This window comes from Rhodoferax sp., from assembly GCF_025354435.1.
Taxonomy (GTDB): Bacteria; Pseudomonadota; Gammaproteobacteria; order Burkholderiales; family Burkholderiaceae_C; genus Rhodoferax_B.
Genome location: NZ_JANXMU010000073.1, coordinates 1 through 57671, shown reverse-complemented (window position 1 = coordinate 57671; position 57671 = coordinate 1). Strand labels below are relative to the sequence as shown.

At 62.5% G+C, this 57671-nt stretch carries 49 protein-coding genes and 1 pseudogene (1 of these 50 running past the window's edge); 10 read left to right on the top strand and 40 right to left on the bottom strand.

From position 1 onward, the window contains the following. The 17 genes from Q0T48_RS18190 to Q0T48_RS18110 form a co-directional block, all read right to left on the bottom strand. Window positions 1-263: the beginning of a hypothetical protein gene (locus Q0T48_RS18190; protein ID WP_295959214.1), read on the bottom strand. The gene continues 547 nt to the left of window position 1, outside the view; 263 of the gene's 810 nt are visible here — the first part of the coding sequence; its start codon is at window positions 261-263; its stop codon lies beyond the left edge, outside the window. A gap of 8 nt (window positions 264-271) precedes the next feature. Continuing rightward, window positions 272-1075: a YaiO family outer membrane beta-barrel protein gene (locus Q0T48_RS18185; protein ID WP_295959211.1), complete on the bottom strand. Its 804-nt coding sequence runs from the start codon at window positions 1073-1075 to the stop codon at window positions 272-274. Further along, window positions 1066-2256, bottom strand: a complete 1191-nt coding sequence (gene wecB, locus Q0T48_RS18180) for a UDP-N-acetylglucosamine 2-epimerase (non-hydrolyzing) (protein ID WP_295959208.1) — start codon at window positions 2254-2256, stop codon at window positions 1066-1068. Before wecB ends, Q0T48_RS18185 begins: the two co-directional genes overlap by 10 nt. After that, a complete protein-coding gene (locus tag Q0T48_RS18175) occupies window positions 2253-4169 on the bottom strand; it encodes a hypothetical protein (RefSeq protein ID WP_295959205.1) in 1917 nt (638 codons plus the stop codon). The genes wecB and Q0T48_RS18175 overlap by 4 nt, the downstream gene beginning before the upstream one ends. Continuing rightward, window positions 4166-5290 carry a hypothetical protein gene (locus Q0T48_RS18170; RefSeq protein WP_295959202.1) on the bottom strand — a complete coding sequence of 375 codons (1125 nt, stop codon included), beginning with the start codon at window positions 5288-5290 and terminating at the stop codon, window positions 4166-4168. The genes Q0T48_RS18175 and Q0T48_RS18170 overlap by 4 nt, the downstream gene beginning before the upstream one ends. After that, window positions 5287-6576, bottom strand: a complete 1290-nt coding sequence (locus tag Q0T48_RS18165; RefSeq protein WP_295959560.1) for a glycosyltransferase family 2 protein — start codon at window positions 6574-6576, stop codon at window positions 5287-5289. Before Q0T48_RS18165 ends, Q0T48_RS18170 begins: the two co-directional genes overlap by 4 nt. A gap of 710 nt (window positions 6577-7286) precedes the next feature. Further along, window positions 7287-8891, bottom strand: coding sequence for an L-aspartate oxidase (gene nadB / locus Q0T48_RS18160; protein ID WP_295959200.1), 1605 nt, complete (start codon window positions 8889-8891; stop codon window positions 7287-7289). A 1-nt stretch (window position 8892) separates the two neighbouring features. Beyond that, on the bottom strand, window positions 8893-10761 hold the full coding sequence (locus tag Q0T48_RS18155; RefSeq protein ID WP_295959198.1) for a potassium transporter Kup: 1869 nt from the start codon (window positions 10759-10761) through the stop codon (window positions 8893-8895). Window positions 10762-10915: 154 nt separating this feature from the next. Continuing rightward, a complete protein-coding gene (gshA, locus tag Q0T48_RS18150; protein WP_295959197.1) occupies window positions 10916-12205 on the bottom strand; it encodes a glutamate--cysteine ligase in 1290 nt (429 codons plus the stop codon). Between the two features lie 277 nt (window positions 12206-12482). Next, entirely contained in the window at window positions 12483-13775 is a 1293-nt protein-coding gene (locus Q0T48_RS18145; RefSeq protein WP_295959195.1) for a glutamate-5-semialdehyde dehydrogenase, read from the bottom strand. 38 nt (window positions 13776-13813) lie between these two features. Beyond that, window positions 13814-14875, bottom strand: a complete 1062-nt coding sequence (gene holA, locus Q0T48_RS18140) for a DNA polymerase III subunit delta (RefSeq protein WP_295959192.1) — start codon at window positions 14873-14875, stop codon at window positions 13814-13816. Next, window positions 14876-15382, bottom strand: coding sequence for an LPS assembly lipoprotein LptE (gene lptE, locus Q0T48_RS18135; RefSeq protein ID WP_295959190.1), 507 nt, complete (start codon window positions 15380-15382; stop codon window positions 14876-14878). Then, window positions 15382-18039, bottom strand: coding sequence for a leucine--tRNA ligase (gene leuS / locus Q0T48_RS18130; protein WP_295959557.1), 2658 nt, complete (start codon window positions 18037-18039; stop codon window positions 15382-15384). The genes lptE and leuS overlap by 1 nt, the downstream gene beginning before the upstream one ends. A 55-nt stretch (window positions 18040-18094) precedes the next feature. After that, on the bottom strand, window positions 18095-18532 hold the full coding sequence (locus Q0T48_RS18125; RefSeq protein ID WP_295959189.1) for a biopolymer transporter ExbD: 438 nt from the start codon (window positions 18530-18532) through the stop codon (window positions 18095-18097). A 1-nt stretch (window position 18533) separates the two neighbouring features. Then, window positions 18534-19172, bottom strand: coding sequence for a MotA/TolQ/ExbB proton channel family protein (locus Q0T48_RS18120; protein WP_295959188.1), 639 nt, complete (start codon window positions 19170-19172; stop codon window positions 18534-18536). A gap of 4 nt (window positions 19173-19176) precedes the next feature. Next, complete coding sequence (gene dapB, locus Q0T48_RS18115; protein ID WP_295959185.1) at window positions 19177-20019, bottom strand: 4-hydroxy-tetrahydrodipicolinate reductase; 843 nt, start codon at window positions 20017-20019, stop codon at window positions 19177-19179. A 9-nt stretch (window positions 20020-20028) separates the two neighbouring features. Beyond that, window positions 20029-20580 (bottom strand): outer membrane protein assembly factor BamE, encoded by a 552-nt coding sequence (locus tag Q0T48_RS18110; protein ID WP_295959183.1) that lies wholly within the window; start codon window positions 20578-20580, stop codon window positions 20029-20031. Window positions 20581-20661: 81 nt separating this feature from the next. On the opposite strand from Q0T48_RS18110, the gene fur reads away from it, so the two are divergent. Further along, window positions 20662-21078 (top strand): ferric iron uptake transcriptional regulator, encoded by a 417-nt coding sequence (gene fur / locus Q0T48_RS18105; RefSeq protein ID WP_295959180.1) that lies wholly within the window; start codon window positions 20662-20664, stop codon window positions 21076-21078. A gap of 185 nt (window positions 21079-21263) precedes the next feature. On the opposite strand, the gene hprK is transcribed toward fur, so the two are convergent. From hprK to raiA, 3 genes are all read right to left on the bottom strand, one after another. Continuing rightward, entirely contained in the window at window positions 21264-22214 is a 951-nt protein-coding gene (hprK, locus tag Q0T48_RS18100; RefSeq protein ID WP_295959177.1) for an HPr(Ser) kinase/phosphatase, read from the bottom strand. A 21-nt stretch (window positions 22215-22235) separates the two neighbouring features. Then, window positions 22236-22703 carry a PTS sugar transporter subunit IIA gene (locus Q0T48_RS18095; RefSeq protein WP_295959174.1) on the bottom strand — a complete coding sequence of 156 codons (468 nt, stop codon included), beginning with the start codon at window positions 22701-22703 and terminating at the stop codon, window positions 22236-22238. A gap of 104 nt (window positions 22704-22807) precedes the next feature. Next, window positions 22808-23137 carry a ribosome-associated translation inhibitor RaiA gene (gene raiA, locus Q0T48_RS18090; protein WP_295959171.1) on the bottom strand — a complete coding sequence of 110 codons (330 nt, stop codon included), beginning with the start codon at window positions 23135-23137 and terminating at the stop codon, window positions 22808-22810. Between the two features lie 305 nt (window positions 23138-23442). Here raiA and corA point away from each other — a divergent pair, with 305 nt between their 5' ends. Continuing rightward, the gene (gene corA, locus Q0T48_RS18085) at window positions 23443-24432 is read left to right on the top strand and encodes a magnesium/cobalt transporter CorA (protein WP_295959168.1); all 990 of its coding nucleotides are present in this window, start codon (window positions 23443-23445) and stop codon (window positions 24430-24432) included. On the opposite strand, the gene Q0T48_RS18080 is transcribed toward corA, so the two are convergent. The 6 genes from Q0T48_RS18080 to Q0T48_RS18055 are packed head-to-tail and all read right to left on the bottom strand — an operon-like array spanning window position 24429 to window position 30451. Then, window positions 24429-25175, bottom strand: a complete 747-nt coding sequence (locus tag Q0T48_RS18080) for a 5'-methylthioadenosine/adenosylhomocysteine nucleosidase (RefSeq protein WP_295959164.1) — start codon at window positions 25173-25175, stop codon at window positions 24429-24431. The two genes, corA and Q0T48_RS18080, sit on opposite strands and share 4 nt — an antisense overlap. After that, window positions 25172-26848: a long-chain-fatty-acid--CoA ligase gene (locus tag Q0T48_RS18075; RefSeq protein ID WP_295959162.1), complete on the bottom strand. Its 1677-nt coding sequence runs from the start codon at window positions 26846-26848 to the stop codon at window positions 25172-25174. The genes Q0T48_RS18080 and Q0T48_RS18075 overlap by 4 nt, the downstream gene beginning before the upstream one ends. Then, the gene (locus Q0T48_RS18070) at window positions 26845-28281 is read right to left on the bottom strand and encodes an NAD(P)(+) transhydrogenase (Re/Si-specific) subunit beta (RefSeq protein ID WP_295959159.1); all 1437 of its coding nucleotides are present in this window, start codon (window positions 28279-28281) and stop codon (window positions 26845-26847) included. The genes Q0T48_RS18075 and Q0T48_RS18070 overlap by 4 nt, the downstream gene beginning before the upstream one ends. Next, window positions 28278-28595, bottom strand: coding sequence for an NAD(P) transhydrogenase subunit alpha (locus Q0T48_RS18065; RefSeq protein WP_295959156.1), 318 nt, complete (start codon window positions 28593-28595; stop codon window positions 28278-28280). Before Q0T48_RS18065 ends, Q0T48_RS18070 begins: the two co-directional genes overlap by 4 nt. Window positions 28596-28634: 39 nt before the next feature. Continuing rightward, the gene (locus Q0T48_RS18060) at window positions 28635-29327 is read right to left on the bottom strand and encodes a hypothetical protein (RefSeq protein WP_295959154.1); all 693 of its coding nucleotides are present in this window, start codon (window positions 29325-29327) and stop codon (window positions 28635-28637) included. Continuing rightward, window positions 29324-30451, bottom strand: coding sequence for a Re/Si-specific NAD(P)(+) transhydrogenase subunit alpha (locus Q0T48_RS18055; RefSeq protein ID WP_295959153.1), 1128 nt, complete (start codon window positions 30449-30451; stop codon window positions 29324-29326). The genes Q0T48_RS18060 and Q0T48_RS18055 overlap by 4 nt, the downstream gene beginning before the upstream one ends. Window positions 30452-30611: 160 nt before the next feature. On the opposite strand from Q0T48_RS18055, the gene Q0T48_RS18050 reads away from it, so the two are divergent. Further along, window positions 30612-31079, top strand: a complete 468-nt coding sequence (locus tag Q0T48_RS18050; protein WP_295959150.1) for an NUDIX hydrolase — start codon at window positions 30612-30614, stop codon at window positions 31077-31079. Here Q0T48_RS18050 and Q0T48_RS18045 read toward each other — a convergent pair. Next, on the bottom strand, window positions 31076-32050 hold the full coding sequence (locus Q0T48_RS18045) for a 2-dehydropantoate 2-reductase (protein ID WP_295959148.1): 975 nt from the start codon (window positions 32048-32050) through the stop codon (window positions 31076-31078). The two genes, Q0T48_RS18050 and Q0T48_RS18045, sit on opposite strands and share 4 nt — an antisense overlap. A gap of 127 nt (window positions 32051-32177) precedes the next feature. Here Q0T48_RS18045 and mnmA point away from each other — a divergent pair, with 127 nt between their 5' ends. Further along, window positions 32178-33296: a tRNA 2-thiouridine(34) synthase MnmA gene (mnmA, locus tag Q0T48_RS18040; protein WP_295959146.1), complete on the top strand. Its 1119-nt coding sequence runs from the start codon at window positions 32178-32180 to the stop codon at window positions 33294-33296. 219 nt (window positions 33297-33515) lie between these two features. Here the strand turns inward: mnmA and Q0T48_RS18035 are convergent, their stop codons facing one another. The 4 genes from Q0T48_RS18035 to Q0T48_RS18020 form a co-directional block, all read right to left on the bottom strand. Then, window positions 33516-35066: a methyl-accepting chemotaxis protein gene (locus Q0T48_RS18035; protein WP_295959143.1), complete on the bottom strand. Its 1551-nt coding sequence runs from the start codon at window positions 35064-35066 to the stop codon at window positions 33516-33518. Between the two features lie 140 nt (window positions 35067-35206). Then, window positions 35207-37366 carry a response regulator gene (locus Q0T48_RS18030; RefSeq protein ID WP_295959141.1) on the bottom strand — a complete coding sequence of 720 codons (2160 nt, stop codon included), beginning with the start codon at window positions 37364-37366 and terminating at the stop codon, window positions 35207-35209. Then, on the bottom strand, window positions 37363-38952 hold the full coding sequence (locus tag Q0T48_RS18025) for a PAS domain-containing protein (RefSeq protein ID WP_295959140.1): 1590 nt from the start codon (window positions 38950-38952) through the stop codon (window positions 37363-37365). The genes Q0T48_RS18030 and Q0T48_RS18025 overlap by 4 nt, the downstream gene beginning before the upstream one ends. Before the next feature lie 180 nt (window positions 38953-39132). Continuing rightward, window positions 39133-40302: a putative zinc-binding metallopeptidase gene (locus Q0T48_RS18020; protein WP_295959138.1), complete on the bottom strand. Its 1170-nt coding sequence runs from the start codon at window positions 40300-40302 to the stop codon at window positions 39133-39135. Window positions 40303-40539: 237 nt separating this feature from the next. On the opposite strand from Q0T48_RS18020, the gene Q0T48_RS18015 reads away from it, so the two are divergent. From Q0T48_RS18015 to Q0T48_RS18000, 4 genes are all read left to right on the top strand, one after another. Continuing rightward, the gene (locus tag Q0T48_RS18015; RefSeq protein ID WP_295959136.1) at window positions 40540-41889 is read left to right on the top strand and encodes an NAD(P)-dependent oxidoreductase; all 1350 of its coding nucleotides are present in this window, start codon (window positions 40540-40542) and stop codon (window positions 41887-41889) included. Further along, a complete protein-coding gene (gene preA, locus Q0T48_RS18010; RefSeq protein ID WP_295959133.1) occupies window positions 41882-43183 on the top strand; it encodes an NAD-dependent dihydropyrimidine dehydrogenase subunit PreA in 1302 nt (433 codons plus the stop codon). Before Q0T48_RS18015 ends, preA begins: the two co-directional genes overlap by 8 nt. A gap of 67 nt (window positions 43184-43250) precedes the next feature. Then, window positions 43251-44693 (top strand): dihydropyrimidinase, encoded by a 1443-nt coding sequence (gene hydA, locus Q0T48_RS18005; RefSeq protein WP_295959130.1) that lies wholly within the window; start codon window positions 43251-43253, stop codon window positions 44691-44693. 14 nt (window positions 44694-44707) lie between these two features. Then, window positions 44708-45958, top strand: coding sequence for a Zn-dependent hydrolase (locus Q0T48_RS18000; RefSeq protein WP_295959128.1), 1251 nt, complete (start codon window positions 44708-44710; stop codon window positions 45956-45958). A gap of 830 nt (window positions 45959-46788) precedes the next feature. On the opposite strand, the gene Q0T48_RS17995 is transcribed toward Q0T48_RS18000, so the two are convergent. The 4 genes from Q0T48_RS17995 to Q0T48_RS17980 form a co-directional block, all read right to left on the bottom strand. Next, window positions 46789-50247: a hypothetical protein gene (locus Q0T48_RS17995; protein WP_295959125.1), complete on the bottom strand. Its 3459-nt coding sequence runs from the start codon at window positions 50245-50247 to the stop codon at window positions 46789-46791. 14 nt (window positions 50248-50261) lie between these two features. Then, entirely contained in the window at window positions 50262-50633 is a 372-nt protein-coding gene (locus tag Q0T48_RS17990) for a DUF6375 family protein (RefSeq protein WP_295959122.1), read from the bottom strand. A gap of 32 nt (window positions 50634-50665) precedes the next feature. Next, on the bottom strand, window positions 50666-51343 hold the full coding sequence (locus tag Q0T48_RS17985) for a radical SAM protein (protein ID WP_295959119.1): 678 nt from the start codon (window positions 51341-51343) through the stop codon (window positions 50666-50668). A gap of 502 nt (window positions 51344-51845) precedes the next feature. Beyond that, window positions 51846-51974: a hypothetical protein gene (locus Q0T48_RS17980; protein ID WP_295959116.1), complete on the bottom strand. Its 129-nt coding sequence runs from the start codon at window positions 51972-51974 to the stop codon at window positions 51846-51848. Here Q0T48_RS17980 and Q0T48_RS17975 point away from each other — a divergent pair. Further along, a complete protein-coding gene (locus Q0T48_RS17975) occupies window positions 51973-52626 on the top strand; it encodes an FMN-binding negative transcriptional regulator (RefSeq protein WP_295959111.1) in 654 nt (217 codons plus the stop codon). The two genes, Q0T48_RS17980 and Q0T48_RS17975, sit on opposite strands and share 2 nt — an antisense overlap. A 54-nt stretch (window positions 52627-52680) precedes the next feature. On the opposite strand, the gene Q0T48_RS17970 is transcribed toward Q0T48_RS17975, so the two are convergent. The 3 genes and pseudogenes from Q0T48_RS17970 to Q0T48_RS17960 all read right to left on the bottom strand — a co-directional run. Continuing rightward, entirely contained in the window at window positions 52681-53001 is a 321-nt protein-coding gene (locus Q0T48_RS17970) for a transcriptional regulator (protein WP_295959109.1), read from the bottom strand. A gap of 9 nt (window positions 53002-53010) precedes the next feature. Next, window positions 53011-53361 (bottom strand): type II toxin-antitoxin system RelE/ParE family toxin, encoded by a 351-nt coding sequence (locus tag Q0T48_RS17965; RefSeq protein ID WP_295959107.1) that lies wholly within the window; start codon window positions 53359-53361, stop codon window positions 53011-53013. Window positions 53362-53632: 271 nt separating this feature from the next. Next, a pseudogene (locus tag Q0T48_RS17960) lies at window positions 53633-53908 on the bottom strand (type II toxin-antitoxin system YhaV family toxin); the annotation flags it as partial. A 283-nt stretch (window positions 53909-54191) separates the two neighbouring features. Between Q0T48_RS17960 and katG the strand changes: the two are divergent. Next, window positions 54192-56339 carry a catalase/peroxidase HPI gene (gene katG, locus Q0T48_RS17955; protein WP_295959104.1) on the top strand — a complete coding sequence of 716 codons (2148 nt, stop codon included), beginning with the start codon at window positions 54192-54194 and terminating at the stop codon, window positions 56337-56339. 59 nt (window positions 56340-56398) lie between these two features. Here katG and Q0T48_RS17950 read toward each other — a convergent pair whose 3' ends face one another. Together Q0T48_RS17950 and Q0T48_RS17945 are read right to left on the bottom strand one after the other, a co-directional pair. Continuing rightward, a complete protein-coding gene (locus Q0T48_RS17950; RefSeq protein ID WP_295959101.1) occupies window positions 56399-57382 on the bottom strand; it encodes an MYG1 family protein in 984 nt (327 codons plus the stop codon). Window positions 57383-57523: 141 nt separating this feature from the next. After that, window positions 57524-57671 (bottom strand): TetR family transcriptional regulator C-terminal domain-containing protein (locus Q0T48_RS17945; protein WP_295959553.1); only part of this gene is annotated, 148 nt, incomplete at its 5' end.

Sequence of the window (57671 nt, the reverse complement as noted above, 5' to 3'; positions counted from 1 at the left end):
CCGTGCACATCAAAATGGCCGGGCAATTCCAGCGCCCGCATCCACCACACGATCTCTACCGCCCAGGCCTGTGCCACCCAAGGGCGCAGCAGTACCAGCAACACCGTCAACACCACGGCCAGGGCCAGCCCCGCCCAGAGCCTGTGCCACGGCAGGTGCAGGCGGGATATCGCCCGGTGCGGCGGAATCGGGCTCCCTAAATGGCCAAACAGGCGCAGGCGCAGGGTCGACTCCAGAGGGGTAGTGGGCTTAGGCCTTGGCATCGCCGGTCCTACCACTGGGCGAAGAGCCCGACACCCAGTGTTTGACGCTGGTACGCGGGGTTGCGGTAGTGCTCGGCCTGCGCTGTAAAGCCCCACTGGGGGCCTATCCAGCGCCGCCAAGTAACCGACACACTACGGCTATGGAAGTTGACCAACTGCGTGGCTGCGCCCAAAGCCTGGTAGGCCTCGGTGCCATTGCTGAGGCGCAGGCTCAGGTACTGCTGGCCTTCCTGGCCAACGGTGACGCTGGCATAGGGCATGTCGGAATTGACGCTGCCGGGCTGGCTGAGGTTGAACGTGACACCCATCTCCAGCACCGCTGGCAGCGGCAGGTACCAGACCGCCGACAGGCGCAACCCGGAGTCGCTGCGGCCACCGTCATACACCGCGTGGTACAGCGCGCCAGAGGTCACCAGTTGGCGCTGGTCCAGCCATTTGGTAGACACCTGCAAATCAGCCCGGCCATTGGCCCAGTTGGGGCCGCCTTGCCCCACCACCAGCGTGCCCGTTGCGAACCAATCGGGTGCAAAGAAATCGGTATAGGCCAGTGCCCAGATACCACCCCGCTCGCCAAACTTGCGCTCCTGCATCAGTTCCGACTGCAGGCTGCTGCCTCTGGGCAAAGCCACGGTGGCACGCACCGCAAGGGCCTCGCCGTCCGGCAGCCCGGCGCTGAGTTTGCTGTGGGTGGCCTGGATGTCCCAGGTGACCGGGGACAGGGGCTGCACCGGTGCAGATTGGGCGGATACAGCCTGTGCCCCCAGCGCCATGGCCATGCCGGTACAGGCTTGGAAAATCGGGTTCAAACGCATGCGGAACTTTCGAGATCGCGGGCTAGTACATCGGCGATACGTGGGGCGGTACGGCCATCGCCAAACGGGTTGATGGCCTGGCGCATGCGTCCCAACACTGCGGGGTCGGTCAGCAGCTGCTTCACCGTACGGACGATGCGGGCGGTGTCGGTGCCGACGATCATTCCGGCACCGGCATCGATCAACTCGGGACGTTCGGTGGTGTCGCGCAGAACCAGCACCGGGCAGGACAATGCCGCCCCTTCTTCCTGAATGCCGCCCGAATCGGTCAGTGCCAGCGCACTGTGGTGCAGGCACCAGAGCAAGGCCGGGTAGTCCAGCGGTGGGCACAGCGTAAGCCGTCCACCCAGCTGCTCGGCAAGACCACCAAGTTCGGCGTAGACGGCATCACGCACGGCCGGATTACCATGCACCGGCCAGACCACCGCCAGATCAACATGTTGGGTGAGCAGCTGGGCCACGGCGCGGGCAATATGGTGGATGCCTTCACCCCAGTTTTCACGCCGGTGCGCGGTAACGGTCATCAGCTTGCAGTGCGTCAAATGTGGCTGCGGGGCTTGCAGCGCGACGGGCAGGGCCAAGCTGCCGTTTGCCAGCAGTTTCTCCATGCGGACGGTTCCCGCCAACGCGGCATCTACCGCCGTATTGCCCACGATGTATACGGCATGGCTGGGCACGCCTTCTTTGCCCAGGTTGCTAGCGGCCCCTGCGGTAGGGGCGAAATGCCAGCGCGCCAACCGGGCCGTGAGCTCGCGGTTTTTTTCTTCCGGGAAGGGTTCGCGGGGGTTACCGGTGCGCAGGCCCGCTTCCACATGGCCAATGGGCACATCCAGGTAAAAGGCGGCTTGCGCCGAGGCCAGCGTACTGGTGGTGTCACCATGCACCAGCACCGCGCGAGGTTGCACCCGCTCGTAAACCTCGGACAGGCCTTCCAGTAGCAGCGCATTTAAATGGGCCAGGCTGCCATTGCGCCGCTCCAGCACCACTTCGTGCTGGGGGTGGATACCAAAAAACGCATACAAACTGTCGGCCATTTCGCGGTGCTGGCCCGTGTGCACCCAGGCCACGGGCATGCCGCGGCGGTGCAGTTCGGCGTACACGGGGGCCATTTTGATGATTTCGGGACGCGTACCGACCGAGATAAGGATAGGGCGCTGGAGAGAGGAGTCGGGCGTATTCATGGTTTTTTTAACGTAACGGAAGCAGGGGAAATAGGGGCTGTTTGGAACGGCAGTCGCAGAGTTAGCGCCGCCTGGGCACCCGCCACCACGCGCCAGTAGCTGCCGTCGTGGTCGATCTGGGCCGTGCCCTGCAACACCACCGGCTGGGCATATCGCTGCATCGGTAGCAGCCAGGTGAAATGTTCCAGCGAGCGCGGATGGCTGGCGGTCAGCTGCTGCACTCCTGCAGACTGCCCGTCCTGCGCTATCTGCCACTGCACGCCAAGCCGTTGGTTGGCAAAGTCAGCGTACTGCGCCATGGTTATCCAGTGCAGCTCCTTCTTCTTCAGCAAGCGGGCGGTGTGCTGCATCCAGCCCTTGAAGGCGGCGGGAAACATCGCAATACCCGGCGGGTGAAAGTACACCAAGCGCACTGTGCGGTATTGGGCGCAGTAGTCGGCCACATCGCGCAGCCAGGCGGCGATATCGCGCTCGGACTGGTGTGCCACCTGGGAATCTTCAAACGTGCCGTAGGTGCCATAGCTCAGCACGGGGAAGGCCCACATGTCAGCAGGCCCGCGCCGCTCGCCCTGGTAGCTGCGGGTGGGGGCCATACCGATGTCACCGGTAAAGTAATAGGCCTGGATGCCCTTGTCGTGTAGCCACTGCGTAACCCAGGCTGGGTGGTTGCCGACCGGGGCCGAGTATTCGCGTACAGGCTTGCCGCTGGCGGCTTGCACGCTGGCCACATTCTTTTCAATGAACGGAATCGACACGGCAGGTGGTTGTTTATCCACCTTTAGACCAAGGGCGTTGTGGATCCATCCGCCGTGGCTGCCGACTTCGTCGCCGCGCGCGACAAAGCGACGCACCCACGCCTGCATGTTGGGGTTGTGGTCCAGGTCCATGCCCGCGCCGTCCCCTTCCGTATCGACATCGGGCCCGGCCGTAAGGTGCACCGAGTACGGCCCTTGCTCAAAGATGCCCAGGGCTTGCAAGGTCTCCATCGCAGGTTCGGCTTTAGCCGAGTCGATGTGACAGTTCATGATGAGCGCGCCCTGCGCCTCTGGCATGGCGGACAGCTGCGGCAACTGCGCCACGTCTTGCGCAAAGAAACGCAAAAAACTGTGCAAAAAGAAGCCGTCGGTACGCAACTTCAAATACCCCAACGGCAAATTGACGAACAGCACCTGACCCTTGCCTAGGGTATGCACGCCGGCTAGGAGGCCATCGCCGCCAAAATGCATCAGGCGCTGGCCATCAAAGATGCCGCTGGTGGCAAAAACCGGGTAGCGCAAACGGCCGTAGTTGTAGCTGACTACGGCCAGTTTTTCGTCGGCCCGGGGCGCAGGCTGGGTGCTGATCAACGGGCTTTCGCCGCCCTCTCGCATCAGCTTGCCCGGAGGCAGTCGCAGCAGCGATACCGCCGATCCATCGACCCAGGCGATCTCCTCGCTCAGCATGTGAGGTCCCAATGTCTCATACAGCGCGTAGCGGACCCCAGCCAACGCGGACAGGCGCGACTGCACCGGGTGGTAGTTTCCGTCCATATCGGAGACACCTGCGTCGTGCACCAGCATCAGCTGAGCACCAGCGCGCACCCGCGCTTCCAGATGGGCCACCACAGCACTGTTCATGCGGCGGTGGACGGTGTCTGGCACCACCAAAGCGGCATCCAGCGGATAGCCGCCCGGCCGCAACAGGGCCGAGACACGTACCACCGCCATGGGGAAACCGGTTTCCGTCGCGGCATCCTGCCAGACCTGCACGATGGGATCGTCGCTCGCCACGTCATCAGGGACCAGCAGTGCCAAATGCGTCAGCGGCATGGCGCGCTGCCCACCCCAATGTGGCCAGGCCCACAACGCGAACCAGCCCAGCAAGCCCGCAAGCACCACACCGCGCCCCAGATGCCACACCGTCACGCCCTTCATGCCAGCACCCCGTGTGCAGGCAAGATGCGCGAGGACTGGCCCGCCGCCGACGCGGGGATAAAGGTCGCGGCCTCTGCGGTCCAGCCTTTTTTCTCGGCCCAGAGCGTGCCGTAGACCGTAACCCCTGGTGCGATCTCGATGTGTGGCGCGGTGATGGTCGCAGGCGCGCCAGGCGCGCCAACCGTGCAGCCAGGACCAACCACAATCGCCACCTCGGACAACACCGCCCCCAGCACCACGCAGTTCGCAGCCAAATGAACAGCGCCGTCAGCCACCACACTCCCACTGATGTGGCAGCCAGCGCCCACATGCAGGTCACCGCGCGCTTTCAGGCTACCGTCTGCCTGGCAATGTGCACCTAAATCCAGATCGGCCAAACACACCACGTCCCCATGCCATGCACGGCGGTCTTCGATCCGCAACGCAGACCGCGCAAAGGCGCGGCGTGCTGGAGGGCTCCACACCGCACCAGCGGGCCAGTCGGTCATGGCAACACAGGACAAAACCGGCTCCGGCCCACGGGCGCGAAGGCTGCCGCGCTGCGCCACAAAGTCGATGCGGGAAGCATGCAACAGCATAAAAAATACCCCAGGCTCAACCGCCAGTGTGTCCTGGGCTGTCACGCGCCCCGCTAAATGGCAACCGGTGCCGACATGCAACTCGCGACCATGCGCCCAGCGCAGCACCGTACAAAAAGGTGCCAACGTGGCCTGCCCCCCGGCCCACAGCGCGCGGTAGACGTTGTGCGCCGCAGTATGCAGGCCAGCAGAGGCCGACACCTCGGCATAAAAGCCCATGTTTTCAGGCAGTTGGACATCGCCCTGGATATGCCACAAGCGGTCGGTACGACCGGCGGCCACTTCGGTCGCCAGCAGCGGCACGCCATTCGCACCGCGCGCCATATGGGCGATGCCGGAACCGCCCATATGCGTGGCCCCCACCTTGACGGCCTCAGCCAACAACGCGGCAAAACTATGGGCCAGGTAGAGTGGATCGAGGGCATCGGTTTCGTCAATTTTGAGCGGTACTACATCGCGGGGCCGCCTCCACTCGCGCAATGCCGGCATCAGCGGCAACACCATCACCAGCAACGCCAGTCCGACCAACAAGGACAACATCATGGCTGTATCTCTGTGGACACCGACAACAGCGGGATGGGCGTGGCAGGGGATGCCACGGGGCGGCGGTAGCGCACCGTTTTGTCCCAATGGAAACCACGACCGGGCAATCGATCCAGCAGCAACTGCTCAAGCACCGACTGGGCAATGGCAACGGCGCTCACGATGAAGCCCATGAACGTAAACGCCAACAAATGGATGCGCTGGCGCGAGCGGTCCAGGTGCACCGCCGTAGCGATCTCAAAAAACGCGGCAAAGTTACCCAGCGCGCTGTGCGCCATGAAGGCAATCAGCAGCAGCGCGGGTGCCAGTACCTGCATCGACACCGTGAAATACATCAGCAGACTGAGCACCCAGCCAAACAGCAAGATAGGCGACATCATGTAGACACCCAGCAGCAAAAACCCGTCTAGCCGCTCGATCAGACCCAGCGCCGGATTGCGCAGCAAAGCACCACCGTGGCGCACCAGCGCCTGGTTATGCCCTTTGGACCAGCGTTTGATCTGGCGCATGCGCACCGCCCAGTTCTGCGGCACTTCTTCGTAGCATTCGGCCCGGTTGTGGTAAACGGTTAACCAGCCGCCCAGCAGCAGGCGGTAGGTCAAATCGGTGTCTTCAGCCAGCACGTCGTCATGCCAGCCACCCACCGACTGCAACGCACTGATGCGGATGCCGCCCACCGTACCGCCGTATTGCGGCACCAGGCCGAGGTTCATGCGCGCTTGCTGGTCCACCTGGTAACCGCCAGAGCGCTCCAGATCCAGTAACCGGGTCAACAAATTGGCTCCCACGTTGTGCGGCACCACCCGACCCATCACTGCGCCCACCTCGGGATCAAAGAAGGGCGCCATCAACCGACGAATCAGGCCACGCGAGGGCATGTAATCGGCATCAAAAACAATGATGAAGTCAGTGTCGATCAGCGCCGTGGCATCCTTCAAGGCCGCCGCCTTGCCAGGCTTACCGCTGACCCGGTGGAACGGTGTGATGCGGCCCGGAAAGCGTGCCACCACGGCATCGATGATCTCGCGGGTGCGGTCACTGGAGCGGTCGTTGACAGGCATGATGACCATACGGTCCGCCGGATAGTCCACCCGCATGAGGTTTTCCAGGCAATCCTGGATCACGTCTTCTTCGTTATGGGCTGCCACAAAAATGGTCACCCTTGGCCAATTGGCGGTGACGATGCTGGCGTACGGATGGCGCTGGTGACCAAACAGCCGGTTGATGGAAAACACGTAGTGTCGCAAGGTGTAGACCGTCAGCAGCAGCATGACGATGCCCATCATGCTCACCAGAGACCAGGCCCACACGGCACCAAACGGGCTGGTCAGGACATAGCCCAAGGAGGCACCCGTATCGGCCTGCGCGCCTGATGCAAAACTTACAAGCGCTAGCACCGGCAAATTGCACAGGGCATAGGCGGTAGCTTTGGAGGACACAACAGCAGAGACGGAGTAAAGGGGCATCTTGAAAAGAATGGATTGTTAAAGCACCCCTTGCCATTTTGTATATTTACACTCTATAAATATAAATAATTTACGTGCATACAAACATATAAATGACAACACATGCAAGTGCGTCACCTTTGTCAACTACAAGAGGAGGAAATGCGCAAGCCGCTCGGTCCGAAATTTGGTGGGCTAACCGTTAAGGATTAGTGCCCACCCGTCCAAGCGGAAATGGAATGTAAACATTTTCCCGGAAAAAATTGTATGCACCGTAACAATTGTCTGGATAAAAAACTACCCCACACGCGGGTTGTCGCAGGCGAATACAGCAGAAATTCTTTCGCTCGGGATCGCCATCCATTGAATTTTGCCGTTTTTTAAAAAGCAGAAAATCCAGGTTCTGCATGCACAAAATGGTATGTGCGCACCGTATTACAGTGGCATGGCGATACGCCACCTAGTGTGAACGAACGGCTCCACGGCAGATACAAATCGTCTGGCGAAATGAGCCTTTTAAAAAATAAAAACCTCACACTTTCGCGACAACGTTACGACTGACTTACGTTTTCGGGAACCAGAACCGTAGCCTCCGCTGTTGCCGCCAGCCCAGGGTAGTCGCGGCTGAAATGCAGGCCCCGGCTTTCCTGCCGGGTGCGGGCGCTACGCACGATCAGGTCGGCCACCTGGACCAGGTTACGCAGCTCCAGCAGGTCGCGGGTGACGTGGTGGCGGGCGTAGAACTCGTCGATTTCGCTTTGCAGCAGGGCGATGCGGTGGGCGGCGCGGTCCAGGCGCTTGTTAGTGCGCACTATGCCCACATAGTCCCACATGAAGCGGCGCAGTTCGTCCCAATTGTGCGAGATCACCACCAGTTCGTCACTGTCGATCACCTGGCTGTCGTCCCAGGCAGGGAGTTGGGGTGCGGGGGCTCGGTCTACAGCCGCCATGGCCTGCGCGGCAGCACGGGCAAACACCATGCATTCCAGCAGCGAATTGCTGGCCAGCCGGTTGGCACCGTGCAGGCCAGTGCAGGCGGCCTCGCCCAAGGCGTACAGGCCAGACACGTCGGTGCGGCCTTCCAGGTCGGTCAGCACGCCGCCGCAGGTGTAGTGGGCGGCGGGCACGACGGGGATGGGCTGGAGGGCGATGTCGATACCCAGCTCCAAGCAGCGGGCGTAAATGTTCGGAAAATGCTCCAGCAAAAAGGCTTTCGGCTGGTGCGAGATGTCGAGGTAGACGCAGTCGAAGCCGCCCTTCTTCATCTCGAAGTCGATGGCGCGGGCTACCACGTCGCGCGGGGCCAGTTCGGCGCGCGCGTCGTGTTCGGGCATGAAGCGGCTGCCATCGGGGCGCAACAGCCGGCCACCTTCGCCGCGCACGGCCTCAGAAATCAAAAACGATTTGGCGTGCGGGTGGTACAGGCAGGTGGGGTGGAACTGAATGAATTCCATGTTCGCCACCCGGCAACCTGCGCGCCAGGCGGCGGCAATGCCGTCGCCTGTAGCGGTATCAGGGTTGGTGGTGTACAGGTAAACCTTGCCTGCGCCTCCAGTGGCCAGGATAGTGTTGGGGGCGCTGAAGGTGAGCACTTGGTCGGTGTCTGCATCCAGCGCGTACAGGCCCACGCAGCCCTGTTGGGGCAGGCCAAGCTTGCTGCCGATAATGAGGTCCACCAGGGTGTGGTTTTCAAACAGGGTGATCTGCGGGTGGCTGCGCACCTGGGCCATCATGGTGGCCTGCACGGCAGCCCCGGTGGCATCGGTGGCGTGGACGATGCGGCGGTGGCTGTGGCCACCCTCTCGGGTCAGGTGCAGCGCACCGTCTTCGGTAGAAAACGGTACACCCATGGACTGCAGCCAGGCAATGCATTCGGGCGCATGCTCAACCACAAAGCGGGTGGCATCCACATCGCACAGGCCGCCCCCCGCGACCAGAGTGTCGTCCACATGCGAGGCAAAACTGTCGCCCTGGCCCAGCACGGCGGCAATGCCGCCCTGGGCCCAGGCGCTGGCACCGTCTGCCATGCCGCGCTTGGTGAGCACGGCCACCCGGTGGGTGGGGGCCAGCAGCAGCGCGGCACTGAGGCCTGCCAGGCCGCTGCCCACGATCAAAACATCAAAATTCAGGCTGGTCGAAGCGGCGGTAGCGGACAATTTAGATCTCGATTTTGGAACCCAGCTCTACTACCGCGTTATTGGGTAGTCGCAAAAAGTCGGCTGCGGCGCTGGCATTGTGGTGCATTTGCGCAAATAGTTTTTCGCGCCAGGGGGCCATGCCACCACCAAGAGTGGGGATGACCGTATCGCGCGACAGAAAATAGCTGGTGGTCATGACCTCCAGCTCGCAGCCCCGGCCCCGGATGTGTTCCAGCGCCTTGGGAATGTCGGGGGTGTTTTTGAAGCCATAGTGGATGATGACCTGCCAGCATTTGTGGCCCAGCGCCTCGACTTCGATGCGCTTGCCCATGCCGATCCAGGGGATAGGATGGTTGTGGACGGTAACAAACAGGTTGTGCTCGTGCAACACCTTGTTGTGTTTGAGGTTATGCAGCAAGGCATTGGGCACGGTAGAGGCTTCGGCGGTCAAAAATACCGCGGTACCTTCTACGCGCACAGGCGGGCTGATGAAGACCGAGTCCAGAAAGCCCTTCAGGTCCATAGCGCTTTCACGCTGCTTTTCGGCCAGCAGGCGGCGGCCATCTTTCCAGGTGGACATCACCACATACAAAATCAGTGCCATCGCCAGGGGGAACCAACCGCCTTGCATTATCTTGAGCGAGTTGGAGGCAAAAAACACCATATCCACCAGCAGGAAGAAACCGGTAGCTGCAATGCACAGGGGCAGTGAATAGCCCCAGCCATAGCGCACCACGTAGAAGGTCAGCACCGTAGTGATCACCATCAGCAGGCTGACCGAAATGCCGTAGGCGGCGGCCAGTGCGTCCGACGAGCCGAACATCAGCACGGCGGCAATCACCCCGGCCAACAGCAACCAGTTGACCGCGGGCACGTAAATTTGCCCGGTGTCGCGCACAGAGGTGTGCAGGATGGTCAGGCGCGGCAGGTAACCCATCTGGATGGTTTGCTTGGTGGCGGAGAAAGCGCCTGAAATCAACGCCTGCGAAGCGATCACGGTGGCGGCAGTGGCCAGCACCACGGTAGGAATCAGCGCCCAGTCGGGGAACATCAGAAAGAACGGGTTTTCGGCAGCGCTCGGGTCCAGCAGCACCAGGGCACCCTGGCCAAAATAGTTCAGCACCAGGGCGGGCATGACCACCGCAAACCAGGCCAGACGGATCGGGTTCTTGCCAAAGTGGCCCATGTCGGCATATAGGGCCTCAGCCCCGGTCAGGCACAGAAACACCGCACCCAGCGTGATGAAGGCGATGTGCAGGTGGGCAAAGCCAAACTGCAGGGCATACACCGGCGACAGCGCCCACAGCACCACCGGGTTGCGCACGATCTGGTGTATGCCCGCGATGGCCAGCACCGCAAACCACAGCAGGGTGATGGGGCCGAAGAACTTGCCGATATCGCCCGTACCACGGCGCTGCACCATAAACAACAGCACCAGCACCACCAGCGCAATGGGTTTCACATACGGAGCAGCGCCGGGGGTAATGATTTCCATACCCTCAACCGCCGACAGCACCGAGATGGCGGGGGTGATGACCCCGTCACCAAAAAACAGCGCCAGGCCAAACACGCCCAGCATCAGCAAGGCGCGCCGCAAGCGGGGGCTGTCCTTGACCGATTCGGCCGCCAGCGCCAGCAGCGCCATCAAGCCGCCCTCGCCCTCGTTGTCGGCGCGCATGATGAGCACCACGTATTTGAGCGACACCACCACCATCAGCGCCCAGAAAAAGAGTGACAACACACCCAGCACATTGGCCTCTATGACCTGCACATGGCCATGGGCGAAGACTTCTTTAAACGCGTAAAGGGCAGAGGTGCCGATATCGCCGTAAACCACACCTAGCGCGCCAAGGGTAAGCGCCGACAGCGAAGATTTTGAACTTTGCACTAATGAGGTCCCGTCTAAATGACCCCAGAAGGGTCGGCGGGGTTCCATAAACTTTGGGAAGCGTATTTTGCGCCCCAGAATCCCACGTGCAAGCGGGGTAGAGCCCCTAGAACCGATTTATGTTGCGGTGCAGCAACTTATAAAAATGTGCTAGTCAATCGTAGGTCTCTGCATCCGGATCGGTCGCTTCCAGCTCGTAGCTGGCCGCCGCCATGGCCAGGCGACCCACCACACCGTACATATAAAAGCGGTTCGGCGCACTGGCACCTGGGCGCATACCGACCTGCGGCAGGTGGGCGTTGTCGGCAAAAGCCAGTGGCACGTAGCTGGAGCCGGGGGCGTTGAGGTTCTCGTCCACCCCGCGCTCGGCGTGGATACGGTAGAAGCCGCCCACCACGTAGCGGTCCATCATGTAGACCACAGGCTCGGCAACCGCGTCGTTGATACGCTCGTTGGTCAGCACGCCTTCCTGGATGATGGCATCCACTACCTGCGGCGCGCCCTTGCCCGCCGTGGTTTTGGCCCGGTGGTGCAGCACTGCCAAGTCTTTCACGTCGCGCACCGTCATGATGCCCATGCCGGGGGCGCCGCTGTCGGACTTGACGATCACAAACGGCTTCTCGTTGATGCCGTACTCTTTGTACTTGCGGCGGATCTTGCCCAGCAGCGCATCCACATTGGTGGTCAGGCAGTCCAGGCCCTGGCCCTGCGCCATGTCCACCGCACCACACTGGTTGAACATCGGATTGATCAGCCAGGGATCAATGCCCAGCAGCTTGCCCAGGCGCTTGGCCAGCTCTTCGTAGCTGCGGAAATGCTTGCTTTTGCGGCGCACCGAGCCTCCAGCGTGCAGCGGCGGCAGCAGGTACTGCTCGTGCAGCTCTTCCAGGATGCCGGGCGGGCCGGCCATCAGGTCATTGTTGAGCAGGATGGTGCAGGGGTCGAAGTCTTTCAGCCCCAGACGGCGCTTGGTACGGATCACCGGCTCCAGCGTCACCTGTTCGCCGTTGGGCAGGTTGATGACCGTGGTTTCCTTGATGTCAGGGCTGATCGAACCCACCCGTACATTCAACCCGGCCATGTGGAAGATGCGCTGTAACTGCGCCACGTTCGATAGGTAGAAGGTGCTGCGGGTGTCGTTCTCGGGGATCAGCAGCAGGTTTTTAGCCTCGGGGCAGATCTTCTCAATAGCGGCCATGGCAGATTGCACGGCCAACGGCAGCATTTGCGGGGTCAGGTTGTTCCAGCCGCGGGGGAACAGGTTGGTGTCCACCGGGGCCAGCTTGAAGCCCGCGTTGCGGATGTCCACCGAGCTGTAGAACGGCGGTGTGTGCTCCATCCACTCCAGCCGGAACCAGCGTTCGATGGCTGGCATGGAGTCGAGGATGCGCTGCTCAAGTTCGTTGATCGGGCCGGTAAGCGCAGTAATAAGATGGGGAACCATGGAGGCCCTTGTTGCTGTGTAAAACGACGATGGAATTTTAGAGTCCATTAAGGCCCGTAATTTGGGGCAGAACGGCGGGTTACAAGCCGCCAACCCCGCTTAAAAACGCGCCGGCCTCTTCCAGAAACACCGCAGAACTGGCTTTGCCAGGCTGCTGGTGTTGCCCCTGCATGTCACATTGGTTTTTCAAACCTATGCGAGGGGGGGGTGGGCGCGGTTACCTGCGTCCTCCGCTTTGCAAGCCGATTTCGGGGCAGTGAACAAGCCTGGGGGCGTGCTACAGCCTGACTTCTCCCTGGCCCAGCACCACGTATTTCAACGAGGTCAGCCCGGCCAGACCGACCGGGCCACGGGCGTGGAACTTGTCGGTGCTGATGCCAATTTCCGCCCCCAGCCCGTACTCGAAGCCATCGGCAAACCGGGTGCTGGTGTTGACCATCACGCTGGCCGAGTCCACCTCGCGCAGAAACTGCTGGGCGTGCATATGGTCGCGGGTCAGGATGGCATCGGTGTGGTGTGATGAATACTGGTTGATGTGGGCGATGGCTTCGTCCACGCCCTCGACCACCTTGATGCTGATGATGGGGGCCAGGTACTCCTCGTACCAGTCCTGCTCGGTAGCTGCTATGATTTTTGCATTTATTTTGATAGCATCATGCGCAAGCAATATCTGCGCTGCAGCCGGATCGCAGCGCATTTCTACACCCTTTTTTGCATAAATTGCACCGATCAGCGGCAAGAACTCTGCCGCCACGCCACGCGCTACCAGCAGGCCTTCGGTGGCGTTACAAGGACTGTACTTGCTGGTCTTGGCGTTGTCGGCCACAGTGACCGCCATGGCGATGTCGCTGGGGTCGTCCACGTACACATGGCAGTTGCCGTCCAGGTGCTTGATCACCGGCACCTTGGCATCGCGGCTGATGCGCTCGATCAGGCCCTTGCCGCCGCGCGGAATTACCACGTCCACATACTGGGGCATGGTGATCAGCTGGCCCACCACTTCGCGGTCGGTGGTTTGCACCAGTTGCACCGCATCGGCTGGCAACCCAGCTTCCAGCAGCGCCTGTTGCACCAGCAGCGCCAGCGCTTTGTTGGAGTCGATAGCCTCGGAGCCGCCGCGCAGGATGCAGGCGTTGCCGCTTTTGATCGACAGGCTGGCGGCCTCGATAGTCACATTCGGGCGGCTCTCAAAAATCATACCGAACACGCCAATCGGCACGCGCATCTGGCCTACGCGGATGCCGCTGGGCTGCTGCTGCAGGCCGATGATCTCGCCAATGCTGTCGGCCATGGCCGCCAGCTGCTCGCAACCCTGGGCGCAGGTTTCCAGCGTTTGCGGGCTGAGCTTGAGGCGGTCCACCAGGGGCGCGGCCAGCCCGGCGGCGCGGGCGCGGTCCAGATCTTTGGCATTCTCGGTTTGCAGCGCAGCGGTGCTCTCGCGCAGCAAGCGGGCCAGAGCGCGCAAAGCTACATTTTTAATAGCTGCAGGCGCACGCGCCATCTGCGCAGAGGCTACTTTTGCTTGTAAACCGAGCGATTGGGTGTATTCGGCGATGTTGAGGGCGTTCATGGCCGTATTTTGTCACGGCCCACGTAACCAGAGGGCTTTTAACGCCCCGCCGGAAGAGCGCACGCCGCGCACAGCATGCCCGCCAGCCGGTGCAAGGCCTGCCAGGGGTCGGCGGGCCAGTCGGGCTGCTTCAAACCCTTGACGATACCGTCCACCTGGTGGGCCGACTGCAGAAGCTGGGCGATCAATGGGCTCGGCATGCGGGGCAGCACGCGCTCAAACAGGCGCTCTTTGGCGCCCCAGACGCGGTTTTCACGCAGCGCCATGGGCAAAGGTTTACCGGCATCCATGGCGGTTTTGACGCGTTGCAGGGTGCGGATGTCTTCGGCCAGCGCCCAGTGCACCAGCACCTCGGCCTCGCCCTCGGCCTGCAGGCCGTCGAGCATGCGCTGCACCCGCAGGCGCTGCCCGCCCAGCACGGCCTCGGACAGCTTGAACACGTCGTAGCGGGCCACATTCAGCACGGCGGACTCCACCTGCGCCCACTGCAGCTCGCCCGCCGGGTACAGCAAGGCCAGCTTTTGGATCTCTTGGTGCGCGGCCAGCAGGTTGCCTTCAACCCGGTCGGCAAAAAACTGCAGGGTTTGTTGGCCCTCCACCCCGGCCTGCACCCGCTGCCCCTGGGCTTGTAGGCGCTGGGCGATCCACTGTGGCAGCGCACCGCGCTCTACCGGTTCGACCTGGATGGTGATGCCAAATTTCTCCAGCGCCACAAACCAGGCGGCAGACTTGGCCACCTTGTCGAGCCGGGGCAGTACCACCAGGGTGAGGGTGTCGGTATTGCCTTCGGCCTGGTGGGCCAGGTGCTGCAGGGCGGTGCTGCCGTCTTTGCCCGGCTTGCCGGAGGGGATGCGCACTTCCAAAATTTGCTTGTCGGCAAACAGGCTGAGCGAGCCCCCCGCCGCCAGCACCTCGCTCCAGTCGAAATGCGCCCCCGCCACCACGTGCACCGTGCGCTCGGTAAAGCCCTGCGCACGGGCAGTGGCGCGGATGGCATCCAGCGCCTCCTGCACCAGCAGCGGCTCGTCGCCGTGCAGGGTGTAGAGCGAGCGCAGGCCTTTGGAAAGCTGCGCGGCGAGCTGGCCGGGGGCGAGTTGCATCTACAGCGCTTGAACCGACGCGATGCGTCGCATGATCTGCTGCACGATGTCGGTTTGCATGTTGCGGTACAGCAGCTGCTCTTCGGCTTCTTTGGACAGGGCCTGGGTTTCGGTGTAGCTGATGTCGCGCTGCTGCAAGATTTCGGTGTCGGTGATGAGTTCTTTGCCCTGCGGCGTGCGCAGGCGGAACTTCACGCGCGAACGCAGCTGGAATTCACGCACCTGGCCCGCCGAGGTGAGCGAGGCCACGCTTTTTTCACGCTGGTCGGTGATGACTTCCAGCACCACTTCGACGCTGTCCAGGCGTTTGGGGTCTGTCACCACCTCCAGTTTGCCGCCTGCCGCCAGGTTGCGCTTGAGCTCATTGCCCAGCGACGAGCCCTCGGCTACGCGCACAAAGATGGTGGCAAACGGGTAATTGGGGGCTTGGCGCAAGGCAAAACCGCAGGCGGTCAAGCCCAGGGCCGACACGGCGGGCGCGGCGAGGAGGAAGGTGCGGCGCAGCATCACAGCACCAGGTTCACCAGGCGCCCAGGCACCACGATGATTTTCTTGGGCGCAGCCCCGGCCGCCGCCTTGGTAAAAGCTTCGCAGGCCAACGCGGCAGCTTCGATCTCGGCCTTGCTGGCGGTAGCGGGCACCCGAATGGAGCCGCGCAATTTGCCGTTGACTTGCAACATCAGCTCGATCTCGTCCTGCACCAGGGCCAGCGAGTCGACCACCGGCCAGGGCGCGTCCAGCAGGTCGCCAAAGCGGTCGGCGTAGCCCAGCTCGGTCCACAGCGCGTGGGTGATGTGCGGCGTGGCCGGGTACAGGCAGCGCAGCAGGATGCCGAAGCTCTCAATCAGCGCCACCTGGGCACCCGGTGTGTCCAGCGCCTTGAAATCTTCCAGGGCGTTGAGCAGCTTCATGCCACCCGACACCACGGTGTTGTACTGCATGCGCTGGTAGTCGTAATCCACCTGTTTGAGCACGGTGTGGACTTCGTGGCGCAAGGCCTTGGCCTCTTTGCCAAATTTAACATCTTTCAGGCTGCTAGCACTTATAGCGCTTGCATGGGCAGCTGCGAAATCTGTAGCAGCCAGCTTGACACCAAAATTCCACACCCGGCGCAGAAAGCGGTAGCTGCCCTCGACCGACGCGTCGTTCCACTCCAGCGTGGCCTCGGGCGGCGCGGTGAACATGGTGTACAGGCGGGCGGTGTCGGCACCGTATTTTTCGATCAAATCTTGCGGATCCACACCGTTGCTCTTGCTCTTGCTCATGGTGGTGAGCTCGTAGTGCAGCACCGAGCCATCAGCCTTGAGCGTGCCGCCGACGATCTGGTCGCGCTCGTTGCGGGCCACATCGACTTCGCTTTCCCAGTGGTACTGCACGCCGCCGCCCGCAGGCTTGTGCGAGAACGCGCCGTTGAGCACCATCCCTTGGGTTAGCAGCTTGCTAAACGGTTCGTCGCACTTCACCAGGTCCAGGTCGCGCATCACCTTGGTCCAGAAGCGGGCGTACAGCAGGTGCAGGATGGCGTGTTCGATGCCGCCGATGTACTGGTCCATCGGCATCCAGTAGTCCGCGCCCTCGCCCACCATGCCGTCCGTCTTGTGCGGGTCGCAATAGCGCATAAAGTACCAGCTGGAATCGACAAAGGTGTCCATGGTGTCGGTTTCGCGCCGGGCGGGCTTGCCGCAGACCGGGCAGACCACACCGGCGTGGAAGCCTTCGTGCTTGTGCAGCGGGTTGCCCGAGCCGTCGGGGATACAGTCTTGCGGCAGCACCACAGGCAAATCCTTCTCGGGCACCGGCACCGCGCCGTGTTCGTCGCAGTGGATGATGGGGATAGGCGTGCCCCAGTAGCGCTGGCGGCTCACGCCCCAGTCGCGCAGGCGCCAGGTGGTCTTTTTCTCGCCCAGGCCCTTGACCTGCAGCGCATGGGCCACGGCGTTCACCGCTTCCTGGAAGCACAGGCCGCTAAAGCTGTCGGAGTTGATGGTGACACCACGCTGTTTGTCACCGTACCAATCGTTCCAGTGGTGGTAGTCGTATTGCAGATGGTCTACATGCACCACCTGGACGATGGGCAGGTCGTATTTCAGGGCGAAGGTGAAGTCGCGCTCGTCGTGGGCCGGTACGCCCATCACCGCGCCATCGCCATAGCCCATCAGCACGTAGTTGCCGACCCACACGTCGATTTTGTGGCCGTTGAGCGGATGGATGACCTGCAGGCCGGTGGGCATACCTTCTTTTTCGCGCACCGCCAGCTCGGCCTCGGTGGTACCACCCTGCTTGCAGGCTTCAATAAAGGCGGCCAGCTTCGGGTTGGTCTGGGCAGCGTGCGTGGCCAGCGGGTGCTCGGGGGCCACGGCGCAAAAGGTCACGCCCATGATGGTATCGGCACGGGTGGTAAAGACATACATCTTGCCGCCGTCGATCAACTGGCCCTTGGCGTTCTTGATGGTGTGCGGGAACGCAAAGCGCACGCCCTCGCTCTTGCCAATCCAGTTCTCTTGCATCAGCTTGACGCGCTCGGGCCAGCCGGGCAAGTCATCCTTGACCTGGCCCAGCAGCTCGTCGGCGTAGTCGGTGATCTTCAGGTAGTAGCCGGGGATTTCGCGCTTTTCTACCACTGCGCCGGTGCGCCAGCCCTTGCCGTCGATCACCTGCTCGTTGGCCAGCACGGTCATGTCTACCGGGTCCCAGTTGACGACCTGGGTCTTGCGGTAGGCAATGCCTTTGTCCAGCATCTTCAAAAACAGCCACTGGTTCCACTTGTAGTACTCGGGCGTGCAGGTGGCGATCTCGCGGCTCCAGTCGATAGCCAGGCCCATGGCCTGCATCTGGGTCTTCATGTAGGCGATGTTGTCGAAGGTCCACTGCGCGGGCGGCACGCCATTTTTTAAAGCGGCGTTTTCTGCGGGCAGGCCAAACGCGTCCCAGCCCATGGGCATGAGCACGTTGTAGCCCTGCATGCGCAACTGGCGCGCCAGCATGTCGTTGATGGTGTAGTTGCGCACGTGGCCCATGTGCAGCTTGCCGCTGGGGTAGGGCAGCATGGAGCAGGCGTAGAACTTTTTCTTCGACCGGTCTTCAGTGACGCGGTAGGCATCGGCAGCCGTCCAATGGGTTTGGGCGGCGGCTTCGATTTCGAGATGGTTGTATTTTTCGAGCATGGCAGACTTGGGAAGCAAGGACACAGGGCGGCGCAAGGACCGCAACAGACTGATTTTAGGGTGTGGATGCCACTGCGGCAGTCGGCGGCTGGGCCACAAAGCCGATCTTGTTCAGCCCAGCCTTCTGCGCCACGCCCATCACCTCGACCACGCGGCCATAGGGCACGGTGGTGTCGGCGCGCAATTGCACCTCGGTGTCGGGGTTTTGGTCAGCGGCCAGGGCGAGCTGGATGGCCAATTCGGCGGCTGTCACCGGCTGGTCGTTCAAGAAGGTGTGGCCGGCTCTGTCCACCACCAGGGTGACGAATTGGGGCGCGCTTTGGGACTTGGCGGCATCGGTTTTGGGTAGGTCCAGCTGGATGGAGCTGGATAGCAGAGGCGCGGTCAGGATGAAGATCACCACCAGCACCAGCATCACATCGACCAGCGGGGTCATGTTGATGTCGCTCATGGGCTCGGAAGCCTTGGTGCGTTCCAGGCGACCGAAGGCCATGCTAGTGTACCGACAACAGTTCGCGCAGGTCGCGGGCAAAGCCTTCCAGGTCGGCTTCGATGCTGCCGATCAGGCGGCCATAGACGTTGTAGGCCAGTACGGCGGGGATGGCCACGGCCAGGCCTGCGGCGGTCATCACCAGCGACTCGCCCACCGGGCCGGCCACTTTGTCGATGCTCATCTGGCCCGCCACCGCAATCGCGCCCAGCGCGTGGTAAATACCCCAGACGGTGCCCAGTAAACCCACGAACGGTGCGGTGGAGCCCACGGTGGCCAGCATCACCTGGCCAAACTGCAGCTTGTGCAGCACGGCGTGCAAGGCATTGCGCAGTACGCGGGTGAGCTGCTGGGAGCGGTCGCCCGCGGCGGCCAAAGTGCCAGTTGCTTCTATTTTTGTAGCTAGAACCAAAGGCAGGACTAGCGGGAGAGGGTCAAAAGATGCTAAACGCTGCTGGGCTTCGGCGACCGTGGGTGCCTGCCAGAAAGCGGCCACGCTGCGGGCCACGTCGGTGCGGGCGCGGCGCAACATCCAGCCCTTCCAGACAATCACCGCCCAGCTGCCCACCGACATGGCCAGCAGCAGCAGCGCGACCGCCCGGCTGACGAAGTCGCCCTGGGTCAGCAACTGCTGGAGATCCATGGACTTACTTCAAACCCAACACGTCGAACATGTCGAACAGGCCTGTGCGTTTATGGGCCAGGAATCGCACGGCGCGCAGGCTGCCTTGGGCGTAGGTGGCGCGGCTGGACGACTTGTGGCTGATCTCGATGCGCTCGCCCGTGCCCGCGAACAGCACCGTGTGGTCGCCCACAATGTCGCCACCGCGGATGGTGGCAAAGCCGATGCTGGACGGGTCGCGTTCGCCGGTGATGCCGTAGCGCTCGTAGACCGCACATTCCTTCAGGTCGCGGCCCATGGCCTCGGCGATCACTTCGCCCATTTTCAGCGCCGTGCCCGAGGGCGCGTCGATCTTGTGGCGGTGGTGGGCTTCGACGATTTCGATGTCGTAGCCGGTGGACAGGGCTTTGGCGGCCATCTCCAGCAGCTTGAGGGTGACGTTCACGCCCACGCTCATATTGGGGGCCATCATGATGGCGATGTGCTGGGCGATTTCGGCGATCTCGGTCTTTTGCGCGTCGCTAAAGCCGGTCGTGCCGACCACCGCGTTCACGCCCAGGCTGCGGCACATGCGCAGGTGCGCCAGCGTGCCTTCGGGGCGGGTGAAGTCGATCAGCACACGGGCGGCTTTCAGGCCTTCGTGCAGGTCGGCGGTGATGGCCACCCCGGTGTTGTGGCCCAGGAAGGCCGCCGCGTCGGCACCGATCTGGGGGCTGCTGGCGATGTCCAGCGCACCGGCCAGCACGCAGTCGTCCGCGTCGCGGATGGCTTCGATCAGCATATGGCCCATGCGGCCCGATGCACCAGCTACGGCAATCGCGTGCGCCAGGGGCGTAGCTGCGCCCAGGGGAGAAGATGTGTCAGTCATCACCGGAACCTATTGGGCAGAGGGGGCTTCAAGCGGGGGGTAGGCCGTGGCAGGCACCGCCGCAGCGGCAGCGGCCGTGGCAGGCGGGGCCACCGGCACAGCGAACGACTTCAGGCGGTCTTCGCTGGCTTCCAGCAGGGGCACGGATTTGACCGGGTGCGACTTGGCCAGCAGACCGACAAATTCGCTCTCGCTGGGCATGGCGTCGCCCTCGACGTGGTCCATCACGTCACCCTTGAAGTACACGGTGAACTTGCGGGCCTGCGGCTCGGTGCCCTGGCGGCGCATGGTGAACACGTAGTCCCAACGGTCGGCGTGGAACACGTCTTGCAGCAGCGAGGTGCCCAGAATGTCCTTCACCTGCTCGCGGGCCATGCCGGGCTTGAGGGCATCAACCTGCTCTTTGGAGACGAAGTTGCCTTGCACCACTTCCATCTTGTACGGAGCCAGCGAACCGACGAAATTGCGGGTGCTGGTGTCGATACTGCTACAGGCCCCAAGAGCCGCGCATGCCGCAAGGGCCAGGGCGGTCAGAGTGCCGCGCAAAGAGGGTTCAAACATAGGGTGAGACTCAGGCGATATGATCCAACGATTGTACTGGTTGCCCTTGCGCAGCCCCCGACTCCAGAAAGACCTGCCGCCATGGCCAATATCGACGAACTCAAGAACACCGGCCTGAAAGCCACCCTGCCCCGCCTGAAAATCCTGGAGATTTTCCAAACTGGCGAGCTGCGCCACATGACGGCGGAAGACGTGTTCCGGGTGCTGCTGCTGGAGCACTCCGACATCGGCTTGGCCACGGTGTACCGGGTGCTGACGCAGTTCGAGCAGGCGGGCATTTTGTCGCGCAGCCATTTTGAATCGGGCAAATCGGTGTACGAGCTGAACGAAGGCCGCCACCACGACCACTTTGTCTGCACGTCCTGCGGCAAGGTGGAAGAGTTTTACGACGCCGAGATCGAACAGCGCCAGCAGATCGTGGCCAAGGCCATGGGCTGGACGGTGCAGGACCACGCGATGTCGTTGTACGGCCTGTGCGCTGACTGCACCGCGAAATAGGGCTCACCCCCAGGCTACAGCGCAAGCGCTTTTCGCCCACCCCCTTGCAGGGGGCAACAGCAGCGGCCTGGCAAAGCCAGTTCCGCGCTGTTTCTGGAAGGGGTATGTCATTAGCGCGTTGATGAACTTTTAGTCCGCTAGCGCTTACTCTGCCTGCGTGAGGCGCTACTCAATCAATAGCAGACTTATTCTGCGGCTTCCATTGCTTTTCTGTGGCGCTCGACGAACTCTTGGTAAGTGTCGATGCCGCGCAACTGCAAAATGGTGTTGCGCACCGCGGCTTCGACCAGCACGGCTATGTTGCGGCCGGCCACCACCTGGATGATGACCTTGCGCACCGCCACGCCCAGCACGTCCTGGGTCAGCGGCTCGTAGGGCAGGCGCTCGTACTCGCGCTCCATGGTCTCCTTGCGTACCAGATGGACGATGAGCTTGAGGCGCATTTTGCGGCGCACGGCGGTTTCGCCAAAGATGCCGCGGATGTCCAGCAGGCCGATGCCGCGCACTTCCAGCAGGTTCTGCAGCAGCTCGGGGCAGCGGCCTTCGATGGTGGTCTGGTTGATGCGGTACAGATCGACCGCATCGTCGGCCACCAAGCCGTTGCCGCGGGAAATCAGCTCCAGGCCCAGCTCGCTTTTGCCCAGGCCGGATTCGCCGGTGATCATCACGCCCAGGCCCAGAATGTCCATGAACACGCCATGCATCGAGGTGCGGTCGGCAAAATGCTTGGACAAATAAGCGCGCAGCACGTCGATCACAAAGGCCGACGAATCCTGCGTGGCAAACATCGGAATCTGCGCCCGTTCGCACATCGACAGCAGCGCGTCGGGGGCCGTCTGGCCGTCGGCCATGATCAGCACCGGCGGCTCCAGCGTGACGATACGGGCGATACGGCGGGCGCAGTCATCCGACGAAGCGCTGGTCAGGTAAGCGACTTCGCGCTCGCCCATGATCTGCACGCGGTAGGGATGGATGTAGTTGAGGTAGCCGACCAGATCGGCACCCGAGCGCGCAGCCCGCACGGCCACTTCGTCGAAGCGCCGCTCGGAAGCGCCTAGGCCCGCCACCCACTCCCAGCGCAGCAGGGAGCGGAAGGCTTCGAACAGAACGTCGGCACTGACGACGGTGGGCTTCAAAGCGGTCCGGGCTCTGAAAAATTAAGCGGGTTGTGCCGACTGCCAGCCGCAGATCAGGCCGTGCAAGGCCTCGGCATCGGCGGCGTTCTTGATTTTTTCGCGCAACGGTGCGTCGCTCAGCAGCTCGGCGATTTCCGACAGGATTTCCAGATGCTTCTGGGTCGCCGCCTCGGGCACCAGCAAAAAGATCAGCAGGCCCACGGGCAGTTCATCCGGCGCATCAAAGCCAATCGGCTGGGCCAGTTGCACCACAGCGGCCATAGGCGCTTTCAGACCCTTGATACGGCCATGCGGAATCGCCACGCCGTGCCCCAGACCGGTGGAGCCCAGGCGTTCGCGGGCGAACAGGCTGTCGGTGATCAGGGCCCGGCTCAGACCATGCAGGTTTTCAAACAGCAAACCGGCTTCTTCAAAAGCACGTTTTTTGCTGGACGCATCGACGCTCACGAGCACTTGAGCGGAGGGCAGGATGGAGGCGAGACGGTTCATAGAGAGGCGAATTATGCACGTGCGCTGGGGTGTCGGCATGCCCCAACAAAAAAGCCGCCAGTGGGACGGGCGGCTTTGGCAGTGTGCGCTTGTGGCGCGGGGGTTTACATCAGGCGCTTGGGCGCTTCATGGTGGTGGTCTTGCACCCGGTCTTTGTGGCGGACCACCTGGCGGTCCAGCTTGTCGACCAATTCGTCTACTGCGGCGTACAAATCAGCATGGGAGCTTTCGGCGAACATGTCATTGCCTTTGACATGGATGTTGCATTCAGCGCGTTGTCGGCCTTGCTTTTCCTTTTGCTTTTCAATCGTCAGTAGCACCTTGACATCTACCAACTGGTCGAAATGGCGGGTTATTCGGTCCAGTTTGGTGGTCACATAGTTACGCAAGGCGGGGGTCACATCCAGATGGTGTCCGCTGATCGTCAAGTTCATGTAGTTCCTCCTAGAGCATCACTTTCACCGTTGAAAGCCATTTCACTATGCGCCCGTTAGCCCCCGAACGCAACCCTTTCCCCGGCCTTTCGAATGGGTGTTACTCCGTGTAACCGGTGGCCCATGGACTGAGCCCCACCTGTATAGAACGGCAATGGCGGTGCCATAATTCAGGCCTTTGTTACTTCCGAAAAAGCCCCATGGAAAGCGCGCCTAGTCGCTAGCTTTCACCTCCCTGCGCCGCACGGGGGCTGAAAGCCAAGCCCCACCCCCCGTCCAAGCCCATCCACCCCAGGGAGTGCCCCATGCTGAATATTTTTTCGCTCGCCAACGGCCGATTGTTTCAAGAAGAGATCGAGTCGCTAGAGGAGCTATCGCGCTTCCAACCGATCTGGGTAGACCTGGAATCGCCTACGCTGGAAGAAAAGCGCTGGATCAAACAGTATTACGGCCTGTCCATCCCCGAAGACGCGATGGACGAAGATATTGAAGAATCGGCCCGTTTTTACGAAGAAGACAACGGCGAACTGCACATCCGCAGCGACTTTTTGGTGGCCGACGAGTCCGACCCGCGCACCGTGCGCGTCGCTTTCATCCTGAACCAGCACAACGCCGAACTCAAAAGCCGCGGCGTGCTGTTCTCCATCCACGACGAAGACGTGCCGGTGTTCCGCCTGTTGCGCATGCGCGCGCGCCGGGCACCGGGGCTGATCGAAGATGCCAAGGAAGTTTTACTCAAACTTTTCGATGCCGATGCCGAATACTCCGCCGACACACTGGAAGACATCTACGTAGACCTGGAAAAAGTCAGCCGCCGGGTGCTGGCGGGCAATATGACCGACGCGCTGGCCGGGGAAGTACTGGGCTCCATCGCCCGCCACGAGGATTTGAACGGCCGCATCCGCCGCAACATGATGGACACCCGCCGCGCCCTGAGTTTCATGATGCGCAGCAAGATGCTCAACGCCGAGCAGTTCGAAGAAGCCCGGCAGATCCACCGCGACATCGATTCGCTGGACTCGCACACCGCGTTTTTGTTCGACAAGATCAACTTCTTGATGGACGCGACCGTGGGTTTCATCAATATCAACCAGAACAAGATCATCAAGATATTCTCGGTGGCCAGCGTGGCCCTGCTGCCGCCCACCCTGGTGGCCAGCGTCTACGGCATGAACCTGAAATTCCCCGAGCTGGAGTTTCTGGGCGGCTTTGGCTACCCCTACACCGTCAGCGTGATGGTAGCCAGCGCCTTAGTACCAATGTGGTACTTCTACAAACGGGGCTGGTTGACTTAGCCCAGGCGCTGCATGAATTCCGCCAGAATCGTCTGCGCGTAGCGGCTGGCCACGCTGCGGATGAACTCGGGGAAATCAACGTGCGCGGTGTCGTCAGCCCGGTCGGAGATGCTGCGCATGGCGGCGAAGGGCACGCCGTAGTCATGGCACACCTGGGCTACGGCGGCACCCTCCATTTCCACGGCCAAAGCCTCATGGCCGTGGGCACGCAAGGCGGTTTGCAATGCCTGCACTTCGCTGGCGGCAGACACAAAACGGTCGCCGCTGGCGACCAAACCGTGGTGGATGCGCGGCGGCTCAGGGTTTAAGCAAAATCGGCCTCCAGCGCATATTCCGCTTGCACTAGCAGCTATCAAAAGTGTAGTTGTCAACTTTTCATCGCAGCGAAAGCGCGTCTGGTCGTACAAGGGCACTTCATACGGCGGGAACAGCGGCGCGGCGTTCATGTCGTGCTGCAAAAAGTCGGCCGCCACCACCACGTCGCCCACCTGCACGCCCTCGCCCACCCCACCGGCCACGCCGGTGAAGACGATGCGGCTGGCGCCAAACCTCTCAATCAAGGCCGTGGCCGTGGTAGCCGCCGCCACCTTGCCGATGCGCGACAGCGCCAGCACCACCGGCTGGCCGTACCACAGGCCCAGGCCAAAGCTGCGCCCGGCGTGCTGCACACGCCGGGGCTGCTCCAGTTGCTCGAAGATGCCCTGCTGCTCTTCTGCCAGGGCACTCAAGATCGCCAGAGTCATGCTTTGGTGCGGAGTTCTCGGCGCAGGATTTTGCCGACTGGTGTTTTGGGCAGGTCGGTACGGAACTCGACCACGCGGGGCTGCTTGTAGCCGGTGAGGTTGGCCTTGCAGTAGGCGCGCACCTCAGCTTCGGTCAGGGCCGGGTCTTTCTTGACGATGACGACCTTCACCGCTTCGCCGGTTTTCTCGTCCGGCACGCCCACGCAGGCGCATTCCAGCACGCCGGGCATGGCGGCTACCACGTCTTCGATCTCGTTCGGGTAGACGTTGAAGCCGCTGACCAGCACCATGTCTTTCTTGCGGTCCACAATTTTGAAATAGCCATTCGCGTCCATGGTGCCGATGTCGCCGGTTTTAAAGTAACCGTCAGCCGTCATGGCCTGGGCCGTTTCCTCCGGGCGCAGCCAATAGCCCTCCATCACCTGCGGGCCCTTGATGGCGATTTCGCCAGGCTGGCCCATGGGCACCTCGGCACCCGCATCGTCCAGCAGCTTGAAGTAGGTACTGGACAGCGGCACGCCAATGGTGCCGGTGTAGTCGCTGCGCGTGGGCGGGTTGCAACTGGCGGTGGGCGAGGTTTCACTCAGGCCGTAGCCCTCGCAAATCGGGCAGCCGGTTTTCTCCAGCCACAGCTTGGCCACGGCGGCCTGCACCGCCATGCCGCCGCCGATGGACACTTTCAGGTGGCTCCAGTCCACCGTCTTGAAGTCGGGGTGGTTGGCCAGGCCGTTGAACAGGGTGTTGACCGCGGGCAGGCTGTGGATGCGGTGTTTTGAGAGCTCTTTCAGCACCGCCTTCAGGTCGCGCGGATTGGGGATCAGGATCAACTTGCCGCCGGTGCGCATCGACAGCATCATGCCCACGGTAAACGCGAAGATGTGGTACAGCGGCAGCGCGCAGACGCTGGTGGGCTGCTCGCCTTTGGGCACCTTGTCCATCACCGGCTGGTTCCAGGCTTCGGACTGCAGCACGTTGGCAATCACGTTGCGGTGCAGCAGCACGGCCCCTTTGGACACGCCAGTGGTGCCGCCGGTGTACTGCAGCACGGCGATATCGTCCGGCTGCACCGGCACCGGCATGAACACCCCGCGCCGGCCCTGCGCCAGCGCCGTGTTGAAGCGCACCGCACCGGGCAACTGAAAGGGCGGCACCAGCTTCTTGACCTTGCGCACCACGTAGTTGACCAGCGCGCCCTTGAGCAGCCCGAGCTGGTCGCCCATGGCGCACAGAACGACGTGCTTGATGGGGGTACTGCCCAGGCATTGCTGCAAGGTGGCGGCAAAGTTCTCCAGAATCACGATGGCCTTGGCCCCCGAGTCTTTCAACTGGTGCTCCAGCTCGCGCGGGGTGTACAGCGGATTCACGTTGACCAGCACCAGCCCGGCGCGCAGCAAGGCGGCCACGGCCACCGGGTACTGCGGCACGTTGGGCATCATCACCGCCACGCGGTCGCCCTTGGCCAGGCCCAGGCTTTGCAGGTAGGCGGCAAACTGGCGGCTCAGCGTGTCGGTCTCACCGTAGCTGAGGTCCTTGCCCATGAAGCTGTAGGCGGTGCGGTCGGCGTACTTCTGGAAGCTTTCTTCCAGCAGGGCCTGCAGCGATGCGTAGCGGGTCGGGTCGATATCCGCGGGCACGCCCGGGGGGTAGCTGCTGAGCCAAATGCGCTCGGTCATTCAATCGCCTTTCCCATGTCCTCAACCACTTTCTTGGCATCGCCGAAGACCATCATGGTCTTGTCCATGTAGAACAGCTCGTTGTCCAGCCCGGCGTAGCCTGCGGCCATGCTGCGCTTGTTGACGATGATGGTCTTGGCCTTGTAGGCCTCCAGGATGGGCATGCCGTAGATGGGGCTGCCCTTGACGTGCGCGGCTGGGTTCACCACGTCGTTCGCGCCCAGGATGATGGCCACATCGACCTGGCCGAATTCGCCGTTGATGTCTTCCATTTCAAACACCTGGTCGTAAGGCACCTCGGCCTCGGCCAGCAGCACATTCATGTGGCCCGGCATGCGCCCGGCCACCGGGTGGATGGCGTATTTGACGATGATGCCCTTGTCGGTGAGCTTTTGCGCCAGCTCTTTCACCGCATGCTGGGCGCGCGCAACGGCCAGGCCGTAGCCGGGCACGATGACCACGGTTTCGGCATTGCCCAGCACGAAGGCTGCGTCGTCGGCACTGCCGCTCTTGACCGCGCGCTGCACGGCAGAACCCGCCGCTGCAGCCGTGGCATCCCCGCCAAAGCCGCCACCGATCACGTTAAAGAACGAGCGGTTCATGGCCTTGCACATGATGTAGCTCAGGATGGCACCGCTGGAGCCTACCAGCGACCCAGCAATGATCAGCATGCTGTTGTTCAGGCTGAAGCCAATGCCCGCCGCCGCCCAGCCGGAATAGCTGTTCAGCATGGACACCACCACCGGCATGTCGGCCCCGCCAATCGGGATGATCAGCAGCACACCTAGGGCAAAGCCCAGGGCGATGACCAGGCACATGTCGGTCCAGCTTTGCGAATGCCAGAAGCCAAACACAAAGAACACCGCCGCCAGGCCCAGCACCAGGTTCAGCTTGTGCTGGCCGGGAAAGCTCACCGGCGTGCCCTGGAACAGGCGGAACTTGTACTTGCCGCTAAGCTTGCCAAACGCAATCACCGAGCCGCTGAACGTCACCGCGCCGATGAAGGCACCCAGTGCCAGCTCGATGCGGTTACCACCGGGGATCGCCATGCCCTTGGCCGCAATCGCAAACGCCCAGGGCTCGGCCACGGCGGCCACGGCGATGAACACCGCGGCCAAGCCGATCATGCTGTGCATGAAAGCCACCAACTCGGGCATCTTGGTCATCTCGACCCGCTTGGCCATGATGGTGCCCACCGAGCCGCCGACCAGCAGCGCGCCCAGTACCCAGGCCATGCCCTCCATGCCGTTTTGGCCCATCTGGCCGGCCAGCTTGAAGATCAGCGCGATGGTGGTGACCACCGCCACGCCCATGCCCAGCATGCCGAAGAAATTGCCCCGGATCGAGGTGGTGGGATGACTCAGCCCTTTGAGCGCCTGGATGAAGCAGACGCTGGCGAACAAATACAACAGGGTGACGAGATTCAGGCTCATTTGGCGTCCTTCGCGGGAGTCTTTTTCTCTTTCTTCTTGAACATCTCCAGCATGCGCCGGGTGACCATGAAGCCACCGAACACATTCACGGCGGCCAGCGCCACAGCCAGCACGCCCATGGTTTTACCCAAGCCGGTCTCGGTCAGCGCGGCGGCCAGCATGGCGCCGATGATGACAATGGCCGAGATGGCGTTGGTGACGGCCATCAGCGGCGTGTGCAGTGCGGGGGTGACGGTCCAGACCACGTGGTAACCCACGTAGATGGCCAGCACAAAGATGATCAGGTTGGTGACCGTGGGGGAAAGAATGTCCATGGTGTGATTTCCGACGTATTAAAGTCCGTAAACGGGCTGTTAGTAAACAAACGAGATAGGCGGCACGGTCATCGTGCCGCCAAAAGAATACAGCGCCTCTTTTACCGACGCACCAAGCACGTCCATCCCTGCGGCGACCGCTGGCGGCAATGTAGTTGGCATGCTGGCGACCACCGGCGTACGCCCCGGTAGACCTGCAAAATTTTGTGCCAAAAAGACCTCTACCTCTACCAGGCTGCCATTTCTAATACCCATGAATAGCCGGGCAAAGTAACCATTAGTGGGAAAAGATTTATTCGCGGGCTTGACCGCATCCCCCATACGTTTTAACGAGCCCACCGTCAGCATGCGTGTACTCACAAAGGGGCCGCCGCCGCCCAGGCACTCGGCAACATAAGGCTTGCCGTCGGTATAGTCGTGGACATACATACTGGTGTTTGGTCTGCAGTCAAAGCTCCACTGGAAGCCCGTCCCCGCCCCTCGGGTTGCCTGCCACAAAATGGCGGCAACCACTTGCCCATTAGAGCCTGGCAACACCACCAGTCCTGCTTCGACCGGCATTTTTCCCCTGGCACCCTTAAGGTCCACATCTACCGCGGTGGCATCGAGCTTCTCCCAACCAGACTCTGCCAAATTGAGAGTGAACCGGCCAATCTCCAACTTGCTCTGCGCCCACACTGGGACTATGGCAAGCAGCGACAGCAGCCCACACAAAACGAGCTGCTTTTTCATACCCTTGTGACCTTTCCGTTCTGCGTCACCAGGCAGGCGGCCACGATGTCGTCGGCCAGGTCCACGTTCAGCGTGCCTTCTTTGGTCAGCACCAGCTTCAAAAAGTCGAGGATGTTGCGGGCGTACAGGGCGGACGCATCGGCGGCCACCAGTGCGGGCAGGTTGGTTTCGCCGATCAACGTCACGCCATGCTTGACGACCGTTTTGTCGGCCTCGGACAGCGGGCAGTTGCCGCCACCGTTCGGCCCCTTGCCTGCGGCGATGTCCACGATCACCGAGCCGGGCTTCATGCTTTTCACCATGTCTTCGGTGATCAAGGTGGGCGCGGCGCGGCCAGGAATCAGCGCGGTGGAGATCACCACATCGGCCTGGGCCACGCGCTTGGCCACTTCGACCTGCTGGCGGGCCAGCCAGCTGGGCGGCATGGGCTTGGCGTAGCCGCCCACGCCCACGGCTGCTTCTTTTTCTTCCGGCGTGTCGTACGACACCTCGATGAACTTGCCGCCCAGCGACTCCACCTGTTCCTTGACGCTGGGGCGCACGTCGGATGCTTCGATCACCGCGCCCAGGCGCTTGGCGGTGGCAATCGCCTGCAGGCCGGCCACGCCCACGCCCAGAATCACCACGCGGGCGGCCTTGACGGTGCCCGCGGCGGTCATCAGCATGGGGAAGAAGCGCTGGTATTTGTCGGCGGCCATCATCACCGCCTTGTAGCCGGCGATGTTGGCCTGGCTAGAGAGCACGTCCATGCTCTGGGCGCGGCTGGTGCGGGGAGCGGCTTCCAGCGCAAAGCTGGTCAGACCCGCCGTGGCCAGGCGTTGCAGGCCCTCGGCATCGAAGGGGTTGAGCATGCCGACCAAAGTGGTGCCGGGGCGCATCTGCGCGGCCTCGGCATCCGACGGACTGCGCACCTTGAGCACCAGGTCGCAACCCAGTGCGCCTGCGGCATCGGTGATTTCGGCCCCGGCTGCCGTGTAGGCCGCATCGGTCACGCTGGCGGCAATGCCAGCGCCCGACTGCACGCGGACCGTATGGCCCTGGGCAGCCAGCTTTTTGGCGGTTTCGGGGGTGACTGCGACGCGGGTTTCTCCGGTCGCCGTCTCTAGCGGCACACCAATCAGCATGAAGGTCTCCTCGATGGTTTTAAATATTCTTGAAAATGCGTAACTATTTGCTTGATTTGCAGCAAAAGTCACTATCTTTGCCTTGCAAGCTTAACTGACTTTATCCACCCAACTGCCGCCGCTGCACGCCTGGGCGACAGATCTTCACCATAAAGGCCCTATGAAGCATCGATGGAAACCCAGCGTTACGGTGGCCGCCGTGGTGGAGCACGAAGGCCGGTTCCTGCTGGTCGAAGAACACACGCCCGAGGGCCTGCGGCTGAACAACCCCGCCGGGCACCTGGAGCCCGGCGAATCCCTGGCCGAGGCCTGCGCCCGCGAAACGCTGGAGGAAACCGCCACCAGCTTCACCCCCACCGCCCTGGTCGGGGTGTACCAGGCGCGTTTGCTGCCCGCCAACAGCACGGAATTCACCACCTACCTACGCTTTGCCTTTTGCGGCACGCTGGGCGACTTCCACCCCGAGCGCAAACTGGACCACGGCATCAAACGCACCCTGTGGATGACCCCCGCCGAAATCCGCGCCAGCACCCACCGCCACCGCAGCCCCATGCTGCTGCGCTGTGTGGAAGACTATCTGGCGGGTAGGCGCTTTCCGATGGACCTGGTCTACACCGCGCCCGGTTAATACAAGCCGCGCACCCGGGCCTGCAGCCGCGCCAGGCCCAGCAGCGCGTCGGTAAACGGTGTCGCCACGCCAGTCAGCACGCCCAGCTCCTGCACCACCGTGACCAGCGCGTCCAGCTCCACCGGTTTGCCCGCTTCCACGTCTTGCAGCATCGAAGTCTTGAAAGCCCTCAGCTTGCGCGTCACCGCGTGGCGGTCTTGGGGCTGCTGGTCGATGGGGATGCCGATGCGCGCGCCAATTTCCTTGGCCTCCAGCATCACCCGCGAGATGAAGTCGCGCACCAGCGGGTCCTCCAGGATCAGGTCGGTGGTGGCCCCGGTGAGTGCGCTGACCGGGTTCACCGTCATATTGCCCCACAGCTTGAACCAGGTGTCTTGCTGGATCTGCGGGGACACCTCTACCTCCAGGCCTGCACGGGTCAGCAAGGCGGCCAAATGCTCCAGCCGTTCGCTGCGGCCCCCGGCGGGCTCGCCCAGGATCAGTTTGTTGCCAAAATGGTGCTGCACCTCGCCCGGGGCCCGCAGCGCGCAACTGGCGTGCACCACGCAGCCGATGACGTGCCGGGCCGGAATCGCCGCCGCAATCTCACCGGTGGCATCCACCGCCGTCAGCGCCGTGCCCTGGTAGGCCCCGCCAAACCCCTGGAAGAACCACCACGGCACGCCGTTCATCGCCGTCAGCACAAGGGTGTGCGGCCCCAAGAGCGGGGCGATGCCGCGTGCCACCGCGGCCATGGCCGGGGCCTTGACCGCTACCACCACCAGGTCCTGCACGCCCAGCGCCGCCGCGCTATCGGCCGCCTGCACCGGGACCTGCAGCACACCGTCGGCGTGGTGCAGCCGCAAGCCATGGGTTTGCAAGGCGGCCAGCGTGGCACCGCGCGCCACCACGCTGACGGGCTCGCCCAGGGCCGCCAGCCGCGCCCCGATCCAGCCGCCGATGGCACCCGCACCGTAAATACAAATTTTCATGAAAAAGCCCTTCTGCGCAATTCGCACCTGCACGAGGCGCTATCGTATTTGAAGCCATAGCCCTGGCCAGTCTAGCCTTCTGCCCGGCGGCAAGGCAGGGCCAGGCCCATGTTTTTACAATCGGGGCATGGGAACACACAGCAAACAACGGGTCGTGGTCGGGTTGAGCGGCGGGGTGGATTCGGCCGTCAGCGCCTATTTGCTCAAGCAGCAGGGCTATGAGGTCATCGGCATCTTCATGAAAAACTGGGAGGACGATGACGACAGCGAGTACTGCTCCAGCAACATCGACTTCGTGGATGCCGCCGCCGTGGCCGACGTGATCGGCATCGAGATCGAGCACGTCAACTTCGCCGCCGAGTACAAAGACCGGGTGTTTGCCGAGTTTCTGCGCGAATACCAGGCAGGCCGCACGCCCAACCCCGACATCCTGTGCAACGCCGAGATCAAGTTCAAGGCGTTCCTGGACCACGCCATCCGCCTGGGTGCCGAGAAAATCGCCACTGGCCACTACGCGCGGGTGCGGGAGGTGGGCGGCCAATTCCAGCTCCTGAAAGGCCTGGATCCGTCCAAAGACCAAAGCTATTTTCTGCACCGCCTGAACCAGGCCCAGCTCAGCAAAACCCTGTTCCCGGTGGGCGAGTTGCACAAGACCGAGGTGCGCCGCATTGCCGCTGAGATGGCGCTGCCCAACGCCGCCAAGAAGGACTCCACCGGCATCTGCTTCATCGGCGAGCGGCCCTTCCGCGACTTCCTGAACCGCTACATCGCCAAAGAGCCCGGCCCCATCAAGGACGAAAAAGGCCGGGTGCTGGGCAAGCACGTGGGCCTGAGCTTCTACACCCTGGGCCAGCGCCAGGGCCTGGGCATTGGCGGCATCAAGGAAAAAGGCGCGCAGCGCGGCGGCGGCGAACACGCCCCCTGGTTTGTGGCCCGCAAAGACATGGAGCGCAACACCCTGTGGGTGGTGCAAGGCCACGACCATCCTTGGCTGCAGTCCCACACCCTGGTGGCCGACGACGTGAGCTGGGTCGCAGGCCACGCCCCCACGCCGGGCACCTACGCCGCCAAAAGCCGCTACCGGCAGGCAGATGCGCCGTGCACGTTGGCAGCAGCAGAAAGCGGCTTCCGCCTGGACTTTCCGGACGCGCAGTGGGCCGTGACACCAGGGCAATCGGCCGTGGTGTACGACGGCGAGGTGTGTTTGGGCGGTGGGGTGATAGGCGTGGATTCAGGCATAAAATAAGCCTCCAGCGCATATACAACCTACACAAACAGCTATTTTTTTAATAGCAAATCAAGCAACTGGCTCTGGCAAGGGCCCAATAAGCACCCCTGCCCGCCCCAAGGCAAGCGCAGCAAAGCCACCTCGCGAACAGCGCGGAACTGGCTCCGCCAGGCCGCTGCTGTTGCCCCCTGCAAGGGGGTAGGCGGCCACACGCAGTGGGCAAGCCTGGGGGTGTACCTACTCCAGTTTGAATTGCGCCACCACCTGCACCAGGTCACTGGCCTGGTGCTGCAGGCTGCTGGCCGCAGCGGCCATTTCTTCCACCAGGGCGGCGTTTTGCTGGGTGGCCTGGTCCATCTGGGTGACGGCCTCGCCGACCTGGCTGACACCGGCGCTTTGCTCGGTGCTGGCGGCGCTGATCTCGCCCACGATGTCGCTGACCTGGCGGATGGCGCTGACGACTTCGGCCATGGTGGTGCCCGCCTGGTCCACCAGGGTGGTGCCCTGGGCCACGCGCTCCACGCTGGCGCTGATCAGCACCTTGATCTCCTTGGCGGCCTCGGCGCTGCGGCCGGCCAGGCTGCGCACTTCGCTGGCCACCACGGCAAAGCCCCGGCCCTGCTCGCCCGCGCGGGCGGCTTCCACAGCGGCATTCAGCGCCAGGATGTTGGTCTGGAAGGCAATGCCGTCGATCACGCCAATGATGTCGGAGATTTTTTGCGAGCTGTCGTTGATGCCCTTCATGGTCTGTACCACCTGGCTGACCACGGCCCCGCCCTGCACCGCCACGGTGGACGCGCGCAGGGCCAGCTGGTTGGCCTGGCGGGCGTTGTCGGCGTTTTGCCGCACGGTGCTGCTCAGCTCCTGCATCGAGGCAGCGGTTTCCTGCAGGGCGGCGGCCTGGTTCTCGGTGCGCGAGCTCAGGTCGTGGTTGCCCTCGGCGATCTCGGCGCTGGCGGTGGAGACGCTCTCTGAGCCCTGGCGCACGCTGCTGACCACCCGCACCAGGTTGGCCTGCATGTCTTGCAGGCTGGTGATCAGCTGGCCGACCTCGTCGGTGCTGTGGGCCTCCATCCGGCCGGTCAGGTCGCCCGCGGCTACTTGGCGGGCCGCCCGGTTGGCTTCGGCCAGCGGCCGGGTGATGGAGCCCGCCAGCCACCAGGCGCAGACCACGCCAAACAGCAGGCTAACGGTGCCTACGGCGATCAGCAAGTTGCGGCCCTGGGTGGTGTTGTCCGTCATGCCCTGGGCCTGCAGGTCGATGTCTTGCCGCTGGGCCAGCATCAAGGCCTCCAGCGCGTCCAGGTAGGCCTTGCCTGCGGGGCTGAACTTTTGCTCCAGCAGCTGGTTGGCTTCGTCGGATTTACCCTCTTTCTTGAGGGCCGACACGGCATCGCGGGCCTCCACGTAGGTTTTGCGGGCGCTGCCGATGGCGGCAAACAGGGCTTTCTCGGCATCGGTCTTCATCAGCGGCTCCAGCGTTTTCTGGGCCTTGCTGGAGCGCTCGCTAGAGGTGGCCGCGTCTTGCGCAAAGTAGCTGGCCAGCGTGGCATCGCTGCTTTTGGCGATGGCGGTGGTGCGGCGCACGCTGGTGTGGATGTCGCGGTACCAGTCGCTGACCAGGCGCTCGGTCTGGATCGGGCTACCCAGGATGTACTGCGTGGCCTGCGCCGAAGCGTTGAGCTTGACGATACCCACCAGGATGGAAATAAAACACAGCAGCAGGATCAGCGCAAAGCCCACGCTGAGGCGCTTGGTGATGGAGAGGTTGGACTGGAAGGCAGACATGGCGGGGAGGCTCCTGGACAAGGTGGAGTAGTTGGCTTGCGTTAAAAAAATATATCGAATTGGCATCTAGCGCATATAAACAGTACATGTATAGCTACATATTTGATACCGGTTAAACCAGGCCGCCAGATGCGTGGCGGTTAAACCGTCCCCCGCTGCAACACGCCCAGCGCGGCTTCAAAGTCATACTGGGCCACTGCCGCTTCTATCTCGGCATAGCGGCCTTGCAACACCTGCTGCAGCAGCACGGCGTGCTCTTGCAGTAATTCGATGGATTCGGCATCGTCCTCCCCCAGCAACAGGGCCAGCCGCGCGCAGATGGCATCGGCCTGGGCCGTATCCACCGGCGCTGCCGCCACCACCACGGCCATGGGGGCGGGCAGCTGCTGGGCGATGGCGGCCACCAGCAGGTCCAGCAACTGCGCGGTGCGTTCGGCCAAGATGTGGATACCGGCCAGCGGTTCTTGCAGGTGGATGGCACGCTCCAGCTGGGCGGCGCTGGCCTGCAGCAGGCTAGCGCCGATGTTGCCCGCCACGCCCTTGAGGGTGTGGGCGGTGCGCTCCGCGGTGTCCAGGTCGCCGCGCTCCAGGCTGTACCGCAGCTCGGCCACGGCGCGGGCCTGCCCGGCGGCGAACTTGCGCAGCATGTCCTGGTACAGCGGCTGTTTGCCCATGATGCGGCGCAGGCCCTGGGCCACGTCCAGGCCGGGGATGCGGCGCAGGCCGTCCATGGTGGCCTCGGCGTGCGGGGTGCTGGCCGCGGAGGTGCGGGAGTCGGGGTCGACATCGACGTGCTGTACCAGACCCAGGCCGCTGCGCGGGCGGATCCACTGGGCCAGGGCGCGCCAAAGCTCGTCGGGATAAATGGGCTTGGTGACAAAGTCGTTCATGCCTGCATCCAGGCAGCGCTGGCGGTCGGCGGCCATGGCGTTGGCGGTCATGGCCACGATGGGCAGCATGGCGTTACGGCGGTCCTGGCGCAGCAGGCGGGTGGCGGTAACCCCGTCCATCACCGGCATTTGCATGTCCATCAGCACCAGGTCGTAGCGCAGTGCGGCATCCTGGTGGGCCTGGGCCACCATGTCCACCGCGATCTGGCCGTTGTCGGCAATCTCGACCACAAAACCGGTCTCGAACAGCATCTCGCAGGCGACTTGCTGGTTGAGCTCGTTGTCCTCCACCAGCAGGATGCGCGCACCGCTGAGCGGGGCCAGCGCCTCCAGCGCCGAAGCCCCGCTGTCCGGGCTGCTCGCCGCCGCGGTGGGCAGTGCCCCCCGGCCCATCGCGCCCAGCATGGTGTTGAACAGCAGCGAGGCGTTGACGGGCTTGACCAGCAGGTCTTCAATGCCCGCAGCCTGCGCGCCCTGCACCACTTCTTCGCGCCCGTAGGCCGTGACCAGAATAGGCTTGGGGCTGGGCTGCAGCCCCAGCGCGGTGATGGCATGCGCCGTTTGCAGGCCGTCCATGCCGGGCATTTGCCAGTCCAGCATGGTGATGTCAAAGGGCATGCCTCCGGCAGCGGCATCGCGCACGGCGGCCACGGCTTTGGCCCCCGAATCGACCGAGGCCACCTCAAAACCCATGCTGCGCAGCATGTCTACCAGCACGAGGGCGGCGTGGGCGTTGTCGTCCACCACCAGCACGCGGCGCCCGCGCAGGTCCAGGTCGGTCAATGCGGGGCGCGCGACCTCTTCGCCCAGGCCCAGCAGCGCGGTAAACCAGAAAGTGGAGCCCTGGCCAAAAGTGCTTTCCACCCCCACTGTGCCGCCCATGGCTTCGGCCAGGGCTTTGCTGATGGCCAGGCCCAGGCCGGTGCCGCCGTATTTGCGGGTGATGGAGCTGTCGGCCTGCTGAAAACTTTGGAACAGGCGGCTGATTTGCTCTTCGGTCAGGCCGATGCCGGTGTCGCGCACCTCAAAGCGCAGCAGGGCGGTGTCGTCGGACCCGGCCTTGAGGCGCACCGCCATGCTGATTTCGCCGCGCTCGGTAAACTTGATGGCGTTGTTGGCAAAGTTGATCAACACCTGGCCCAGCCGCAGCGCGTCGCCGCGCAGGCTTTGCGGCACCTCGGGGGCCACGTCGCAGACCAGCTCCAGGCCTTTGGCGGCGGCTTTCTCGGACACCACGTTGGCCACGTTTTCCAGCAATTTGTCCAGGGCGAAGGGCAGGTTTTCGATAGACAGCTTGCCAGCTTCGACCTTGGAGAAGTCCAGGATGTCGTTGATCACGCCCAGCAGGTGCTGGCCGGACTGGCGGATTTTGGCCACGTAGTCGCGCTGGCGCGGGTTCAGGTCGGTCAATGCGCTAGGTAAGACATGCCGATGATGGCGTTCATGGGGGTGCGGATTTCGTGGCTCATATTGGCCAGGAAGTCGGTTTTAAAGCGGTTGGCCTCCTCGGCCAGCTCTTTGGCGCGGCGCAACTCTTCTTCGGCGTGCTTGCGCTCGCTGATGTCTTCCAGCACCCAGATTTCGGCCTCGGCAAAAGCCGCCACCTGCAGGCGCTGGCCCACCAGGCGGCCGTCAAACCGGCTGCCATCGGCGCGGCAGAGGCTGCGCTCCAGCACCACCCGATGGTTCTGGTTGAGCAAGGCATCCACATCGGCATCGAAGGCTGCGTGCTCTTCTGGCGAGGCAAACAGCATGGCAAAGGTGCGCACACTGCCATCCTGCAAATCCAGGCCCGGCAGCCCAACGATGGCCGCAAACCCGGCGTTGCACTGGCGGATCTGGCCATCGGCCCAGAAGATCAGGCCCGAGGGGATGTTGTCAAAGATCACCTGCTGCTGCGCGGTGACTTCGTGCAGACGGATTTCACGCTCCTTGGTCGCGTCGATCACCTGCAAATAGCCGGTGGACAGCACCGAGCCGTCCGGCAGCGCCCGCGGCACCGACGCGCAGTGCACCCAGTGCACCTGCCCATCGGCGCGGCGGATGCGAAAGTCGCAGGCAAACACCTGCATTTTCTGCAGCGCATCGACCGAGGCACGCAGCATCTCGGCCAAGTCGTCCTCGTGCACGGTGGCCTCCATGGCCCGGCCATCCTGCAGCACGTTGGCGGCGGAAATCCCCAGGACTTCCTGCACCCGCTCGCTCATATAGGTGTAGTGGCTCTGGCCGTCAGGAAAGCGTTTCAGGCGGTACACCACCAGCGGCAGTGCGGAGGTGATTTCAAACAGGTCGTCTTGCGCGGCGCGCTGCACGGCCTCGGTTTCCAGCCGGGCATCGGCCTCCAGCAGGCGCAGTTGCTGGGCCTGGGCCCCGGCAGCTTCGCGCTGGCGGTATTGCAGGTACAGGGCCACCACCAGGCCCAGGGTCAGCAGGCCCTGGAATAATGTCAGCAGCCGGGTGGTGGTGATTTGCCGCTTCACTTCCACAGTGCGCTGCTCCACCACGGCGGCAGACGATTCGCTGGACTCCAGCGACAGGCCCCGCACCACATCGCGCAGGTCGGCCACCCGGGTTTGCAGCATCTGCAATTGGGCCCGCGTGGGCAGGTGGGCGGCTGCGGGGTCGAACACCGGGTCGGCCACCACCTGGAATTCCTTGAGCGCCAGGCGTGCGGCCTGGAGCAGCTCGTGGTTGCGCAACAGCACAACAGACTGGGCCAGGTCCAGTGGCGCGGCGCGGCTATAAAACAGGTCATAGCGCAGTTGCAGGTCTTCGGCGCTCTGGCTTTCGGGGGCCAGCAAACGGCGGTCCAGCGCCCAGGCAAAGCGGTAGTACTCCACCTCCAACTGCGACACGTTCCACGCCACATCGCGGTCGGTGCGGCGGCTGACCTGGTTCATGCCCTCTTGCTGGGAATACTGGAACACCGCAATGGCCGCGTACAGCGCGACCAGCAACGCCACCAGCAACGCCAAGAGTTTGCGGCTTCGGGTCATAGAGGAAGAATCAACGGCATCGCGATGTGCTTACAAATAAACACATTGTGGCGCATTTAAACCGGCTAATCCACCGCGCAGACCCCTGCGCCGCGCCCGCACTATTTGCTATGTTTTAGTGAGCACCTAGCGTATATCCAATATACCCTAAGTGCCTTTTTAATCTAAAAATAATAGCAGCTACATCCCGCGTGCTTGCAGCACCACGCAGTGGATGAACTGCAATTTGGCCACCACCGGGGTGGTCAGCACAAAGGGGTAGAAGTCTTGCTCGCCCATGCTGCGCGACATTTCATTGAGCACGCCGGTTAGCTCGACCCAGGCGTTGGCGATTTTCAGGAAGCTGTCGGCGCTGGGGTCTTCGGGCCGCCACAGGGCCTCGCGGGTGAAGGGGGCGTAGGGCAGTTCCACATCCTCGGCATCCAGGCCAAAGCGCATGGCCGTGCCCAGGGTGTCCACCATGTGCAGGTAGTGGGCCCAGGTTTCGGCCCAGTCCTCCCAGGGGTGGGTGCTGGCGTAGGTGCTCACATAGCGCTGGGCCCAGTCGGCGGGCGGGCCTTCTTCGTAATGGTGCTTGAGGGCGGCGGCGTAGTCGGCACGTTCGTCGCCAAACAGGGCGCGGTAATCAATCAGCCAGGGGGTATCCACAACCAACCGGTCCCAGTAGTAATGCCCCACCTCGTGGCGGAAGTGCCCCAGCAGCGTGCGGTAGGACTCGCCCATTTGGGTGCGCACCTGCTCACGGCGGGCATCGTCGGCCTCGTCCATGTTCAGGGTGATCAGGCCGTGGTCGTGGCCGGTGAGCACTGGTTTTTCGGGCTCGGGACGCAAGAAGTCGAACGCCAGGCCCAGCACTTCGGGCTGGTGGGCCTGGCGCGGCTCCACCGGCAGGCCCATCACCATCAGCTGGGCCACCAGGTGGCGCTTGGCGATTTCCAATGCCCGCCAGGCGGCCAGGTTCTCGGGCACGGAGGGGTCGGACACGGTGCGGTTCAGGCTACAGGCCAGACACACCGCGCCAGGGTCGGCCTCGCCGGGCAGCAGCCAGTTGCAGCCAATGGCGTGCAGGTTGGCGCAACGCCGGTAGCGGGGGCCGTCAGGGGCCTTCCACAGCGTCCACAGTTCGGGCTGGTCGGGCACGGCGGCCAAGGGCTCCAGGCGGGAGCTGCTGGTGACAAAGCCCAGCGGCGTGTGGCAAACCAGGCATTCGCTGTTGCGAAAGAACACCGGCCGGCCGCACTGGCACACGTAGGCGCGCGAGCCCCGGATGGCCCCGTGGTCCTCCTCGGGCAGGGTCCAGAAGCTTTCAAACAGGGCGAAAGGGCGAAATACAGCGGTAAAGAAGTCCATGCAGTGAGTCTATGTGCAGCCGGTCCGGAATGTCTGTGCGTTAGACCGCACAGGAACGTATTCAAGATACCAAACACCCCGGTAGATTCCCTATGGGCCTGGCACGGCTGTTGCTATATCGTTTGCACTTCTTGACCATTTGGTCAGGATTTTGACACCCCCCAGCCAACACCGGGCCCCGCGTGCCGCACTTTGGTGCAGCGCCAGGGCCTGGATGCCCCAGCCACAGGAGTTACCGTGCCAGAAACTTCCCCCCCGGACATCCGCGCCGGCCGCCTCAGTGCCGCCCAGTACGCGCAGCACTTTGCCGATGCCACCCCGCCGTTGAACGCCTCGCAGGCCATGCTCGAATCCGAGCGCTGCCTGTACTGCTTCGACGCGCCCTGCCAGACCGCCTGCCCCACCGACATCGACGTGCCCAGCTTCATCAAGCGCATTGCCGATGGCAACCTGCGCGGCGCGGCGCGCACGATTCTGGAATCCAACCCGCTGGGCGGCATGTGCGCCCGGGTCTGCCCCACCGAGGTGCTGTGCGAGCAGGCCTGCGTGCGCAACACCCAAACCGACACCCCCATTCCCATTGGCCGCCTGCAACGCCACGCGGTAGATGCGCTGATGGCCAGCCCCCAGCCGCAAATCTTCACCCGCGCCGCCCCCACCGGCAAACGCATCGCCGTGGTCGGCTCCGGCCCGGCGGGCCTGGCCTGTGCGCACCGCCTGGCACGCCTGGGCAACGAAGTAGTGATCTTCGATGCCCAAGCCAAGGCGGGCGGCCTGAACGAATACGGCCTAGCCACCTACAAAACCGTGGACGAGTTTGCCCAGCGCGAAGTGCAGTGGCTGCTGGACATTGGCGGCATCCGCATCCAGCACGGCTGGCGCTTTGCCGGTGCGGCTTCGCTCGATAAGTTGCAAACCGAATTCGACGCGGTGTTTCTGGGCCTGGGCCTGTCCAAGGTGCAGGCGCTGGGCCTGCCGGGCGAAGACCTGGCCGGGGTGCGCAACGCGGTGGACTTCATCGCCGAGCTGCGGCAGGCCGAGGACGTGGCCACGGTGCCCATCGGCCACCACGTGGTGGTGATCGGCGGCGGCATGACCGCCGTGGATGCCGCCGTGCAGGCCAAGCTACTGGGCGCCAAAGTGGTGCACATAGTGTACCGCAAGGGCGTGGAAACCATGGGTGCGTCTGCCGCCGAACAAGAGTGGGCGCAAACCCACGGCGTGGTGCTGCACCAGTGGATGGCCCCGGTGGAAATCATGGGCGCGGCAGGCCACGCCACCGGCGTGCGCTTCGCCCAGCAGACGCTGGTCGATGGCCAGCTGCAGCCCACGGGCCGCGAACTGACCTTCCCCGCCGACATGGTCTTCAAGGCCATCGGCCAGAAGCTGGACGACACCGTGCTGCTCGGCACCGGCCTGGTGCTGCAAAGCGGGCGCATCGTCACCACAGAAGACGGCGCCACCAACCTCGCCAAGGTCTGGGCGGGCGGCGACTGCCGCGCCGGGGGCCGCGACCTCACCGTCGAAGCCGTCGAACACGGCAAACGCGCCGCTGAAAGCATGCACAAGGAACTGAACCATGGCTGATCTGTCCACCATCTTCGCGGGCATCAAAACCCCCAACCCCTTCTGGCTGGCCTCTGCGCCGCCCACCGACAAGGCCTACAACGTGAACCGCGCCTTCGAAGCGGGCTGGGGCGGTGTGGTCTGGAAAACGCTGGGCGAGGCCGGGCCACCGGTGGTCAACGTCAACGGCCCGCGTTACGGCGCGCTGCTGTCCAACGACCGCCAGGTGCTGGGCTTTAACAACATCGAACTCATCACCGACCGGGATCTGGAGCTGAACCTGCGCGAGATCACCGAGGTCAAACGCCTGTGGCCCGACCGCGCCATGGTCGTGTCGCTGATGGTGCCCTGCGTGGAAGAATCGTGGAAAGCGATTCTGCCGCGCGTGGAAGACACCGGGGCCGATGCCATCGAGCTGAACTTCGGCTGCCCGCACGGCATGAGCGAGCGCGGCATGGGCGCGGCCGTCGGCCAGGTGCCCGAGTACATCGAGATGGTCACGGCGTGGTGCAAGCAGTATTCCAAACTGCCGGTGATCGTGAAGCTCACGCCCAACATCACCGACGTGCGCCTGCCGGCACGGGCCGCTCAACGCGGCGGGGCCGACGCGGTGTCGCTGATCAACACCATCAATTCCATCATCGGCGTAGACCCCGACACGTTGATGATGAGCCCCAGCACCGGTGGCATGGGCTCGCACGGCGGCTACTGCGGCCCGGCGGTCAAGCCCATCGCCCTGAACATGGTGGCGGAGATCGCCCGCGACCCGTTGACTGCAGGCCTGCCCATCAGCGGCATCGGCGGTGTGGGCAACTGGCGCGACGCGCTGGACTTCATCGCCCTGGGCGCAGGCACGGTACAGGTGTGCACTGCCGCCATGGTCTTCGGCTTCAAGATCGTGCAAGAGATGACCTCCGGCCTGTCGGACTACATGGACAGCAAAGGCCTCAAAAGCCTGGACGACTTCCGCGGCCGCGCGGTGCCCAAGGTCACCGAGTGGCGCAACCTGAACCTGAACCACATCAGCAAGGCCGTCATCAACCAGGACAGCTGCATCTCCTGCGGCCGCTGCCACATCGCCTGCGAAGACACCTCGCACCAGGCCATCACCAAAACCAAGAACGGCCTGCGCCAGTTTGAGGTGATGGAAGACGAGTGCGTGGGCTGCAACCTGTGCGTGCTGGTCTGCCCCGTGCCCGACACCATCAGCCTGCGCGACCTGCAGCCCGGTGAAAAAGACTTGCGCACCGGCCGCATCGTGAGCGATAAACATGCGGACTGGACCAGCCACGCCAACAACCCCATGCGGGCCTGAATTTAAGAAAAATCGGGCTCTAGCGCATATATCCTTTACGCCAGTAGCTATTTATTTAGGAGCAACCATGTCTAGTGTCTTGATCCGCGGCGGCACGGTCGTCAACGCCGACCGCGCCTTCCGCGCCGATGTTCTGTGTATCGACGGCCAGATCGCCGCCGTGGGCGACAATCTGGTGGCCCCGGCCGGAGCCGAAATCGTCGATGCAGGCGGCCAGTACGTGATGCCCGGCGGCATCGACCCGCACACCCACATGCAGCTGCCGTTCATGGGCACCACCACCATGGACGACTTCTACAGCGGCACCGCAGCGGGCCTGGCGGGCGGCACCACCACCATCATCGACTTCGTCATCCCCAACCCCCAGCAGCCGCTGATGGAGGCCTACCAAACCTGGCGCGGCTGGGCCGAAAAGGCCGCGTCCGACTACAGCTTCCACGTCGCCGTGACCTGGTGGGACGAGAGCGTGCACCGCGACATGGGCACCCTGGTGCGCGACGAGGGTGTGAACAGCTTCAAGCACTTCATGGCCTACAAGAACGCCATCATGTGCGACGACGAAACCCTGGTGAACAGCTTCAAGCGCTCGCTGGAACTCGGCGCCATGCCCACCGTGCACGCCGAGAACGGCGAACTGGTCTACCTGCTGCAAGCCGACATGAAGACCAAGGGCATCTTCGGCCCCGAAGCCCACCCCCTGTCGCGCCCGCCCGCGGTAGAGGCCGAGGCCGCCCAGCGCGCCATCGCCATCGCCAACGTGCTCAACGTGCCGATCTACGTGGTGCATGTGTCGTGCGCTGAATCGGCCGAAGCCATTGCCCGCGCCCGTGCCGCAGGTCAGCGCGTGTTTGGCGAGGTGCTGGCCGGGCATTTGACGGTGGACGACAGCGTCTACCGCAACCCCGATTTCGCCTACGCCGCAGGCCACGTGATGAGCCCCCCCTTCCGCAATAAAAGCAACCAGGACGCGCTGTGGCACGGCCTGCAGGCCGGGCACCTGCACACCACCGCGACAGACCACTGCACCTTCTGCGCCGCCCAAAAAGCCGCCGGCAAGGACGACTTCAGCAAGATCCCCAACGGCTGCGGCGGCGTGGAAGAGCGCCTGGCCGTGATCTGGGACGAAGGCGTGAACACCGGCCGCCTCACCCCCAGCGAGTTCGTGGCCGTCACGTCTGCCAACGCCGCCAAGCTGTTCAACATCTACCCGCGCAAAGGCTGCGTGGTGGCCGGGGCCGATGCCGACCTGGTGGTCTGGGACCCGGCGGGCACCAAAACCCTGTCCGTCCAAACGCAAAAGTCGCTGGGCGACTTCAACATATTCGAGGGCCGCACCGTCACCGGCGTGCCCAGCCACACGCTGAGCCAGGGCAAGGTGGTCTACGCGAATGGCGACCTGCGTGCCGAGCGTGGTGTCGGCAAGTACGTCAAGCGCCCGCCCTTCGGCCCGCAGTTCGATGCGCTGGCCAAGAAGACCGCGCAACAAGCGCCCCACCCCGTCGCCCGCTGAAACAGGAACGCACCATGACCCCGAACATTGAATCCCTGCGCATCAACGGCCCGCGCCTGTGGGACTCGCTGATGGAACTGGCCCAGATCGGTGCCACACCCAAGGGCGGTGTCTGCCGCCTCACCCTCACCGACCTGGACAAACAAGGCCGCGACCTGGTCACCCGCTGGGCTACCGAAGCAGGCATGACGGTCACCATCGACAAGATCGGCAACGGCTTCATGCGCCGCCCGGGCCGCAACAACAGCCTGCCGCCCATCATGACCGGCAGCCACATCGACACCCAGCCGACCGGCGGCAAGTTCGACGGCAACTACGGCGTGCTGGCGGGCATCGAGGTGGTGCGCACCCTGAACGACCACGGCATCGAGACCGAAGCCCCTATCGAAGTCGCGTTCTGGACCAACGAAGAAGGCTCGCGCTTTGTGCCGGTGATGATGGGCTCGGGCGTGTTCGCCAAAGCCTTCACCCTGGAGCACGCCTACGCCGCCACCGACCTGGACGGCAAGACGGTGCAAGGCGAACTGGAGCGCATCGGCTACATCGGCGCGCAAGAGCCTGGCGACCACCCCATCGGCGCGTACTTCGAGACGCACATCGAACAAGGCCCGGTGCTGGAAGACAACGACGTGACCATCGGCGTGGTGCAAGGCGTGCTGGGCCTCCGCTGGTTCGACTGCACCGTGACCGGCATGGAGGCCCACGCCGGCCCTACGCCCATGGCGCTGCGCAAAGACGCGATGCTGGCCGCCACCCGCATCATGCAAGACGTGGTGGCCGCCGCCCACCGCCACCCGCCGCATGGCCGTGGCACCGTGGGCATGGTGCAGGTGTTCCCCAACAGCCGCAACGTGATTCCGGGCCGCGTGAAGTTCAGCATCGACCTGCGCAACAGCACCGACACGCTGGTGGATCAGATGGCCGACGAAGTGAAAGCCTTCGCCGCCAAGATCGCCCGGGACAGCGGCTTAGACGTGAAGATAGAACTGGTCTCCAGCTACTCGGCCATCGGCTTTCATGCAGACTGCGTGGATGCGGTGGCGCGGGCTGCGGCCAAGCTGGGTTACAGCAACATGCCGGTGGTGTCAGGCGCGGGGCATGACGCGGTGTACATGGCCAAGCTGGCACCGAGCGGGATGATCTTCATTCCGTGCAAAGACGGGATCAGCCATAACGAGATTGAGGATGCGAAGCCGGAGCACATTACGGCGGGGGGGAATGTGCTGTTGCATGCGATGTTGGAGAGGGCGGGGGGTAGGGGGTAGATTGGATCTGCGTTCGGTTGACCGCAGGTTGGGCTTTCTTGTGTGGCCGCTTTAGGCTGGAAGCAATCATGGATGTTTGTGTGCTGACCGGCGGCAATTGTCACCAGCGGACATTTGAGTCGCCAGTCACCTGATTTGAATGGGCCACTACTTGGTTAGGTCGTTAAACGATGCATCCATGCAGAATGCTGAATCCTCGGTTGGTTCCACACCCTGCATAAACGTCTACTGCGTCCAAGAATGGTGGCGTCACCCCGTCTGACTCGGCCTAGATTGAGTGCTAGATGCAGGCTGATAGACGTGAGTACGCTTGTGAATATGCTGGTGGTTCGCGTAGTATTCGTGCAGGTTGTGCGCTTCGTCTGACCGGTGATGAAAGCCACGTTCTCCCCACATGAGCCACACCAGCGCCTTGCCGGACTGCGTCAAGTAGCTGTCAAGAAGGTCACGGCGCAGATAGCTGAAAGAGCCACTAATCTGCGAGCCATACTCGCCAACTTCGCGGTACAAAGACGCCACGCCTGAAGCATCGTGCAAGTCCCACTTATTGGCGCGATAGCTGAGACTCAAAGCCTCACATAGCTGTTAGAGGGCAGGCACGCACCGCTGTTCTGGTTCACCACGCTGTGGTAGCTCTCCCAGCTGTACTTCTGCACTGGGATGTCGACTGCGACGCCATTGTTTGACCACCTATCAGCAGACACCATGCATTCGGGGTGCTCGCCCTCTTGCTCATCAACAACAGGCAATCCCGGAGTCGAAGAGAAAGGCATCTCACCCGCATAGGTGTAGTAGTAGCTTGACTCCTCTGGAATGGCACCATTGCCGGGTTATTCGAGACCGGTGAACAACGTGCACAGGCGGTCGACTTCGCCGCTATCCACAAGAACACATCTTAGGAATGTGAAGACCTGCCGGTCATCAGCGGGAGCGTTCTGCTCGAGAAACCCGTCAAGTACGACCCACGGCCCTGTCAGGTCATTAATATCCGCGATCTCGAGGATACCGCGGTAGTCTGGTTGCGGCCCCTTCACCACCCAGTCGCCAGTACTCGTAGGCTGACCACTGAACAAGTCTGGGAGTTGCAGGTTGATACTCTCGGCCTCAAGCGGGAAAGTCGGGTCGATGTCCGCATCTGAGGGGCGAACGCTGTCCTCCTTGCGAAGGAGGCCCCGTGCGGACCGGACACCCCACAGCTCGAAGTAAGCGATCCAGCCATACTTCTTTCCGTATCGGTCGACCTTATGCTTGTCGCTTCCCATACGAGGGCCGGAGTTCATTTGGCGGTCAACAGCTTCGAACTGCTCGGGGTCGTAGCCAAGCACCAACATTCGCGAAACCATTGCCGGCAGCACCCGCTGATATTCTGGGTTGCCGTAATCGTAATTCGACCGCCCTGGAATCAGTCTCCCCATAGTGTAGTTGCCGAAGTCCATTCGAATCGCCGCGCGCTTCGCGCGTTCGATTACCGCGAGGTCATAGTGCGGCATGTTCTCAAAGGGATTGAGCAGATGGCTAAACGGTGGAAGGAGATGAGCTGCCTTGTCCTCAGACACACAGGCAGGATCAACTAGCCTCGCGATGGCAATGGTTCCCAAGCAGTACTGCTGATATAGAGCATGCCAAGTAGGGTGCGTCGCGTCAGGCGCGAACATCGCTTGATAAATTTCGCGAGCGACTCTAGTCAATGCCTCACGCATCTCCACAGCATTGATATCCGACCAAGTGGTCAGCGCTGCACCATAGGCCGCGGCGAACATCCGCTCGGGGACGTATGGGTCTAAAACGGCAATTGACTCGACAGCCAGCCTAAAAAACTCCGCAGGCCGTTTCACAGCGAATTCGTACAGGGTCTTGGTGGCCACGTCCCGCAAGCCTCTCGACGTCGACGTTAGTGTCCACATTATCCAGCGCGCTCGCCGAATCTCCCGCTCGTCCAAGACACCCGACTTCCACCTGGCGGACAGGAATTTGAAGTCAGCTTCAACTTCCTGGGCCGTCTCACGAACCCACTCCGACCAGACAAGATCGCGCTGAGTATTGGACATGGCCGCCAGCACACCGTGCAGAAAGTCCATGTCGAACGGATGCGCTCGCGCTGCCCTGGTGGTCCGAAGTCGCTGGAAGGCAAGCCGAGCGAACTGCTTCGACTCCTGCATCGCCCTCGCGAAGCGCTCCACTGTCTCCCGCCCGATATGCCTGGGGTCTGACTGCGCCGTCATCAACAACGCCTTGAGGACGAGACTCTCGTCGGAAAAGTTCTGCCAGAGCTGGCGCCGGCCCGGACGACGCGGGTACAGGCCAACTAGAGCACGGAACACGTCATCGGCAAAGGTATGCGATCCGGTCTCGCGGAATTGGAACTGCGCGCGTCCCACATCGCTCTGCAGCCATTGCGCCAGTAACGGGTTGGCAAGCAGATGACGTGCCATCAGATGTCCGGCCATCAAGTCATACGAGAACGCGATTCCTTGACCACCCTCTTCGGACGTCGTTCGAACGAGGACGCCTTCGGACTCCAACGCGCGGATGAGGCTGTCGTTCCAACGGCCAATGTCTCCAACTGCCGTGCGTGCGGCTTGGAACTCCACGCTCCTCGCGTTCCCGTCCCAAAGGATGCCAGCAATCGTCAATAGCGCGTCTTCAACCTCATTCGGATAGACGCGATGCGCCGCTGGCGACAGCTCAGCGACCTTCTTGAAATGCTCCTCAAACAGGCTCGCAAGCGAGCTAGGTAGCGCCTCCACCCCGACAACGTGCTGGCGACAAGGGTTCGCCACCTCGCAGAAGATCCTCAACGTCAACGGGTGCTGCAGGAACTCAATTGGCAAGTCCGCGTCAGTGCCGTCGATCTTGTAGTACGCGAAGTACTTGTCGACCGCCTTCTGCGGGTCTTCCTGAAATCCGTTGTGTTCGACCTGGGGGAACTCCTCCGGCAGACACATTGGCGCGAATTCATTGCGCAGCGTAACCACCAGCAGGACGTACGGAAAGGCCTTCAGAAACTCTTCCGCTCGGGAGAGCTCATCCCTCCAGTTCCTCGGATCTTCCGCCTCGTTCAGTCCGTCAATGACAATCGGGATGCGCTTGCCCGCACGCTGACCCGCCGCATCTACGGCCTCAACCAGGCGGTCGAAGCTCTCAGCCGGATTGCCAGTAATCTTGAAAGCAGACACGAGGTCGTCGAGGCCCTGGCCTGCATGAAGGTTCTTTCCCAGCAACAGGACGCCACCAGGGAAATCTCCGTCCGGCTGCGTCACCTTGACAGCGAGCTCGGACTTGCCTTCCCCCGCAGCCGCAAGCACCGCAACGGCTCGAACACCGATTGATCGCTCGAGATTGCGCAATTCCGACGCCATCGCGTGCATGTCCGCAACCAAATTCGCGGTCAGTGGCGCTCCGTCTGACCGAGCCCCACGCAGCTTCGAGAGCAACCTGTCGTAGCGCACCGGCTGCGGAGGATTTGTCGCCAGGAGCTCGCGCACAGCCTCGAAGTCGCCCTTGCCGAGCGCCGCGTGTAGGTCGCCAAGCAGGTCAGCCAACCCGATGGCTCGAGTCAGGAGCAAATCGACTTCAGTCTTGATCTCCGTTTTGACCTGCCCGGTCAGCGAGGCAACGGCGGTGGAATTCTTCTTGATGCCATTCGCGAGCGTCTCCAACGATCCCCAAGCGCTCTGGCCTCCCAGGCGCTTGAGCACCTTCTTCTCTGCGCCAACGACGACGTGAACATCCTCCTGATATCGCCGCTTGAACGGCGCCGCGGCAAGCTTGTACTGTTCAGCAAGTACCTCAGGCGTCAGAACGAGCTCGCCGAAGTAGGTCTCTCGTAGAAGGGCCCCCGGCCCCACCAGAAGGTCTTCGATGTCCGCTGCCGTCAGCAGCTCCAACTTCAACTCGGGAAACTGGCTCTTCTCGAGGTCGAAGAACCACGTTTGGTCTCCCTTGGTCAGGGTGTGGCGCGTCCAAAGCTTCCAATCGGTAACACCGGGAACGTGCTTGCGCGTCTTCTCCATCCCCTCGATGATCTTATTGCGGCGCGCGGCCCCCAACTCTTGTCCTTTCGACAGGTCATACCACTTACATTGCCAACCCACCCAGCGCGGCGGTGCGCCGAGATCGCACTTCTCGGTGAGCTCCAAGTGGAACTCCACCCCTGGCTGGTTTGCCAGCTGCTTGAAGCGGCCGAACTGACCATAGTGGCGCCGTACCAGCGAGCGGCAAAGCTTCTCGAAGTTCTCATCCGCTGCGCCAGGCAGGTCGCCGAACACGTCCCAATTGACTTCAGGCATGCGCGTTCCTTCTGTCAGCTGGCGTCAGGGGAATCGGACGGGTAGTCGTGCGCCGAGAAGATTTCGACCTTCGCACCTGCCTCGATGAAGAGCTTCACGAATGCGGACACCTCGGCCTCGTCGGTCGTGACCGTGATTCGATCGTCTTTCCGCTCGAGGTGATGGTCAGACACCAGTTGGCTGAGATCAGCCGGCCCCAGCGTGTTGAGATTCAATTTGCCAAGCAGTGAGAGCATCTCATCGGAAAACCTCTGGTCCGCTGGTCCATCGAAGGCGATGGTGTGGCTGTCATCCTTCGATGCCTGAGCGCTGAGCTTGCCGATGTCCCTCTCGACCTTCTCTGCGTCTTGGGCTCGCTGGAATTTCCCGATGAGAACCAAGTTCATCGAGTGCTCAGATCCGTATCCATTCCAAATCTTCATGTTTGTGTCTCCCGTTTGATCTCGAAGGTGTTCTTGAGTCTCCGGAGCGCCGACAGTACGCCGGTGTCTCCAATCTGTGCGCCTACAGGCGCGTACGAGCTCGCGCGCAGCATGCCGGACGCATCTATGTGAGCGTAGGCCTGAAGGCCTTGCTCATCGGGTAGTGGATCACAGGTCGGCAGCCCTGACGCACCCGCCTCGCTGACCGCAAGACGAACCTTGCCTTTGTAGTTGCAGACCCACTGCTGAAGTGCCTGGCCGACCACACTGTCAAGGCCTGCGACCTTACCCGTTGCCTGCTGGGGGAGCAACAGTAGTTCGCTAGCTCCGATTTCTTGCGCGAGCTCGGCCGACGCGTCAAGCTCCACGACCGTGCGCTCGTTGACCACCACGTTGATCCCAAAGGGGGACACGGAGGCAATCGCTTCGACGCCTCTGAGCAGGCTGTCGAACCGCCTCCCGCGTTGTTCCTCATAGGTGCGACCGACTCCGTCAACGCTGATGCGCGCGAAGTGGACCGAGCCCTTGAGGCGCTTAGCAAGCTGTGGCGTCAGGCGATGGCCATGGGTCGTGAAGGTGACAGCGAGCCGAGTCTCCGCAGCAACCCGCTTGCAAATGTCGACGAAGTCAGGATGCAGCGTGGGTTCGCCGCCGCCAATCCGATACCGAGGCACCCCTCAGTATCCAACTCCTTCAACCAGCCGAGCACCTGGTCAGTATGCAGCGACGCCTTGTGCTTCGGAGCGTAGCAGTACGCGCAGTGAAGGTCGCAAACATTGGTGAGTGCAATTGATACCTGTCGGGGGGACGTCGACCAAGCCGCCTCGTTCGGGCGCGACTCGTCTAGCAGGACATTCAAACCTGAAAGGCGATCGAAAAGATGTACCCCGTTTGGGCCGATTCTGGACTTCATAAGGCATTGTCACCGAACGCAGTTTGCTCACCGAGAACTCGTCCGCGGTGATCTGCATCGTGCTATCGAATGCAGCGCCCGAGCCGGGCCCGGATCGGTACGGGATCGCGACCTCAGCTTTCTTAGCTATAGCGGCTGTTGTGTCTCTAACGCCGAGTGGCTGCATTCTGTGCATACCCGTCATTCAAAGCGCCTCTGCAACCATCTCCTCTGGTTCAGTACGCCCTTCCTCCTCTCGCAAGCGAAAATCCCACCCCATGCCGTCACTCCTGCCGCCACTGATCACGGCTACCGCCATCCCCGGCGAAGCCCTGGCTGGCCTGGTTGCGGGCCTGTGTGACGGAGTGATGCAGAGCAGCCTGCTTGAACTTCAACCACATCAAAGCACACATGTACGTCTCAAAGCATCATCAGCTCACTGACTGCGAAGCCATCTTCTCGCTGGTCGAATCCCATCCGCTGGGTGCCTGGGTTTGCCATGCGCACGAGGGGCTGGTGGCCAACCACATTCCGTTCTTCCTGGACCGCACGCGCGGCCCCCACGGCACGCTGATGGGGCATGTGGCGCGTGCCAATACAGTCTGGCGCCAGCTTGGCTCCGGCACGCCGTCCGTGGTGATGTTCCAGGGCACGCAGTCGTACATCAGCCCGGGCTGGTACCCCGGCAAGGCGGAGCATGGTCAGGTCGTGCCCACCTGGAACTACGTCGTCGCCCATGCGCACGGCACGGCGCGTGTGATGGAAGACCGGGACTGGTTGCTGGGCATGCTGCACCGGCTGACGGACAGCCAGGAGGCGCGGCAGACCTCGCCTTGGCGCGTAGGCGATGCACCCGTCGACTACATTGAAAGAATGGTGCGTGGGATTGTCGGCATTGAAATTCCGATTGACCGCCTGGAGGGCAAGCTGAAGGCCAGCCAGGACGAGGATTTGCAGGACCGTCGCGGCACGGTCGCGGGATTGCAGTCGAACCCCAGCGATGCGTCCCTGACGATGGCTGCGCTGGTGTTGAGCGCCATGGCCGGTGACGCGCCGCAAAGCTGACGATTACAAACACGGAGAACACTCGCACTGAGAGTTCATGCGTTCAGACCCCCGCTAACACGCTACCGAATGCGCCTGCAAACTGACCTGCAGTCGCTCACGAACGGCCCTGAATATTGCCGCCAAATTGTCCATGCTCGGGTTGCCGGTAGGGGACAGCATGCGGTGCAAGCTCTTGCTCGGTTTTGCCGTCAATGCCGCCAATTGTTCAAAGCCGATGGTCGCATTTACCAGGTCACGCAGAATCAGGCGTGCGGTTTCAGGTTCGCCATTGAGGAACAAGGTTGCAGCCTCATCCAGCAGTGCTTGTGCAAATGCGGAGTCGCTCTGAACACGCTGAAGAACAGTTTCTTTGAAATTTCTGGTCAGTGCCATGGGCTTACCTCAGATTTTTGCTGGACGCGATTGAGCTATCGCCTTTTTGCGTGCCTTGTATTCGGCCAATAACGCTTTGGCTTTGTCGATGTCACGCTGTTGACCTCTCTTGGTGCCGCCGCCAAACAGCACGATCAAACTGTCACCGTCTTTAACCAAATAAATCCGGTATCCAGGTCCCCAGTCGATCACATATTCACCCATGCCCTCAAACCACTTGACGTTTGAGGTATTGCCAAGCTCCATCCGAAGTTTGGCCACCGTGACCTTGGCGGCAGCCTGCGCCGGTAAGCTATCAAACCAGGACTTGTAGGGATTTGATTTGTCCGCGCAAACATATTCTTCGACTTTAAAGGCCATGAATTATGGTAACACATAAGTTACCTTTAATTTCTAAAAATGGCAGTCCAGCTTCCAATGGCAAGCACGTTTCAGCGCGGGCTGCGGCGAAGCTGGGCTACAGCAACAGGCCAGCGGTGTCAAGGACGGGGCATGATGCGGTGTACATGGCCAAGTTGGCACCGAGCGGGATGATCTTCATTCCTTGCAAGGGCCGGGACTTGAATTGCTGGGTTTAAGTGGATGAGCGCTTGTGCTGGTGGGGTGGGCGTCAGTAGCTCTTTATTTGGTACAAGGTGTTCTCGTCGTTCACCCAGGCGAAGATGATGATCCTGGTTTTGGAGTCAAACCGGAAGAACAAGCGAAACCGTCGCCCAATCTTGGCGCGCCGCCAGTGCCGGAATGCGGGGCCCATGGTGTTGCCCTGGCGGTACTCTTCGCGGTTGGGGTCGCTGGGCACGGTCTCCAGCATCAGCTGCGACAAAGCATTAAATAGCTTGACGTTGGCGTTTGATGCAAACCCTGCCGGGTCTTGGGCTTGTTGGGCGCGTTGCGCTGCGGCTTGCAATTTTTGGAGTTACTCAATCAAACAGTCGTGGAACAGCAAGTTCCAACCGTAGCGCTGAATCACAGCGCTACGTCGCCGTCAATGTCCTCCCCCAGATTTGCCAAGCTTGCCACGTTGATGCACCGCTAACCTACGGCCTCTTTGAAAATTCCTATTCGATACATAAATTTTATTAAGTTTTAATTTTCATAGTAATTACTTACCATGATGGCTCGTGTCAAAGATTTACGGCACGATGTATCCGCAGTGCAGCCACCCCACAGACAACCCCAAGGAGCTCCCCATGACCAACGAAGCCAAATGCCCTTTCCACCACGCCGCAGGCGGCGGCACGACCAACAAGGATTGGTGGCCCAAGCAAGTGCGGGTTGATTTGCTCAATCAGCACGCGAACAAGTCTCACCCCTTGGGCGAAGACTTCAATTACGCCGAAGCCTTCAAAAAGCTGGATTACAGAGCGCTCAAGGCCGATTTGGTCAAGCTGATGACCGACAGCCAAGACTGGTGGCCAGCCGACTTTGGCCACTACGGCCCGCAGTTTGTCCGCATGGCCTGGCACGCTGCAGGCACCTACCGCACGCTGGACGGCCGGGGTGGTGGCGGGCGAGGCCAGCAGCGCTTTGCGCCGCTGAACTCCTGGCCCGATAACGTCAACATCGACAAGTCGCGCCGCCTGCTCTGGCCCATCAAGCAGAAATACGGCCAGCAGATTTCGTGGGCTGACCTGTTCATCCTGACTGGCAATGTGGCGCTGGAGTCCATGGGTTTCCGCACTTTTGGCTTTGCCGGTGGCCGCGAAGACGTGTGGGAACCCGATATGGACGTGAACTGGGGCGCAGAGACCACCTGGCTGGCGACCGACAAGCGCTTCCATGGTGACCGCGAACTGGACAACAATCTCGGCGCCACCCACATGGGCCTGATCTATGTGAACCCCGAAGGCCCGAACGCCAGTGGCGACTACCTGGCCGCAGCCCACGACATCCGCGCTACTTTCTACCGCATGGCGATGGACGACGAAGAAATCGTCGCCCTGATCGCCGGTGGCCACACTTTCGGTAAATCCCACGGCGCGGCGCCCGAATCGCACAAGGGCCCGGAGCCTGAAGGCGCGGGCATCGAAGCCCAGGGCCTGGGCTGGAACAGCAACTTTGGCAGCGGCCACGGCAAAGATACCGTGTCCAGCGGCCTGGAAGTTACCTGGACGACCACCCCGGCGCAGTGGGGAAACAACTACTTTGAGAACCTGTTCAAGTACGAGTGGGAACTCACCCATTCGCCCGCCGGTGCCAAGCAGTGGGTGGCCACCAACGCGCCCGACATCATTCCCGACGCGCATGTGCCCGGCCTGTTTCACAAGCCCACCATGCTGACCACCGACTTGACGATGCGGTTTGACCCCGAGTTCGGCAAGATATCCAAGCGCTTCCATGAAGACCCACAGGCCTTTGCCGAAGCCTTTGCCCGCGCCTGGTTCAAGCTGACCCACCGCGACATGGGCCCGAAAGCCCGCTACCTCGGCCCCGAAGTGCCTAACGTTGACCTGATCTGGCAAGACCCGCTGCCCGTCGCCACCCACCAGCCTACGGCGGCAGACATTGCCGACATCAAGGCCAAGATCGCGGCCTCGGGCCTGTCGGTCAGCCAACTGGTGTCGGTGGCTTGGGCGTCAGCCTTCACCTTCCGCGGCGGCGACAAGCGCGGCGGTGCCAATGGCGCACGCCTGGCCCTGGCACCTCAGAAAGACTGGGAAGTCAACCGCATTGCCGTGCAGGCACTGCCCACGCTGGTGGCGATCCAGCAGGCATCGGGCAAGGCCTCGCTGGCCGATGTGATCGTGCTGGCAGGCAGCGTGGGTGTCGAGCAAGCGGCAAAGGCGGCTGGTGTGGCGGTGGACGTGCCGTTCGCGCCGGGCCGAGTGGATGCCACGCAAGCGCAAACCGATGTTGAATCCTTCGCCGTGATGGAGCCGTTGGCCGATGGTTTCCGCAATTACAAAAATGGCAAGATTGGCGCCGCAACCGAGGCTTTGCTGATCGACCGGGCCCAGTTGCTGACCCTGACCGCGCCCGAGCTGACCGCGCTGGTCGGCGGCCTGCGGGTATTGGGGGCCAATGCCGACGGCGGCCAGCACGGCGTGTTCACCGACCAAGTGGGCGTGCTGAGCAACGTGTTCTTTGTGAACCTGCTGGACATGGGTGCCACATGGACGGAGGTGGACGGTGAAGGCGAAGTGTTCGAAGGCCGGGACCGCAAGAGTGGCGCGGTGAAGTACACCGCCACCCGCGCTGACCTGGTCTTTGGCTCCAACGCGGTGCTGCGTGCGTACGCAGAGGTCTATGCCAGCGCGGACGGCCAGAAGAAGTTCGTTGCAGACTTTATCGCGGCCTGGACCAAGGTGATGAACCTGGACCGCTTCGACTTGGTGTAACTTGCATGGACTCGGGCACTGGTGGCCCGAGTCCATTCAGATTTAGATTGCGACTGTCCTCACACCGGTTCAGCCAGTGCCAACTCGGCCAACTTCAAAGCCCCCTCAAAGCTGCGCGCGCCGCCGATGAACAGGTTCAGGTGGCAGAACACACTGTCTTCCACGCCCGTCACCGCCGCCAGTTCCTGGTCGCGCAGGCCGGCCCAGCTTGCAGGCAGGTCCATGCGGGTGTCGAACGAGCCCGGCTCTACCGGCACGGTCTTGATCTGGTACTGGTTGCCGTCCGAATCGGGGTAGATCACGAACATCACCTCGGGCATCTCGTCCACCACCACGCGGGTCCAAGGCATGCCGCCCTCGCGCAGGTGCAGCAGTTTCCCCCCCAGCAGGCGCGGTGCTTGACGCACGATGTCCATCGCGCGAATCTGAGCAACTTTTTTGCTGATGGCGTGGTCCAGGAACTTGCGCGTGATGGCGACGGCTTCGCGGAAACGGGTTTCCAGGAGCTTGGCTTTGCCTTCAAGATCCAGCCCCTGTTCTTCCAGCCAATGCGTGTTGATCTGAGCGATGAGGGCTGACAGGCCGAAGATGCCGGGGGCCACGTCACCTTGGCCCGTGTCCACGATGTCGAGGTACTGCACCAAGGAATGGTCGAGAGAGTTCGCCACGTCGGCCACCGCATGTGCGTCCAGCGTGTGGCCATGCGTGCTGGCCCAGGCGGCGACGTAGGTGGCACCAAAGGCTGACCACACCAGACCAGCGCTGGCGTAGCCCACACCGGGTACGGTTGTTGGCCCCGTATCACCATCGACTTGCCGGGCCGGGCGTGCCCCGGTAAAGCCGCGCTGGTGGTGGTCAAAACGACCCGTGGCGGCATCCCAGATACCGCCCACGTCCACCACAAAATCGGCGGTGGCGATGAGGTCTTTGTTGCGGGTGCGCAGCAGGGTGTGCGATGGGAAAACCCCCATCAAAACGCCAACGCCAAAAACGTCGTCAGCATGGAAAGTGCCACTGTGGGTGGCTATTGTGGTGTGGGTCATGGCGCGATTTTAGAGCTTGCCCTGAAAAAACAGGTGCTTGAGCTGCCTATGCTGACGTGGGCATGTGGCAGCGGTGCTGATGCCCGTGCCACGGTTTGAGCGTTTGTCCGGGCCAGCCAAGACTTTGTTGGCGGCTGTAGTTCACACCGCCAGCCCACACCCCCGCAGCACCAACCCCACCACATGCGCCGTTGCCCGCGCATGGTCGGCGTCTGTCAGCTGTTCGCGCCCCAGCACGGCGCACATCTGCACATCAAAATCCGCATAGGTCTGGGTTGCCGCCCACAGG

Excerpts from the sequence above, each read along its gene's own strand:
- Q0T48_RS18185 (WP_295959211.1), bottom strand. The coding sequence starts at position 1,075 with ATGCGTTTGAACCCGATTTTCCAAGCCTGTACCGGCATGGCCATGGCG.
- wecB (WP_295959208.1), bottom strand. The coding sequence starts at position 2,256 with ATGAATACGCCCGACTCCTCTCTCCAGCGCCCTATCCTTATCTCGGTC.
- Q0T48_RS18175 (WP_295959205.1), bottom strand. The coding sequence starts at position 4,169 with ATGAAGGGCGTGACGGTGTGGCATCTGGGGCGCGGTGTGGTGCTTGCG.
- Q0T48_RS18170 (WP_295959202.1), bottom strand. The coding sequence starts at position 5,290 with ATGATGTTGTCCTTGTTGGTCGGACTGGCGTTGCTGGTGATGGTGTTG.
- Q0T48_RS18165 (WP_295959560.1), bottom strand. The coding sequence starts at position 6,576 with ATGATGGGCATCGTCATGCTGCTGCTGACGGTCTACACCTTGCGACAC.
- gshA (WP_295959197.1), bottom strand. The coding sequence starts at position 12,205 with ATGGTTCCCCATCTTATTACTGCGCTTACCGGCCCGATCAACGAACTT.
- Q0T48_RS18145 (WP_295959195.1), bottom strand. The coding sequence starts at position 13,775 with ATGAACGCCCTCAACATCGCCGAATACACCCAATCGCTCGGTTTACAA.
- holA (WP_295959192.1), bottom strand. The coding sequence starts at position 14,875 with ATGCAACTCGCCCCCGGCCAGCTCGCCGCGCAGCTTTCCAAAGGCCTG.
- lptE (WP_295959190.1), bottom strand. The coding sequence starts at position 15,382 with ATGCTGCGCCGCACCTTCCTCCTCGCCGCGCCCGCCGTGTCGGCCCTG.
- leuS (WP_295959557.1), bottom strand. The coding sequence starts at position 18,039 with ATGCTCGAAAAATACAACCATCTCGAAATCGAAGCCGCCGCCCAAACC.
- Q0T48_RS18125 (WP_295959189.1), bottom strand. The coding sequence starts at position 18,532 with ATGGCCTTCGGTCGCCTGGAACGCACCAAGGCTTCCGAGCCCATGAGC.
- Q0T48_RS18120 (WP_295959188.1), bottom strand. The coding sequence starts at position 19,172 with ATGGATCTCCAGCAGTTGCTGACCCAGGGCGACTTCGTCAGCCGGGCG.
- dapB (WP_295959185.1), bottom strand. The coding sequence starts at position 20,019 with ATGACTGACACATCTTCTCCCCTGGGCGCAGCTACGCCCCTGGCGCAC.
- Q0T48_RS18110 (WP_295959183.1), bottom strand. The coding sequence starts at position 20,580 with ATGTTTGAACCCTCTTTGCGCGGCACTCTGACCGCCCTGGCCCTTGCG.
- fur (WP_295959180.1), top strand. The coding sequence starts at position 20,662 with ATGGCCAATATCGACGAACTCAAGAACACCGGCCTGAAAGCCACCCTG.
- Q0T48_RS18095 (WP_295959174.1), bottom strand. The coding sequence starts at position 22,703 with ATGAACCGTCTCGCCTCCATCCTGCCCTCCGCTCAAGTGCTCGTGAGC.
- raiA (WP_295959171.1), bottom strand. The coding sequence starts at position 23,137 with ATGAACTTGACGATCAGCGGACACCATCTGGATGTGACCCCCGCCTTG.
- corA (WP_295959168.1), top strand. The coding sequence starts at position 23,443 with ATGCTGAATATTTTTTCGCTCGCCAACGGCCGATTGTTTCAAGAAGAG.
- Q0T48_RS18080 (WP_295959164.1), bottom strand. The coding sequence starts at position 25,175 with ATGACTCTGGCGATCTTGAGTGCCCTGGCAGAAGAGCAGCAGGGCATC.
- Q0T48_RS18075 (WP_295959162.1), bottom strand. The coding sequence starts at position 26,848 with ATGACCGAGCGCATTTGGCTCAGCAGCTACCCCCCGGGCGTGCCCGCG.
- Q0T48_RS18070 (WP_295959159.1), bottom strand. The coding sequence starts at position 28,281 with ATGAGCCTGAATCTCGTCACCCTGTTGTATTTGTTCGCCAGCGTCTGC.
- Q0T48_RS18065 (WP_295959156.1), bottom strand. The coding sequence starts at position 28,595 with ATGGACATTCTTTCCCCCACGGTCACCAACCTGATCATCTTTGTGCTG.
- Q0T48_RS18060 (WP_295959154.1), bottom strand. The coding sequence starts at position 29,327 with ATGAAAAAGCAGCTCGTTTTGTGTGGGCTGCTGTCGCTGCTTGCCATA.
- Q0T48_RS18055 (WP_295959153.1), bottom strand. The coding sequence starts at position 30,451 with ATGCTGATTGGTGTGCCGCTAGAGACGGCGACCGGAGAAACCCGCGTC.
- Q0T48_RS18050 (WP_295959150.1), top strand. The coding sequence starts at position 30,612 with ATGAAGCATCGATGGAAACCCAGCGTTACGGTGGCCGCCGTGGTGGAG.
- Q0T48_RS18045 (WP_295959148.1), bottom strand. The coding sequence starts at position 32,050 with ATGAAAATTTGTATTTACGGTGCGGGTGCCATCGGCGGCTGGATCGGG.
- mnmA (WP_295959146.1), top strand. The coding sequence starts at position 32,178 with ATGGGAACACACAGCAAACAACGGGTCGTGGTCGGGTTGAGCGGCGGG.
- Q0T48_RS18035 (WP_295959143.1), bottom strand. The coding sequence starts at position 35,066 with ATGTCTGCCTTCCAGTCCAACCTCTCCATCACCAAGCGCCTCAGCGTG.
- Q0T48_RS18025 (WP_295959140.1), bottom strand. The coding sequence starts at position 38,952 with ATGACCCGAAGCCGCAAACTCTTGGCGTTGCTGGTGGCGTTGCTGGTC.
- Q0T48_RS18020 (WP_295959138.1), bottom strand. The coding sequence starts at position 40,302 with ATGGACTTCTTTACCGCTGTATTTCGCCCTTTCGCCCTGTTTGAAAGC.
- preA (WP_295959133.1), top strand. The coding sequence starts at position 41,882 with ATGGCTGATCTGTCCACCATCTTCGCGGGCATCAAAACCCCCAACCCC.
- hydA (WP_295959130.1), top strand. The coding sequence starts at position 43,251 with ATGTCTAGTGTCTTGATCCGCGGCGGCACGGTCGTCAACGCCGACCGC.
- Q0T48_RS18000 (WP_295959128.1), top strand. The coding sequence starts at position 44,708 with ATGACCCCGAACATTGAATCCCTGCGCATCAACGGCCCGCGCCTGTGG.
- Q0T48_RS17995 (WP_295959125.1), bottom strand. The coding sequence starts at position 50,247 with ATGCCTGAAGTCAATTGGGACGTGTTCGGCGACCTGCCTGGCGCAGCG.
- Q0T48_RS17990 (WP_295959122.1), bottom strand. The coding sequence starts at position 50,633 with ATGAACTTGGTTCTCATCGGGAAATTCCAGCGAGCCCAAGACGCAGAG.
- Q0T48_RS17975 (WP_295959111.1), top strand. The coding sequence starts at position 51,973 with ATGTACGTCTCAAAGCATCATCAGCTCACTGACTGCGAAGCCATCTTC.
- Q0T48_RS17980 (WP_295959116.1), bottom strand. The coding sequence starts at position 51,974 with ATGTGTGCTTTGATGTGGTTGAAGTTCAAGCAGGCTGCTCTGCATCAC.
- Q0T48_RS17970 (WP_295959109.1), bottom strand. The coding sequence starts at position 53,001 with ATGGCACTGACCAGAAATTTCAAAGAAACTGTTCTTCAGCGTGTTCAG.
- Q0T48_RS17965 (WP_295959107.1), bottom strand. The coding sequence starts at position 53,361 with ATGGCCTTTAAAGTCGAAGAATATGTTTGCGCGGACAAATCAAATCCC.
- katG (WP_295959104.1), top strand. The coding sequence starts at position 54,192 with ATGACCAACGAAGCCAAATGCCCTTTCCACCACGCCGCAGGCGGCGGC.
- Q0T48_RS17950 (WP_295959101.1), bottom strand. The coding sequence starts at position 57,382 with ATGACCCACACCACAATAGCCACCCACAGTGGCACTTTCCATGCTGAC.